General features: G+C 66.0%; 56 protein-coding genes, 1 tRNA gene and 1 pseudogene (2 of these 58 only partly in view). 22 read left to right on the plus strand and 36 right to left on the minus strand.

Going from position 1 to position 55,729, the window contains the following annotated elements:
• A protein-coding gene (locus tag AWC06_RS00295) for an alpha/beta fold hydrolase (protein WP_085193246.1) crosses the window boundary here: on the plus strand, window positions 1-543 show its 3' portion. Its footprint begins 222 nt before the window's first position; only the last 543 of its 765 coding nucleotides appear in the window; its start codon lies beyond the left edge, outside the window; the stop codon is at window positions 541-543.
• A 17-nt stretch (window positions 544-560) separates the two neighbouring features.
• A complete protein-coding gene (locus AWC06_RS00300) occupies window positions 561-1,301 on the plus strand; it encodes an enoyl-CoA hydratase/isomerase family protein (RefSeq protein ID WP_211281861.1) in 741 nt (246 codons plus the stop codon).
• Here the strand turns inward: AWC06_RS00300 and AWC06_RS00305 are convergent, their stop codons facing one another.
• Window positions 1,302-1,925 carry a TIGR03085 family metal-binding protein gene (locus AWC06_RS00305; protein WP_085193250.1) on the minus strand — a complete coding sequence of 208 codons (624 nt, stop codon included), beginning with the start codon at window positions 1,923-1,925 and terminating at the stop codon, window positions 1,302-1,304. It lies immediately after the preceding gene.
• Between the two features lie 229 nt (window positions 1,926-2,154).
• Between AWC06_RS00305 and AWC06_RS00310 the strand changes: the two genes are divergently transcribed.
• The gene (locus tag AWC06_RS00310) at window positions 2,155-2,649 is read left to right on the plus strand and encodes a TspO/MBR family protein (RefSeq protein ID WP_085193252.1); all 495 of its coding nucleotides are present in this window, start codon (window positions 2,155-2,157) and stop codon (window positions 2,647-2,649) included.
• On the opposite strand, the gene AWC06_RS00315 is transcribed toward AWC06_RS00310, so the two are convergent.
• Window positions 2,646-3,383 (minus strand): acyltransferase, encoded by a 738-nt coding sequence (locus AWC06_RS00315; protein WP_085193254.1) that lies wholly within the window; start codon window positions 3,381-3,383, stop codon window positions 2,646-2,648. The two genes, AWC06_RS00310 and AWC06_RS00315, sit on opposite strands and share 4 nt — an antisense overlap.
• A gap of 225 nt (window positions 3,384-3,608) precedes the next feature.
• Here AWC06_RS00315 and AWC06_RS00320 point away from each other — a divergent pair, with 225 nt between their 5' ends.
• A complete protein-coding gene (locus AWC06_RS00320) occupies window positions 3,609-4,877 on the plus strand; it encodes an outer membrane protein assembly factor BamB family protein (protein WP_139819829.1) in 1,269 nt (422 codons plus the stop codon).
• An 11-nt stretch (window positions 4,878-4,888) separates the two neighbouring features.
• Here AWC06_RS00320 and AWC06_RS00325 read toward each other — a convergent pair whose 3' ends face one another.
• The 8 genes from AWC06_RS00325 to ctaD form a co-directional block, all read right to left on the minus strand.
• The gene (locus AWC06_RS00325) at window positions 4,889-5,581 is read right to left on the minus strand and encodes an esterase (protein WP_085193258.1); all 693 of its coding nucleotides are present in this window, start codon (window positions 5,579-5,581) and stop codon (window positions 4,889-4,891) included.
• Between the two features lie 62 nt (window positions 5,582-5,643).
• Window positions 5,644-6,837: a THUMP-like domain-containing protein gene (locus AWC06_RS00330; RefSeq protein WP_227371024.1), complete on the minus strand. Its 1,194-nt coding sequence runs from the start codon at window positions 6,835-6,837 to the stop codon at window positions 5,644-5,646.
• Complete coding sequence (locus tag AWC06_RS00335) at window positions 6,795-7,763, minus strand: class I SAM-dependent methyltransferase (RefSeq protein ID WP_227371022.1); 969 nt, start codon at window positions 7,761-7,763, stop codon at window positions 6,795-6,797. The genes AWC06_RS00330 and AWC06_RS00335 overlap by 43 nt, the downstream gene beginning before the upstream one ends.
• On the minus strand, window positions 7,750-8,508 hold the full coding sequence (locus tag AWC06_RS00340; RefSeq protein ID WP_085193262.1) for an enoyl-CoA hydratase: 759 nt from the start codon (window positions 8,506-8,508) through the stop codon (window positions 7,750-7,752). Before AWC06_RS00340 ends, AWC06_RS00335 begins: the two co-directional genes overlap by 14 nt.
• Entirely contained in the window at window positions 8,496-9,266 is a 771-nt protein-coding gene (locus tag AWC06_RS00345) for an NUDIX hydrolase (RefSeq protein ID WP_139819836.1), read from the minus strand. Before AWC06_RS00345 ends, AWC06_RS00340 begins: the two co-directional genes overlap by 13 nt.
• A 50-nt stretch (window positions 9,267-9,316) precedes the next feature.
• A complete protein-coding gene (locus AWC06_RS00350; RefSeq protein WP_264479998.1) occupies window positions 9,317-10,189 on the minus strand; it encodes an ABC transporter ATP-binding protein in 873 nt (290 codons plus the stop codon).
• Between the two features lie 20 nt (window positions 10,190-10,209).
• On the minus strand, window positions 10,210-11,445 hold the full coding sequence (serB, locus tag AWC06_RS00355; RefSeq protein ID WP_085193267.1) for a phosphoserine phosphatase SerB: 1,236 nt from the start codon (window positions 11,443-11,445) through the stop codon (window positions 10,210-10,212).
• Window positions 11,446-11,470: 25 nt separating this feature from the next.
• Entirely contained in the window at window positions 11,471-13,219 is a 1,749-nt protein-coding gene (ctaD, locus tag AWC06_RS00360) for an aa3-type cytochrome oxidase subunit I (RefSeq protein WP_085193408.1), read from the minus strand.
• A gap of 144 nt (window positions 13,220-13,363) precedes the next feature.
• Here ctaD and AWC06_RS00365 point away from each other — a divergent pair, with 144 nt between their 5' ends.
• Both AWC06_RS00365 and AWC06_RS00370 read left to right on the plus strand, forming a co-directional pair.
• On the plus strand, window positions 13,364-14,446 hold the full coding sequence (locus AWC06_RS00365) for an iron-siderophore ABC transporter substrate-binding protein (RefSeq protein ID WP_085193269.1): 1,083 nt from the start codon (window positions 13,364-13,366) through the stop codon (window positions 14,444-14,446).
• Window positions 14,447-14,550: 104 nt separating this feature from the next.
• Window positions 14,551-15,591 (plus strand): NAD(P)-dependent alcohol dehydrogenase, encoded by a 1,041-nt coding sequence (locus AWC06_RS00370; RefSeq protein WP_085193271.1) that lies wholly within the window; start codon window positions 14,551-14,553, stop codon window positions 15,589-15,591.
• Here the strand turns inward: AWC06_RS00370 and AWC06_RS00375 are convergent.
• The 9 genes from AWC06_RS00375 to AWC06_RS00415 all read right to left on the minus strand — a co-directional run bounded on the left by AWC06_RS00375 (window position 15,588) and on the right by AWC06_RS00415 (window position 24,738).
• Complete coding sequence (locus AWC06_RS00375) at window positions 15,588-15,905, minus strand: DUF3349 domain-containing protein (protein ID WP_085193410.1); 318 nt, start codon at window positions 15,903-15,905, stop codon at window positions 15,588-15,590. The genes AWC06_RS00370 and AWC06_RS00375 overlap by 4 nt on opposite strands.
• A gap of 541 nt (window positions 15,906-16,446) precedes the next feature.
• Window positions 16,447-16,773 carry an Rv1352/Rv1906c domain-containing protein gene (locus AWC06_RS24035; RefSeq protein ID WP_483406797.1) on the minus strand — a complete coding sequence of 109 codons (327 nt, stop codon included), beginning with the start codon at window positions 16,771-16,773 and terminating at the stop codon, window positions 16,447-16,449.
• 535 nt (window positions 16,774-17,308) lie between these two features.
• Entirely contained in the window at window positions 17,309-18,271 is a 963-nt protein-coding gene (gene nrdF, locus AWC06_RS00380; RefSeq protein ID WP_085193412.1) for a class 1b ribonucleoside-diphosphate reductase subunit beta, read from the minus strand.
• A gap of 119 nt (window positions 18,272-18,390) precedes the next feature.
• Window positions 18,391-19,944, minus strand: coding sequence for a flavin-containing monooxygenase (locus AWC06_RS00385; RefSeq protein ID WP_085193273.1), 1,554 nt, complete (start codon window positions 19,942-19,944; stop codon window positions 18,391-18,393).
• 94 nt (window positions 19,945-20,038) lie between these two features.
• Entirely contained in the window at window positions 20,039-20,779 is a 741-nt protein-coding gene (locus AWC06_RS00390; RefSeq protein ID WP_085193414.1) for a TetR/AcrR family transcriptional regulator, read from the minus strand.
• A 136-nt stretch (window positions 20,780-20,915) separates the two neighbouring features.
• Complete coding sequence (gene nrdE / locus AWC06_RS00395; RefSeq protein WP_085193275.1) at window positions 20,916-23,087, minus strand: class 1b ribonucleoside-diphosphate reductase subunit alpha; 2,172 nt, start codon at window positions 23,085-23,087, stop codon at window positions 20,916-20,918.
• The gene (gene nrdI, locus AWC06_RS00400) at window positions 23,054-23,503 is read right to left on the minus strand and encodes a class Ib ribonucleoside-diphosphate reductase assembly flavoprotein NrdI (protein ID WP_085193277.1); all 450 of its coding nucleotides are present in this window, start codon (window positions 23,501-23,503) and stop codon (window positions 23,054-23,056) included. Before nrdI ends, nrdE begins: the two co-directional genes overlap by 34 nt.
• 9 nt (window positions 23,504-23,512) lie before the next feature.
• Window positions 23,513-23,752, minus strand: a complete 240-nt coding sequence (locus tag AWC06_RS00405; protein ID WP_085193278.1) for a redoxin NrdH — start codon at window positions 23,750-23,752, stop codon at window positions 23,513-23,515.
• Between the two features lie 440 nt (window positions 23,753-24,192).
• The gene (locus AWC06_RS00415) at window positions 24,193-24,738 is read right to left on the minus strand and encodes an NAD(P)H-dependent oxidoreductase (protein ID WP_085193282.1); all 546 of its coding nucleotides are present in this window, start codon (window positions 24,736-24,738) and stop codon (window positions 24,193-24,195) included.
• 93 nt (window positions 24,739-24,831) lie between these two features.
• Here AWC06_RS00415 and AWC06_RS00420 point away from each other — a divergent pair, with 93 nt between their 5' ends.
• Both AWC06_RS00420 and AWC06_RS00425 read left to right on the plus strand, forming a co-directional pair.
• Window positions 24,832-25,449, plus strand: coding sequence for a TetR/AcrR family transcriptional regulator (locus AWC06_RS00420; protein ID WP_085193283.1), 618 nt, complete (start codon window positions 24,832-24,834; stop codon window positions 25,447-25,449).
• Window positions 25,446-26,480, plus strand: coding sequence for a DNA polymerase IV (locus AWC06_RS00425; protein ID WP_085193285.1), 1,035 nt, complete (start codon window positions 25,446-25,448; stop codon window positions 26,478-26,480). Before AWC06_RS00420 ends, AWC06_RS00425 begins: the two co-directional genes overlap by 4 nt.
• A 15-nt stretch (window positions 26,481-26,495) precedes the next feature.
• Here AWC06_RS00425 and AWC06_RS00430 read toward each other — a convergent pair whose 3' ends face one another.
• The 4 genes from AWC06_RS00430 to AWC06_RS00445 form a co-directional block, all read right to left on the minus strand.
• A complete protein-coding gene (locus tag AWC06_RS00430; RefSeq protein ID WP_227371020.1) occupies window positions 26,496-28,337 on the minus strand; it encodes a M48 family metallopeptidase in 1,842 nt (613 codons plus the stop codon).
• A 56-nt stretch (window positions 28,338-28,393) separates the two neighbouring features.
• Window positions 28,394-28,996 (minus strand): LemA family protein, encoded by a 603-nt coding sequence (locus AWC06_RS00435; protein WP_085193288.1) that lies wholly within the window; start codon window positions 28,994-28,996, stop codon window positions 28,394-28,396.
• A gap of 178 nt (window positions 28,997-29,174) precedes the next feature.
• On the minus strand, window positions 29,175-30,044 hold the full coding sequence (locus AWC06_RS00440; protein WP_085193290.1) for an SDR family oxidoreductase: 870 nt from the start codon (window positions 30,042-30,044) through the stop codon (window positions 29,175-29,177).
• Window positions 30,045-30,054: 10 nt separating this feature from the next.
• Window positions 30,055-30,711: a TetR/AcrR family transcriptional regulator gene (locus tag AWC06_RS00445; protein WP_227371019.1), complete on the minus strand. Its 657-nt coding sequence runs from the start codon at window positions 30,709-30,711 to the stop codon at window positions 30,055-30,057.
• Window positions 30,712-30,816: 105 nt separating this feature from the next.
• On the opposite strand from AWC06_RS00445, the gene AWC06_RS00450 reads away from it, so the two are divergent.
• Window positions 30,817-32,295, plus strand: a complete 1,479-nt coding sequence (locus AWC06_RS00450) for a cytochrome P450 (protein ID WP_085193292.1) — start codon at window positions 30,817-30,819, stop codon at window positions 32,293-32,295.
• Window positions 32,296-32,315: 20 nt separating this feature from the next.
• Here the strand turns inward: AWC06_RS00450 and AWC06_RS00455 are convergent, their stop codons facing one another.
• Together AWC06_RS00455 and AWC06_RS00460 are read right to left on the minus strand one after the other, a co-directional pair.
• The gene (locus tag AWC06_RS00455) at window positions 32,316-32,795 is read right to left on the minus strand and encodes a 2-isopropylmalate synthase (RefSeq protein WP_085193294.1); all 480 of its coding nucleotides are present in this window, start codon (window positions 32,793-32,795) and stop codon (window positions 32,316-32,318) included.
• Between the two features lie 162 nt (window positions 32,796-32,957).
• The gene (locus AWC06_RS00460) at window positions 32,958-33,362 is read right to left on the minus strand and encodes a DUF302 domain-containing protein (RefSeq protein ID WP_085193296.1); all 405 of its coding nucleotides are present in this window, start codon (window positions 33,360-33,362) and stop codon (window positions 32,958-32,960) included.
• Window positions 33,363-33,480: 118 nt separating this feature from the next.
• Between AWC06_RS00460 and AWC06_RS00465 the strand changes: the two genes are divergently transcribed.
• The 5 genes from AWC06_RS00465 to AWC06_RS00485 are packed head-to-tail and all read left to right on the plus strand — an operon-like array spanning window position 33,481 to window position 36,268.
• Window positions 33,481-33,816: a hydrogenase maturation nickel metallochaperone HypA gene (locus AWC06_RS00465; protein ID WP_085193298.1), complete on the plus strand. Its 336-nt coding sequence runs from the start codon at window positions 33,481-33,483 to the stop codon at window positions 33,814-33,816.
• A 12-nt stretch (window positions 33,817-33,828) separates the two neighbouring features.
• Window positions 33,829-34,602 carry a hydrogenase nickel incorporation protein HypB gene (gene hypB / locus AWC06_RS00470; protein ID WP_085193300.1) on the plus strand — a complete coding sequence of 258 codons (774 nt, stop codon included), beginning with the start codon at window positions 33,829-33,831 and terminating at the stop codon, window positions 34,600-34,602.
• The gene (locus AWC06_RS00475) at window positions 34,602-35,075 is read left to right on the plus strand and encodes a hydrogenase maturation protease (RefSeq protein WP_085193302.1); all 474 of its coding nucleotides are present in this window, start codon (window positions 34,602-34,604) and stop codon (window positions 35,073-35,075) included. The genes hypB and AWC06_RS00475 overlap by 1 nt, the downstream gene beginning before the upstream one ends.
• 3 nt (window positions 35,076-35,078) lie before the next feature.
• Window positions 35,079-35,333, plus strand: a complete 255-nt coding sequence (locus tag AWC06_RS00480) for a HypC/HybG/HupF family hydrogenase formation chaperone (RefSeq protein WP_085193304.1) — start codon at window positions 35,079-35,081, stop codon at window positions 35,331-35,333.
• On the plus strand, window positions 35,330-36,268 hold the full coding sequence (locus tag AWC06_RS00485; protein WP_211281867.1) for an epimerase: 939 nt from the start codon (window positions 35,330-35,332) through the stop codon (window positions 36,266-36,268). The genes AWC06_RS00480 and AWC06_RS00485 overlap by 4 nt, the downstream gene beginning before the upstream one ends.
• A gap of 10 nt (window positions 36,269-36,278) precedes the next feature.
• On the opposite strand, the gene AWC06_RS00490 is transcribed toward AWC06_RS00485, so the two are convergent.
• Together AWC06_RS00490 and AWC06_RS00495 are read right to left on the minus strand one after the other, a co-directional pair.
• The gene (locus AWC06_RS00490) at window positions 36,279-37,697 is read right to left on the minus strand and encodes a FadR/GntR family transcriptional regulator (protein WP_139819837.1); all 1,419 of its coding nucleotides are present in this window, start codon (window positions 37,695-37,697) and stop codon (window positions 36,279-36,281) included.
• Window positions 37,694-38,893, minus strand: coding sequence for a thiolase family protein (locus tag AWC06_RS00495; protein ID WP_085193308.1), 1,200 nt, complete (start codon window positions 38,891-38,893; stop codon window positions 37,694-37,696). The genes AWC06_RS00490 and AWC06_RS00495 overlap by 4 nt, the downstream gene beginning before the upstream one ends.
• A 73-nt stretch (window positions 38,894-38,966) precedes the next feature.
• Between AWC06_RS00495 and AWC06_RS00500 the strand changes: the two genes are divergently transcribed.
• Window positions 38,967-39,362, plus strand: coding sequence for a Zn-ribbon domain-containing OB-fold protein (locus AWC06_RS00500; RefSeq protein ID WP_085193420.1), 396 nt, complete (start codon window positions 38,967-38,969; stop codon window positions 39,360-39,362).
• Here the strand turns inward: AWC06_RS00500 and AWC06_RS00505 are convergent.
• Both AWC06_RS00505 and AWC06_RS00510 read right to left on the minus strand, forming a co-directional pair.
• Window positions 39,355-41,520, minus strand: a complete 2,166-nt coding sequence (locus tag AWC06_RS00505) for an acyl-CoA dehydrogenase family protein (protein ID WP_085193310.1) — start codon at window positions 41,518-41,520, stop codon at window positions 39,355-39,357. The two genes, AWC06_RS00500 and AWC06_RS00505, sit on opposite strands and share 8 nt — an antisense overlap.
• A gap of 128 nt (window positions 41,521-41,648) precedes the next feature.
• Entirely contained in the window at window positions 41,649-42,416 is a 768-nt protein-coding gene (locus tag AWC06_RS00510; protein WP_085193311.1) for an SDR family NAD(P)-dependent oxidoreductase, read from the minus strand.
• 96 nt (window positions 42,417-42,512) lie between these two features.
• Here AWC06_RS00510 and AWC06_RS00515 point away from each other — a divergent pair, with 96 nt between their 5' ends.
• Both AWC06_RS00515 and AWC06_RS00520 read left to right on the plus strand, forming a co-directional pair.
• Window positions 42,513-44,048: an ATP-dependent DNA ligase gene (locus tag AWC06_RS00515; RefSeq protein ID WP_085193313.1), complete on the plus strand. Its 1,536-nt coding sequence runs from the start codon at window positions 42,513-42,515 to the stop codon at window positions 44,046-44,048.
• A 423-nt stretch (window positions 44,049-44,471) separates the two neighbouring features.
• Window positions 44,472-45,536: pseudogene (locus AWC06_RS00520) on the plus strand (phosphatase PAP2 family protein); the annotation flags it as partial.
• Here the strand turns inward: AWC06_RS00520 and AWC06_RS00525 are convergent.
• Window positions 45,516-46,454 (minus strand): D-2-hydroxyacid dehydrogenase family protein, encoded by a 939-nt coding sequence (locus tag AWC06_RS00525; RefSeq protein WP_139819830.1) that lies wholly within the window; start codon window positions 46,452-46,454, stop codon window positions 45,516-45,518. The pseudogene AWC06_RS00520 and the gene AWC06_RS00525 sit on opposite strands and share 21 nt — an antisense overlap.
• A 31-nt stretch (window positions 46,455-46,485) precedes the next feature.
• Window positions 46,486-46,953 carry a VOC family protein gene (locus AWC06_RS00530; RefSeq protein WP_085193314.1) on the minus strand — a complete coding sequence of 156 codons (468 nt, stop codon included), beginning with the start codon at window positions 46,951-46,953 and terminating at the stop codon, window positions 46,486-46,488.
• Window positions 46,954-47,031: 78 nt separating this feature from the next.
• Here AWC06_RS00530 and AWC06_RS00535 point away from each other — a divergent pair, with 78 nt between their 5' ends.
• Together AWC06_RS00535 and ppk2 are read left to right on the plus strand one after the other, a co-directional pair.
• A complete protein-coding gene (locus tag AWC06_RS00535) occupies window positions 47,032-47,865 on the plus strand; it encodes an oxidoreductase (protein WP_085193316.1) in 834 nt (277 codons plus the stop codon).
• 28 nt (window positions 47,866-47,893) lie between these two features.
• Window positions 47,894-48,772, plus strand: coding sequence for a polyphosphate kinase 2 (gene ppk2 / locus AWC06_RS00540; protein WP_085193318.1), 879 nt, complete (start codon window positions 47,894-47,896; stop codon window positions 48,770-48,772).
• Between the two features lies 1 nt (window position 48,773).
• On the opposite strand, the gene AWC06_RS00545 is transcribed toward ppk2, so the two are convergent.
• The 4 genes from AWC06_RS00545 to pgm form a co-directional block, all read right to left on the minus strand.
• Window positions 48,774-50,192, minus strand: a complete 1,419-nt coding sequence (locus tag AWC06_RS00545) for a CYTH and CHAD domain-containing protein (protein WP_085193320.1) — start codon at window positions 50,190-50,192, stop codon at window positions 48,774-48,776.
• A 55-nt stretch (window positions 50,193-50,247) separates the two neighbouring features.
• Window positions 50,248-50,320, minus strand: a tRNA-Ala gene (locus tag AWC06_RS00550).
• Between the two features lie 76 nt (window positions 50,321-50,396).
• On the minus strand, window positions 50,397-51,632 hold the full coding sequence (locus tag AWC06_RS00555) for an NAD(P)/FAD-dependent oxidoreductase (protein WP_085193322.1): 1,236 nt from the start codon (window positions 51,630-51,632) through the stop codon (window positions 50,397-50,399).
• On the minus strand, window positions 51,632-53,272 hold the full coding sequence (gene pgm / locus AWC06_RS00560) for a phosphoglucomutase (alpha-D-glucose-1,6-bisphosphate-dependent) (protein ID WP_085193324.1): 1,641 nt from the start codon (window positions 53,270-53,272) through the stop codon (window positions 51,632-51,634). Before pgm ends, AWC06_RS00555 begins: the two co-directional genes overlap by 1 nt.
• A 38-nt stretch (window positions 53,273-53,310) precedes the next feature.
• On the opposite strand from pgm, the gene crcB (AWC06_RS00565) reads away from it, so the two are divergent.
• From crcB (AWC06_RS00565) to AWC06_RS00575, 3 genes are read left to right on the plus strand one after another with little or no spacing between them, the layout of a single operon-like run.
• Window positions 53,311-53,706 carry a fluoride efflux transporter CrcB gene (gene crcB, locus AWC06_RS00565; RefSeq protein ID WP_085193326.1) on the plus strand — a complete coding sequence of 132 codons (396 nt, stop codon included), beginning with the start codon at window positions 53,311-53,313 and terminating at the stop codon, window positions 53,704-53,706.
• Window positions 53,706-54,065 (plus strand): fluoride efflux transporter CrcB, encoded by a 360-nt coding sequence (gene crcB / locus AWC06_RS00570; protein WP_085193328.1) that lies wholly within the window; start codon window positions 53,706-53,708, stop codon window positions 54,063-54,065. The genes crcB (AWC06_RS00565) and crcB (AWC06_RS00570) overlap by 1 nt, the downstream gene beginning before the upstream one ends.
• Window positions 54,062-55,141, plus strand: coding sequence for a DUF190 domain-containing protein (locus AWC06_RS00575; RefSeq protein ID WP_085193330.1), 1,080 nt, complete (start codon window positions 54,062-54,064; stop codon window positions 55,139-55,141). Before crcB (AWC06_RS00570) ends, AWC06_RS00575 begins: the two co-directional genes overlap by 4 nt.
• Here AWC06_RS00575 and AWC06_RS00580 read toward each other — a convergent pair.
• On the minus strand, window positions 55,135-55,729 hold the 3' portion of the coding sequence (locus tag AWC06_RS00580) for a GNAT family N-acetyltransferase (protein ID WP_085193332.1). 17 nt of this gene lie beyond the right edge of the window; 595 of the gene's 612 nt are visible here — the last part of the coding sequence; its start codon lies off the right edge, out of view; its stop codon occupies window positions 55,135-55,137. The two genes, AWC06_RS00575 and AWC06_RS00580, sit on opposite strands and share 7 nt — an antisense overlap.

Here is a 55,729-nt window from a genome sequence, read left to right on the forward strand (position 1 = left end):
GACATCAGCGTCGCGGACATGGCCGCAGTACTCGACGCCGCCGGCGCGGAGCGGGCGGTGCTGTGCGGCATGTCCTTGGGCGGCTACCTGTCACTGGCCTTTCACCTCGCCCACCCGCATCGGGTGGCCGCGCTGGTGCTCGTCGACACCGGGCCGGGCTACCGCAACGCCGAAGCCCGCCAGAAGTGGAACGACTGGGTGGAGCGAACCGCGCAGCGACTGGAGACCGGCGCACCCGCGCCGCATTCTTCGCCGGAGGTCGCGCGGGCCGTACACCGGCATCCCGAAGGACTGCCCCGCGCCGCCCGCGGCTCGATGGTCCAACACAATGCCCGGGTGATCGAATCACTCGACAGCATCGCGGTTCCCGCGCTCGTCGTCGTCGGCGCGCAGGACACCGACTTCCTGGCCGGTGCCGACTACATGCAGCGCCACATTCCCAATGCCCGCCAGCTTCTCATCAACGACGCCGGGCATGCCGCGAACATGGACCAACCCGACATTTTCAACACCGCCGTGCGTGAACTGCTGGAGCAACTTTGAACACCCAGGACGTAACCATGGACCTGGCCGATCACGTGGCAACCGTCGAGATCCACCGGCCGCCGAACAATTTCTTCGATACCGCGCTCATAACCGCCATCGCCGACGCCTACGCCCAACTCGACAACGACGCCGACTGCCGGGCGATCGTGCTCTGCGCCGAGGGAAAGCACTTCTGCGCCGGCGCCGACTTCTCCCGCTCCGCAGCGGGCGGGTCCTCGGTCGCTGAGCTCTACGTCCAGGCTCTGCGGTTATTCCGGTCGACCAAGCCGGTGGTCGCGGCAGTCAACGGCGCGGCGATCGGCGGCGGGCTCGGACTGGCATTGAGCGCGGACTTCCGGGTGGCGTCCGCATCGTCGAGATTCGCGGCTAACTTCAGCCAGCTCGGATTCCACCCCGGCTTTGGGATCACCGCCACGCTGCCACGAGTCGTCGGGCAGCAGAAGGCACTCGAATGGCTGCTCACCGGTGAGCGCTTCAACGGCGAAAAGGCCTACGCCGCAGGGCTTGTCGACGAGCTCGCTGCCGACGGCGATGTCCGCCCGGCCGCGTTGCGGTTTGCGGGGCGCATCGCGGCTTCGGCTCCATTGGCGGTGACGAGCATCCGCGCAACCATGCGCGCTGGACTTGCCGAGGCTGTCGAAGGGGCCACCGCCCACGAACTGCAAGAACAAACCCGTTTGCAGGCGACCGCCGATTTTCGCGAAGGCGTTGCCGCCGCGGCCCAGCGCCGTGCGCCGATGTTCACGGGTCGCTGATTACAGTGCGCGCCGCGCCGCCTTGACAGCCGCGAACGTCTCTGGGGCGCCGTCGAATTCGATCTGCACCGCGTCGCGGCCCGCGAGGAACAACACCAGCTCCTGTGGTTCGCCAGTCACCGTGACCTCCTCGCCGCGTCCGACGCGGGCGATTTGTCGGCCCGCGGGTGTCTGGAGCACGACCTGCACGGGTGCTTTCGCCAGCGCCATCCGGCTCACGAAACCCAGCGGCCGGGTCAACGCCGTGGCCGTCGACTCATCCAACTCCCGTGGCTGCCAACCGTCGACGGCGCGGCGCACATCCTCGTGATGGATGAACATCTCTCCGATGTTGGCCACCGGATCGAGCAGCTTGAACGGTGAATACAGCGGGGGTCCGGACGCCACCAGCTCGACGAGGTCGTCCCAGCTGTTCGACTGCGCGATCTGATCCTGAACCTTGGCGGTGTGGTCGGCGAGAAACGGAATCACGATGCCGACGGTGGCGTCGAGGCGGCGTTCCCTAACGACCAGGTGAGCGGCCAGATCCCGGGTAGTCCAGCCCGCGCAGAGTGTCGGTGCGTCCGGCCCGACCCTGCGCAGAGTTTCCACGAGAGCGGCACGCTCGCGTTGAGCAGCGTTCATGGACACACCTTAGGCCGGGCGAGTTAGATAGCGGGACGTGGATGGTTCCCCGTCGATTCGCTGGCCTGAGCGGTTCGATCCGCGACGGGCACGGCCCAGGGTCTCCGGCCCCCGGCCGTCGACCGTGCGCTGAGGGCGTCGACTGTGCACGCAGGGCGCAAAATTCCGGCGGATTCCGACCACAGCGCACAGTCGAGACCGCGCATGGCGGAATCTGAAGGGAGACAACGTGAATAAGCAAACCCTGGGCGCGACCAGTCTCGCCGTCGCCACGGCCGCCGCTGCCGGAAGCCTGGCCAACACAACCCGGACGCCGGCCTGGTATGCGCAACTGCGCAAACCGGGCTACGTGCCGCCGGCCAACGTGTTTCCGATCGCCTGGACCTCGCTGTACACCGACATCGCGATCACATCGGCGATGGCCATCGACCGGCTGCGCGACGCAGGACGCCACGCCGAGGCGCGCAACTACGTGATCGCGCTGGCCGCGAACCTGATTCTCAACGCCGGATGGAGTTGGCTGTTTTTCGGCTACCGCAGGCTCGGCGCGTCGGCGCTCGGAGCCGCAGTTCTGGCCGTCAGCAGCGCCGACCTGACCCGGCGGACCGCCGCGGCCGACTCGCGAGCTGCGGTCGCGCTGTCGCCATATCCGCTCTGGTGTGCCTTTGCCACCCTGATGTCGAGTCACATCTGGCGACTCAACCGACGGATCACCGGGCCTTAGCGCGAAGCCTTTTTGCGTTCGATGTCGGCCAGCGCCGCAGCCAGCTCGGCGCGTTGGGCGGCCGACGTCTCCCACGCCAGCTGCCGGTTCTTGACCACCTTGGCAGGCGCGCCGACCGCGATCGAGTAGTCCGGCACATTGCCCTTGACCACCGCGTGCGATCCCAGCACGCAGCCCCGGCCAATCGTGGTTCCCCGCAACACCGTCACCTTGGCCGCGATCCAGGTGTCCGGGCCGATGCGGACCGGGCTCTTGAGGATGCCCTGGTCCTTGATCGGCAATGTGATGTCGTCCATCCGATGGTCGAAGTCGCAGATGTAGCACCAGTCGGCCATCAGCACCGAATCGCCGATCTCGATGTCGAGGTAGGTGTTGACCACGTTGTCCCGGCCCAGCACCACCTTGTCGCCGAATCGCAGGGAGCCCTCGTGCGCGCGGATGGTGTTCTTGTCACCGATGTGCACCCAGCGGCCGATCTCCAACTGCGCCAGTTCCGGGGTGCAGTGAATCTCGACGCCCTTCCCCAGGAACACCATGCCGCGGGTAATGATGTGCGGGTTGGCCAACTTGAACTTCAGCAGCCGCCAATACCGAATCAGATACCACGGGGTGTATGCCCGGTTGGACAGCACCCATTTCAGCGAGGCCAGCGTGAGGAACTTGGCCTGGCGGGGGTCGCGCAGCATTGATCCGCGCCACCGGCGATGGAGCGGCGCCCCCCACATGGTCGTCATGGCCGGAAAGCCTAGCCCGACGACGATGCGGGACGCACGGCGTCCCGAGGTGGGGGCACCCCCAGCCGCGCAGCGGCGAGGGGGAAAGTCGGGCAATCAGGCAGGGTCGAGACGGCACCGGTTACCCTCGGCACCGTGCTCGCGCGCTTTCCCTTCCTGCCGACTGTGCGGGTTATGGACATAAAACGCGCGGTTTTTCGTCATAACCCACACGCTCGACGCGTCATGGGGGTCACGTCGACGCTCGTTCTCGCGGCCACCCTGGCCGGCTGCGGTAATACCGACGCGTGGGTCGACATCGTGCCGGCGCAGGGATGGCCCGCGCAGTATGGCGACGCGTCCAACAGCAGTTACACGCCCACGCCTGGCGCAACCACGCTGGCACTGCGCTGGACCCGGTCGGTGAAGGGCTCGCTGGCGGCGGCGGCGGCTCTGAGCTCGCGCAACTGGCTGGCGCTCAACGCGCAGACCCCCGGCGGCTGCTCGCTGATGGAATGGGAAAACGACGACCAGGGCCGGCAGCGCTGGTGCACCCGGCTGTTCCAGGGCGGCGGTTTGTCCGGCCCGTTGTTCGACGGTTTCGACAACCTGTACGTCGGTCAGCCCGGGGCGATTCTCTCGTTTCCGGTGACGCAGTGGATCCGGTGGCGCAGACCGGTGATCGGAATGCCTTCCACGCCAAGGATTCTCGCCGGCGGTCAATTGCTCGTTGTCACGCACCTGGGGCAGGTGCAGGTTTTCGACGCCCACCGGGGCACCGTGATGGGCAATTCCCTGGACCTGGTCGACGGCGTCGACCCGACCGATTTCACCCGCGGCTTATCCGATTGCGGACCGGCCCGGGCCGGCTGCCCTATCGCGGCGGCGCCCGCCTTCGCGGCGGCCAACGGGATGGTGGTGCTGGGCCTGTGGCAGCCGGGCGCGCCCGCGGCGGCGCTGGTCGGGCTGAAGTACCACCCCGGTCAAAACCCGCTGCTCACCCGGGAATGGACCAGCGATGCCGTCACCGCCGGGGTGCTGGCCAGCCCGGTGCTGTCGAGCGACGGTTCGACGGTCTACGTCAATGGCCGCGACCAACGACTGTGGGCGCTGCGCGCCGCCGACGGCAAGCCGAAGTGGTCGGTGGCGCTGAAGTTTCTGGCCCAGACGCCGCCGTCGGTGACGCCGGGCGGACTGATCGTGTCCGGTGGCGGCCCTGACACTCGTCTGGTCGCGTTCAAAGACGCCGGCGACCACGCCCAGCAGGTCTGGCGTCGCGACGATGTCAGCCCGTTGTCGTCGGCCAGCTTGGCCGGATCCGGTGTCGGCTACACGGTGGCCGGCGGCGAGCGCGGGATGTCGCTGCTTGTCTTCGACCCGGGCAGCGGGCGCACGCTCAACAGCTACGCGCTGCCGGAGGCTACCGGCTACCCCGTCGGCGTCTCGATCGGCCATGATCGCCGGGTGGTCGCCGCGACCAGTGACGGTCAGGTGTACAGCTTCGCCCCGGCGTAACGACGTAGTTCTTACACCGTCAGCGGCGGGATGGCGCTGCGCGGAACCCGGACTTGACTCGCCCCGGCGAAGGGCGGCAGTAACTCGCCCGGCGCGAAGTAGAAGATCAGGTCGTCGTCGGTGATGGCGAAGTTCTGGTAGTGCGAGGAATCCAGCCCGGAGCCGGGCAGGATCGCAGCGCCCAGCCCGCTTTGACGTCCCAGCTCGCGCTGCACGACCGGATAGATGGCGTCAAGCGGTTTGCTCTTGGGGTCGAAGAGCGTGTCGAAGGTGACGGTCTTCGGCGGTTCGAGGTCGTAGTTGAAGCTCTTGTAAGAGGTCGACGGGCGCGGACCACCGACGTCCTCGAAGACTTTGAGCACCACGCTGCGGGTGCCGCCCGGGGGATGCCCGGAATGGTACTGCTCGGAGGTCACTTCCATCTGGTACGGCTGATCACGCGATCCGGACGTCTCCGCGACGTTGACGAATCCGTCCCGGTTCTGGCTGATGTATTGGTCGAGCGCCTGCTGGTCGGGATAGTCGACGGGAAATGTCATGTCCAGCTTGTAGGTGGAGTTCGCGGCGTGAACGTGGCACATCTGGCTGCTGTCGACGCTGCCACCCATGCTGGCGCAATCCGAGTCGGCGGCCGCGAGCGGCATGCCGGACCAGCCCAGCAGGGCTCCGGCCGCGGTCAGCGCGGCCGCGATCAGGTTGCGCATTGTGACTTGTCCTCGCAGGCGGGGAAACGGCTGAAATGCCGTCCCGTCAGCCTACCCGGCCGCTAACGGGACGCGCGGCAAACGTACACGGTCGCAGCGGAGCCGATGCGGGTGATAACCGCGGACAGCGATTGGCCGCCGCGCAGCCGCAGCCGTCGCCGCAGCGCGTCGGGATCGGCTGCGATGCCCCCGACGCCGCGCACCAGGATCTCCAACGAACCGCAGTCGAGGCTTGCCAGCGCCTGACGCAGCCGGCGCTCGTCGAACGGAAGTTGCGCAAGAACCTCGAACCCGCGCACCGCCGCAGGCAGCCGATCGCCGGACAGGTATGCGATGTCGGGATCGAGCTGCCACAACCCGTGCCGCGCGGCGAAGTGGCGGACCAGGCCGGCCCGCACCACGGCGCCGTCGGGGTCGACGATCCATCGGCCGGCGGGCCGCACCGCGCAGTCGTTCGGCTCGGCGTCGGTGAGCTGTTCACCGCTGTCCAGAATGCTGGCCCGGCGGCGGACGCCGGGCTCAGCAAGCCCGGCCGTCCACAGGCATGCTTCGCGGACCGAGCCGCGCCACGAGGTCACCTCGATCTCACCGTCGAAGCCGAGGCGCCGCACGGCGTCGAAATCGATTCCGGGAGCGCACTTTACGACCAGATTGCGGCCACGGTAGACGTCCAGCAGCCGATCCAGGGCGGGCTGGTAATCGCGTGGGTTGAACCGCCGCCGCCCGCTGGTGCGCCGCCCGGGGTCGGCGATGACGGTCGCGTCACGGGTCACCGGGTGCAACGCGTCGGCGCGACACAGGTCGACGTCCGGGGTGTTGTGCCGCGCCATCGCCAGCCGGACGGGGTCGACATCACTGCCCAGCGCTCGCTCGGCACAACCGGCCAGCGCCGCGAGTTCCGCGCCGATCGAGCAGGTCACATCGTGAACAACGAGTCCGGTCAACCGGCGTGCCCGATGCAAGGCCACGGGTGCGGCGGTGGCCTGCTGCAGCGCCTCGTCGGTGAACAGCCAGTCGCCGGTGCCGGGCAGTTTGGTGGCCGCGCGCCGACGCAGCAGCACGGTTTCCACCAGCACCGGTGTGCGCTCGCCGAATCGTTCCCGCACCCTCGCGACGTCAGCCACCCGGTCCGTGAGCTCCAACGAGGCGACGGTGTCCAGCGCCGCGGCGCCCGCTTGCGATGTCAGGTAGGCGACGTCGTCGAGCCCGAACTTCAGGACGGCTTGACCCCGGTGACCATGACGTTGTAGAACCAGCCCTTCGGCACCACCCGCCGCCAGAGGTTTTCGTCGACCCAGCTCAGCGTCTTCCAGCTGGTGAACGCGAACTTGGCCCAGCCCCAGCCGAGCCGGCCCGGAGGGACCGCGTACTCGAAGGTGCGCAGCGGCCAACCCAGCATGGCGGCGGTGAATTCGACGGTCGCGGTCTCGACGTTGGCGGCGCCGGCGTCCGCGGCCATCCGTTCCAACTCGCCGGGAGCGAATGTGTGCAGGTCAACGACGGCTTCCAGCGCGGCGGCCCGCGAGGATTCGTCGAGCTCGGCCTGCGGGCGGCGCCAGGCGCCCAGACCGGGCAGTTTGGTGACGTTGGTGGTGATCCGCCAGGTCAGCGTCGACAGCGTCCGCGCGTAGCTGTCGCCCACGGTGGTCGGCTCGCCGGCGAACACGAACCGGCCGCCGGGTCGCAGCACTCGCAGCACCTCGCGCAGTGACTGCTCGACGTCGGGAATGTGGTGCAGCACCGCATGGCCGACAACGAGGTCGAACGTGTCATCGTCGTAGGGGATGCGCTCGGCATCGGCGACCCGACCGTCGATGTCCAACCCCAGCGACTGCCCGTTGCGGGTGGCGACCTTGACCATGCCGGGCGACAAATCGGTGACCGAACCGCGCCGCGCAACGCCGGACTGGATCAGGTTGAGCAGGAAAAACCCTGTGCCGCAGCCTAATTCGAGGGCGCGATCGTAGGGCAAGCGGTGGATCTCGTCGTCGGGGACCACACCGTCGAAGCAGTCCCGCGCGTAGTCGACGCAGCGCTGGTCATAGGAGATCGACCACTTCTCGTCGTAGTTCTCGGCCTCCCAGTCGTGGTAGAGCACCTGGGCGAGCTTGCTGTCGTGCCGGGCCGCTTCCACCTGTTCGGCGGTGGCGTGGGGTTGGGGCGCCGGGTCAACCTTGGTCACGAAGGGCCACTTTAGCCGCACTCGCGAACACCTCGGCATAGCGGCGGCGTTCGGCGGCAAGGCGCTCCGCGGGGGTCAGCTCGAAGACGTCGTCGATGCCGGCCTTGGCCGCGGCCAGCGCCTGCGTCGGCGCGCCGACGAAGCGGCCGGCCCACGCAACCGCCGCGTCGTAGACGTCGTCGGGGGCCACCATCTCGTCGATGAGCCCCACCTCCAGCGCCTCCTCGGCATCGAAGAAACGACCGCTGTACACCAGTTCCTTGGCCCTGCTCGTCCCGACTGTGCGGGTCAGCCGCGCCATCCCGCCGCCGTCGGGAATCAAACCGGCCAGGATCTCCGTCGCGCCGAACCTCGCGTTATCGCCGCTGATCCGCCAGTCGGCGGCCAGCGCGAGCGTCAACCCTGCTCCCAGCGCGTATCCGGTGATCGCGGCAACCGTTGGCTTGGGGATGGCCGCGACGGCGCGCACGGCGTCGCGCCGCACCTCCGCCGCGGTTTCGGCCTCCTGCCGGGTCAGTGTCCGAAGCTGGGGCACGTCATTGCCGGCGGAGAAGATCTCATGCCCGCCGAACAGGATCACCGCGGAGATGTCATCGCGCCGTCCCAGCTCGGCTGCGGCCTGCGCGAGCTCCCGATAGACCTGCCGAGTCATCGCGTTGGTGGGCGGCCGGGAGAGCACCAGCGTCGCCACACCGGGATGGTCTGCGCCGCAGTGGATGCTGACGAACTCGCTCAAAGCGGCCATCCCATCGTTCCGCCCGCTTTCCGTGCTTGGTGGTAACGGTCGGAGTCGAAAAACTCGAAAACCCAGTTGTCGCCGTTGATCTCCAGGTGCGGTTGCACGGGCACGATCTGACGCTCGACGGCCAGCACATCGGCGACGGTGTGGCCGGCCAACGAGTCCAGCTGGGTCCAGGTCGGCGGCAGCAGGAAGGTGCGGCCGGCCGCGAAGTCATCGATGGCGGCCTGCGGAGTGGTCCACCCGGCGCGATCGGATTCGGTGTTCTCCCCGTCGGCGCGCTGACCCCGCGGGAGCGCGCCGACGAAGAAGTAGGTGTCATAGCGGCGGGTGCGTTCGGCTTCCGGCGTCACCCAGTTCGCCCAGGGCCGCAGCAGATCCGCCCGCAGCACCAGGTTCTCCCGGCGCAGGAAGTCGGCGAACGACAGCGTCCGCTCGGCCAGCGCCAACCTGGATTCGCGGTACACCGAGGCGTCACCGACGATGCCGCCAGGGTCGTCGGCGGGCCCGGCGAACAGCACGCCGCATTCCTCGAAGGTTTCCCGGGCGGCCGCGCACACCAGCGCCTCGGCGAGGTCGGTGGCGATGCCGAAGCGCTGCGCCCACCACGACGGCGGCGGCCCGGCCCAGTCGATCGGCGCGTTGCGGTCGCGATCGTCGACGCCGCCGCCGGGAAACACCATCACACCGGCGGCGAATTCCATTGCGGAGTGCCGGCGCATCATGAAGACCGCGATGCCGTTGCCGCTTTCGCGGATCAGCATCACGGTCGCGGCGGGCCGCGGGGTCAACGGCGCACCCGAGTCTGGTGGTGTCAAGAAAGCCTCCGGTGGGCCGCGCGGGTGCGGGTACGCCGGGCGAAGTAACGCCCGTCGATCACGTCCACCGTGATCGCCTGGCCGAACGCCGCAGACAGATTCTCACTGGTCAGCACGTCAGACAACAAACCCGATGCGACGACGCGCCCTTCCGACAACAGCATGCAATGACTGAAGCCGATCGGGATCTCCTCGACGTGATGGGTGACCAGGACCAGCGCCGGGGCGTCCGGATCTGCGGCGAGGTCGGTCAGCCGCAGCAGCAGTTCCTCGCGGCCGCCCAGGTCCAGGCCGGCGGCCGGTTCGTCGAGCAGCAGCAGCTCGGGGTCGGTCATCAACGCCCGCGCGATCAGCACCCGCTTGCGCTCCCCCTCCGACAGGGTCTCGTAGGTGCGATCGGCAAGGTGTTCGGCGCCCAGGCTCTCCAGCATGTCGATCGCCCGGTGGTAGTCGACGTCCTCGTAGCGCTCCCGCCACCGGCCCAGCACCGCGTAGCCGGCCGACACAACCAGGTCGCGCACCAACTCGTTGCCGGGCACCCGTTGCGACAGGGCCGTCGAACTGAAACCCACCCGGGAGCGCAGCTCGGACATGTCCACTCGGCCCAGGCGTTCGCCCAGCACGTAGGCGACCCCGGAGGACGGGTGCTCGGCCGCTGCGGCGATGCGTAACAACGACGTCTTGCCGGCACCGTTGGACCCGATGATCACCCAGCGTTCGTCGAGCTCGACCGACCAACTCACCGGCCCGACCAGCAGGTGGCCATTGCGCTGCAGCGAAACATCTTTGAAGTCGATCAGCAGATCGGGGTCGGTGGCGTCGCTAGCCTGGGCGGGCACCCGACCATCGTGCCGTACCGCGGCGAGCAGACGGCTGTCGGGTCGCCCCGCTATTCGGGTGGGATCTCGACGCGCCGGACCATGCCGTCGACCGCGTCGGCGGCCTCGATCTCGCCACGCGTGACGCCGAGCAGAAACAGCACGGTGTCCAGGTATGGGTAGGTCAGCGACGCGTCGGCGACCTCTCGCAACGCCGGTTTGGCGTTGAACGCCACGCCCAGGCCCGCCGCGGTCAGCATGTCGATGTCGTTGGCCCCGTCACCGACCGCGACGGTCTGTTCCAGCGGCACCCCGGCCTGATGGGCGAAGTCCCGCAACGCCTTGGCTTTGCCCGCTCGGTCGATGATCGGGCCGACGAGCCGGCCGGTGATTGTGCCGTCGACGATCTCCAGCTCATTGGCGGCGACGAAGTCGAGCATCAACTCGTGCGCCAGCGGCTCGATGACCTGCCGGAAGCCCCCGGAGACCACGCCCACGTGATAGCCCAGCCGCCGCAAGGTGCGCAGCGTAGTGCGCGCGCCCGGGGTCAGCTCCAACTGCTCGCCGACCTCGCCGAGCACGCCGGCGGGCAGACCGGCGAGGGCGGCGACCCGCTGGCGCAGCGAGGCCGCGAAGTCCAGTTCGCCGCGCATCGCGGCGTCGGTGATGGCCGCGACCGCGTCCTGGGCTCCCGCGCGGGCAGCCAGCATCTCGATGACCTCGCCCTGGATCAGCGTGGAATCGACGTCGAACACGATCAGCCGTTTGGCGCGCCGCGACAGCGTGTAGTCCTCCATCGCCACGTCCACGCCCGCGTCGACTGCCACCCGCGTCAGCGCGGCCTGCAATTGGCCATCGATCCCCGGTGGCACCGAGACCCGCAGCTCCAGGCCGGTGACCGGATAGTCCGAGACACCGCGGATCAGGTCGATGTTGACCCCCAGCGCGGCCACTTCTCGAGCCACCGCGCCGAAGGCGTCGGCGGTGATCGGCCGGCCGAGCACCACGATGGTGTGCGTCGACGGTTCCCGGATGATCGGCAGGTCGTCGCTGCGTTCGATGCTGACGTCCAGCCCGACACCATGGATGGCTGCCTCGACGGCCTGGCGCAGGGCCTTACCTTGCGCCTCGTCCATGGCGGCGCGCACCAGCACACCCAAGGTCAGCCGACCCCGGATCACGACCTGCTCGACGTTGAGTAACTCCACCCGCTGACCCGAGAGCACCTCGAAGAGCGCCGACGTCACGCCCGGCTTATCGACACCGGTGACGGTGATCAACGCCGACACCTTGCGGGGCGTACTCACCCCAGATTGCCGCCGCGACAGGCCATTAGGTGCGAACGCTCACGTCGTCGACTCTGGTGACATCGCCGCCCTCGGGGCCGCCGTGAGCTCGGCCGACATGTGCCTCGGCGCGCAGTCGTTCCACCATGTGCGGGTAGTGCAATTCGAAGGCCGGCCGTTCGGAGCGGATGCGGGGCAGCTCGGTGAAATTGTGCCGCGGCGGTGGGCAACTGGTGGCCCACTCCAGTGAGTTGCCGTATCCCCACGGGTCGTCGACGGTGACCACTTCGCCGTAGCGCCAGCTCTTGAAGACGTTCCAGACGAACGGAATCATCGATGCGCCAAGGATGAACGCCCCGATTGTGGAGACGATGTTGTACATCTGGAATCCGTCGGTGGGCAGGTAGTCGGCGTAGCGGCGCGGCATGCCGGCGTCGCCCAGCCAGTGCTGGATCAAAAACGTGGTGTGAAAACCGATGAACGTCAACCAGAAATGCAGCTTGCCCAACCGCTCGTCGAGCAGCCGCCCGGTCATCTTCGGGAACCAGAAGTACACACCGGCGAAAGTGGAGAACACGATGGTCCCGAACAACACGTAGTGGAAGTGCGCGACCACGAAATAGGTGTCGGTGACGTGGAAGTCCAGCGGCGGGCTGGCCAGCAGCACGCCGGTCAGACCGCCAAGCAGGAAGGTGACCGCAAAGCCGATCGCGAACAGCATCGGCGTCTCAAATGTCAACTGCCCCTTCCACATTGTGCCGACCCAGTTGAAGAATTTGATCCCGGTCGGCACGGCGATCAGATAGGTCATGAACGAGAAGAAGGGCAGCAGCACCGCGCCGGTGGCGAACATGTGGTGCGCCCACACCGCGACGGACAGCACGGCGATCGACATCGTTGCGTACACGAGCGTGGTGTAGCCGAAGATCGGCTTGCGCGAGAATACGGGGAAGATCTCGGTGACGATGCCGAAGAAGGGCAGCGCCACGATGTACACCTCGGGGTGGCCGAAGAACCAGAACAGGTGCTGCCACAACAGGACTCCGCCGTTGGCCGCGTCGTAGATGTGGGCGCCCAGATGGCGGTCAGCGGCCAGCCCGAACAGTGCCGCGGTCAGAATCGGGAACGCCAGCAGCACCAGGATGGATGTCACCAGGATGTTCCAGGTGAAGATCGGCATCCGGAACATCGTCATGCCCGGGGCGCGCATGCAGACCACCGTGGTGATCATGTTGACCGCGCCCAGGATGGTGCCCAGACCGGCAACGATCAGCCCCATGATCCACAGGTCAGGGCCCGCGCCGGGTGAGTGGATGGCATCGGTCAGCGGGGTGTAGGCGGTCCACCCGAAGTCCGCGGCGCCGCCCGGCGTGATGAAACCGGCGATCGCAATCAACGAGCCGAACAAGAACAGCCAGAACGAGAAGGCATTCAGCCGCGGGAACGCCACGTCGGGCGCCCCGATCTGCAGCGGCAGCACCAGGTTGGCGAAGCCGAAGACGATCGGGGTGGCATAGAACAGCAGCATGATCGTGCCGTGCATGGTGAACAGCTGGTTGAACTGCTCATTCGATAAGAACTGCAGGCCCGGCGCGGCCAGCTCGGTGCGCATCAGCAGCGCCATCAGCCCGCCGATGAAGAAGAAGGCGAAGCACGCGACGCAGTACATGATGCCGATCATCTTGTGATCGGTGGTGGTGATCAGCCGGTAGACGAGGTTGCCCTTGGGGCCGGTCCGGGGTGGGTACGGACGACCGGCCTCGAGTTCTCCTAGCGGGGGCGCTTCGGCGGTCAAGAGCTCCTCCAAACGTCGGGCAATCTTCAGTGAATCCTAGCCTTCGACGGGGCCCGCCGAGGCACTGGTCCTACAAACTGTCGTATTGGCCTCGTGAGACCCCGCTGGCCGGATGTTACCGTCGGAGCCGTGCTGCTCAGGGGTATGCGAGCCAGGCTCGCCGCAGCCGCAGCCGCCTCCGCGATTTTTGCCACGATCTGCCCTGCTTGCACGTCCGGGGGCAGGCCGTCGCCGTCCGCTTCGGTGATCACCAGCACCACCCAAATCGCCGGCGCAGGAGTCCTGGGCAACCAACGCCGACCGGACGAGTCCTGCGCGCCACAACCGGATCAACCGGATCCCGGGCCGCCGACGCGCACCGCACACAACGCCGGGGGTGTGCACCCCGACGCGGTCCAAGTGCCCGCCGACCCGCAGCGCATCGTGGCGCTCTCCGGGGATGCGCTCGACGCCCTGTGCGCCCTGGGCCTGCAATCGCGCATTGTCGCGGCCGCGCTGCCGGACGGTTCCCCGAGTCAGCCGTCCTATCTGGGCACCGTCGTGCACCGGCTGCAAGGGGTCGGTCCCCGCAGCGCTCCCGATCTGGCGGGGATCGAAGCGGCCAAGCCGGACCTGATCCTCGGATCACAGGCGTTGACGCCGCAGTTGTATCCGGCGCTGACGAAGATCGCCCCGACCGTATTCACCGCGGCGCCCGGTCCGGACTGGGAGAACAACCTACGTGGGGTGGGCGCGGCTACCGGCCGCGCCGACGCGGCGGGCGCGCTGATCAACGACTTCGCCGCGCAGGCCCACGAAGCCGGGGCCGCCCACGACGCCGCGCACTACCAGGCGTCGATCGTGCAGTTCACCGAGCACACCATCCGGGTATACGGCGCGGACAACTTTCCGGCCAGCGTGCTGCGCATGGTCGGCGTCGACCGTCCCGCGTCGCAGCGTTTCACCGACAAGCCCTACATCGAGATGGGCGCCAGCGACACCGATCTCGCGGGCACACCCGATTTCTCCGCCGCCGACGGCGACCTGGTGTACGTGTCCTTCGCGTCGCCGGCCGCCAAGGATCATGCCCCCGCCGTGTTCGACAGCGCGTCGTGGCGCAAGCTGGCGGCCAACCGCGACAACCGGGTGTTCGTGGTCAACAACGAGGTGTGGCAGACCGGTGAGGGGCTGGTTGCGGCCCGGGGCGTCGTCGACGACCTGCACTGGGTCAACGCCCCGATCAATTGATGTGACGTTGCCCTCACGGCACAGAAATACATAGCCTATCTATGATATTCTCGGTTGCGTTCCCTAAAATCCGCGATTGAGCCAACCACTCAAGAGGTCTGCCAATGAGCACTGTTTCTGCGTATGCCGCCACGTCGCCGACCGAGCCGCTGACCAAGACCACAATCACCCGCCGCGACCCGGGCCCGCACGATGTGGCGATCGAGATCAAGTTCGCCGGCATCTGCCACTCGGACATCCACACCGTCAGGGCCGAGTGGGGCAAGCCCAACTATCCGGTCGTTCCCGGTCACGAAATCGCCGGTGTGGTAACAGCTGTGGGCTCCGAGGTCACCAAGCACAAGGTGGGTGACCGCGTCGGCGTGGGCTGTTTCGTGGACTCCTGCCGCGAGTGCAGTAGCTGTCTCGCCGGTTTGGAGCAGTACTGCAAGCGCGGCATGACGACGACCTATAACGGCGTCGGCAGGGATGGGCAGCCGACCTACGGCGGTTACAGCGGCGCGATCGTCGTCGACGAAAACTACGTTCTGCGCATTCCCGACGCGCTGCCGCTCGACGCTGCGGCGCCGCTGCTGTGCGCGGGTATCACGCTCTACTCCCCGCTGCGGCACTGGAATGCCGGGCCGGGCAAGCGAATTGCGGTGATCGGCCTGGGCGGACTCGGGCACATGGGCGTCAAGCTGGGTGTGGCGATGGGCGCCGAGGTGACCGTGTTGTCACAGTCGCTGAAGAAGATGGAGGACGGCTTGCGCCTAGGCGCCAGCCACTACTACGCGACCTCGGACCCGGCCACGTTCAAGAAGTTGCGCAACAGCTTCGACCTGATCCTCAACACGGTGTCTGCCAACCTGGATTTGGGTGAATACCTGAAGCTGCTCGACGTCGACGGCACACTGGTCGAGCTCGGCATCCCCGAGCATCCGATGCCGGTGCCGGCGTTCGCGTTGGCGCTGATGCGGCGCAGCCTGTCCGGCTCCAACATCGGCGGCATCGCCGAGACGCAGGCGATGCTGAACTTCTGCGCCGAGCACAACGTGACGCCCGAAATCGAAGTCATCGAGCCGGATTACGTCAACGAGGCCTATGAGCGGGTGCTGGCCAGTGACGTGCGCTATCGCTTCGTGATCGACACGGCCACGCTTTAAGGCTCGTCGGAGTCCTCGCCCTCGCTGCCGTCGACTCCCATCAGCGGCCAGCCGGCGGCGGCCAGCGTGCTCGCCACGCGCCTGACGTTTTCCGGGCCGGCGTCGTAATGGGTCATGTCCGAGATGAACTCGGCGATCTCGTCGTCGTCGATCTCGCCATTGGTGACTGAGGGTGATCCGGCCGCGATCATGTTGTGCACGACTTCGCGAACCTGATCCTCGGTCAGCGGAGTGCTGCGCAGCAGCGCCAACAGCGGCACCCGGTCCGGGCCGGGAACGCCGTCGGGGTAGCCGGCCTGCAGCCAGCGCAGCACCGAGGTCAGAAACGAAGTGGCGGCCACACGTTCAGTGTGGTGCGAGTGGGTCTAAGGGCGCCACTGTGAGGGCGCAAGATTCACAGAATTCATGCGCCGTTCACAGGCGCTAGAAGTCCCAGTCCTCGTCTTCGGTACGGCTTCGCCAGCCCATGCAGAGTCGGACTGCCCACCGTGTTATTACCGAGCTTCATCCGGTGACTTCGTTCCGGACCCGAAAAGGGACCGGCGGACAGGCCGCCCACCGCGATCTGCCGAGATGGCGACTATTCGTAATAGCGAACACCCACACTCTGTTGGCACGTGCCACGGCCACGGCGGTGTCGCACAAGTGTTGGTGCCGTAGATATGGACGACGCTGAGCCCGCGAAGCCCGCAGACGACGATGCCACCGCCACGGCGGCCGCTTCGATTGAGGATGAGACCTCGACCAAGTAGGTGACTGCTAGGTTCGCGCTATCAGACGCCGCGCTTGTTGGTCATCGACTTGACCGCCGCCAGGCTGCCGCGCCGCTGGCCCGCCGCTGCGCGCGCTCCCTTATCAGGCGGGCGTCCAGGGCTGGCAGCCAAAGGTCTCGAAGACAACTACCGTTACCGGAACCTTCGCATATTGTGGCCCCTGAGCGTAATTTCCGTCGGCGATGTCATTGCCCCCGACTGTCCGGCGCGTAATCCAAGTGCACATGAATCTCGGATTCACAGGCCCCTGAGTGTGGTAGATGCCTGGCGCAATTTCGGTACCCACGCGAAAGACCCCATTTCCGGGGATTTCGCCGCTCGGGTAGGCCGTGGCCGGTGACGCAAGCACGATCGCTGCCGCGGGGGCCGCGACCCCGACCAATATGCGAGACGCAATCGCTGCGCGCATCCTGTTCCTCTCCTCAATAATCTTTCGTTAACCTCCCCAAACGATGCGTGAGCTTACGCCTGGAGGCTGTTCATCGAGTACCCGATTTTTGCGATCCGACTTACCTGACGCCGCGCTGGCTCGGATAGACAGCGATTAGCCCGCGTCCTCTCCGAGCAGGCGAGCGCGCCGATACGATGCACATGCGCTGAAATCAAGGCCCGCCGTTTTTCTTCGTCATCGTCCGTACCAACGCCAAGTTGTCGCGACGGCCGTGCGCTGAGGCCGAGTGCAGCCTGTCCAGCAACGTGGCCAATATTTTGGCTGCTGGGCGTGCTGAAGTGGGTTACCGCATTAAGGTTTCTCGATCACTGGGTTTCGACCGCGTTTCGACCCCCGGGCTTCTGGGGCTTCGGCCGTCACCCAAAGCAGTCCTCCTGAAGAATTTTGTGGGCAATTCGTGGGCATAGGGTGGGGGCGAGGCAGTGATCCGGACGAACAATGGGTTTGTTGATCGCGGCGCGCCTGACCGGTTTATGCTTCTGACCTGCATATTTTAGAAGTCCCAGTCCTCGTCTTCGGTGACGACGGCCTTGCCGATCACGTACGACGAACCCGATCCGGAGAAGAAGTCGTGGTTCTCGTCGGCATTGGGTGACAGCGCCGACACGATCGCCGGGTTGACGTCGGTCTCGTCGCGCGGGAACAACGCCTCATACCCCAGGTTCATCAGCGCCTTGTTTGCGTTGTAGCGCAAGAACTTTTTGACGTCTTCGGTCAGCCCGACCTCGTCGTAGAGGTCTTGGGTGTACTCCACCTCGTTGTCGTATAGCTCGAAGAGCAGCTCGTACGTGTAGTCCTTGAGCTCGGCTTGCTTAGCGGCGTCCTCCAGGGCCAGCCCACGCTGGAACTTGTAACCGATGTAGTAGCCGTGCACGGCCTCGTCGCGGATGATCAGCCGGATCATGTCGGCGGTGTTCGTCAGCTTGGCCCTGCTGGACCAGTACATCGGCAGGTAAAACCCGGAGTAGAACAGGAAGCTTTCCAGCAGTGTCGAGGCCACTTTGCGCTTGAGTGGCTCATCGCCGCGGTAGTACTCCATGACGATCTCGGCCTTGCGCTGCAGGTTGGGGTTTTCCTCCGACCAGCGGAAGGCGTCGTCGATTTCAGCGGTCGAGCAGAGCGTGGAGAAGATCGAGCTGTAACTCTTGGCGTGCACCGACTCCATGAAGGCGATGTTGGTGTAGACGGCCTCCTCGTGCGGCGTCAGCGCGTCGGGAATTAGGCTCACCGCGCCGACCGTGCCCTGAATGGTGTCCAGCAGCGTCAGACCGGTGAACACCCGCATCGTCAGTTGCTTCTCGCCGGCGGTCAGCGTGCCCCAGGACGGGATGTCGTTGGACACCGGCACCTTCTCGGGGAGCCAGAAGTTTCCCGTCAGTCGCTCCCAGACCTCGGCGTCCTTCTCGTCTTGTAGACGGTTCCAGTTGATCGCGGAAACGCGGTCGATCAGCTTCATTTTTTCGCTCACCAGAACCCCACTTCACCAGGACGGATAGTCGACTGCTCAGACTTCAAACACTACCCCTGGGGGCCGACAAGCCGGGGTAACACAACACCTAGTGTCGCGTGTGTCTCCTAGTTCGCGACGGCCGCGGCCGGACGGTCGGCGGGGGAACCGGTGCCCACCCCGAAGAAGCGGTACTCGGCCGGTTTGAGCGAGCGGGTGGCCCGCCAGTACTGCCAGGTCATACCGCTCCACAGGGTCCGGTTGACGCCGTGCTCATCCAGGTACCAGCTGCTGCAGCCGCCGGTGTTCCACACCGAGCCGGCCAGCTTTTGCTGTAGCTCCTCGTTGAACCGGTCCTGCGCGGAACGGGTGGGTGCCAGCGCTTGCGCGTCCAGGCGGTCGCAGGCCGCGATCGCCTCGGAGACGTAGTGGATCTGCGACTCGATCATGAACACCACCGAGGTGTGGCCCAGACCGGTGTTCGGACCCAGCAGGAAGAACAGGTTGGGCACGTCGGCGACGGCGATCCCGCGGTGTGCGACGACACCCTCGCGGTTCCAACGGTCCACCAAGTCCTCCCCGTGGGGGCCCTTGACGTCGACGTAGGTGTAGGAGTCGGTGACGTGGAAGCCGGTCGCGTACACGATGACATCGACCGGGTGCTCGACGCCGTCGTCGGTGACGATGCCCTCGGCGCTGATGCGTTTGATCCGTTCGGTGATCAGCGTCGTCTTCGGGTTGGCCACCGCCCTGTAATAGTTGTTGCCGGAGTACAGGATTCGTTTGCAGCCTGCGCGGTAGCGCGGAGTGAGCTTGCGGCGCAATTCCTTGTCGCGGACATTGCGCCGGATGTTCCACTTGCCGATCGCCTCGATGGCTCTCAGCAATCCGGGCTGCTGAGTCATCGCGAATCCGACCGTCTCGAGCCCCCAGTAGATGCCGGCACGTACCGCCAGGCGCAGGCCGGGCACGGTCGCGAATGCTTGGCGCAACGCCGTCGGAAGCGGAGCGAACGGCACTGGCACCACCCACGGCGGGGTGCGCTGGTACATGTGCAACTGGGCGACGTCGTTGACGATCGCCGGCACGATCTGAATCGCGCTGGCCCCGGTGCCGATCACCGCGACCCGCTTGCCCGTCAGGTCGACGCTGTGATCCCACTGGGCCGAATGGAAAGCGGCACCGGCGAATTCGTCGATGCCCTCAATGTCCGGCAGGCGCGGGATGTGCAGTGCCCCGGCGCCCGAGATCACGAACTGCGCCACATACTCCTGCCCGGACTCGGTGAACACATGCCAGTGGTGCTCGCTGTCATCCCAGTGCGCGCGGTCCACCAGCGAACCGAATCGGATGTAGCGGCGCAGCCCGTACTTGTCGGTGACGCCCTTGAGGTAGTCCAGGATCTCCGGTTGCGGGGAGAACAGTTTGCTCCAGGTGGCCTTCGGTTCGAACGAGAACGAGTACAGGTGCGACGGCACGTCGCAGGCGCACCCGGGGTAGCTGTTGTCCCGCCAGGTGCCGCCGATCTCGTCGGCCTTCTCCAGGATGAGGAAGTCCACACCTTGGCGCTGCAGTGCGATGGCCATCCCGAGCCCGGAGAACCCGGTCCCGATGATGATCGCGCGGGTGTGCACGGGCGGAGCCTGTGCGGAGGGCTCGGTGGTCGGCTCGGCGACGGTCATCTCGGATCTTCCTGCTCGGGGGCTCAAGTACCCAGTACCCAGGGTATCGGATGAGTGTCACCGACGGCTGCGACGATGTCAACGCCGCCGACGTTCAGCTCGCGGCGGAGCTGCGCGGCACCGCGTTGTGGATCGGCTGGTCGGGGTCCATGTTGATGCCGAGCAGCTCGGCGGTGCCGCCGATGACACCCATCATGATCGTGGTCAGGTGCTCGACGAACTTGTCGCGGTCCATCCGCCGCGGGCTATCGGGGTCGGACCCCAGCCACCAGTCGGTGGCCGATGCCGCCGACCCGAACGCGGCGAAGGCGGCCAATTCGATCGCGGCGGGGTCCAGTTCCATCTCGCGCAGCTCGTTGTTGAACATTTCCGCCATCGCCAGCGTGATCTCCCGGCCTTCGTTCAGCGTCCGCATCGTCGACTCGGACTGCTCCGGGAAACGGCCCTGGATGAAGAACCGCAGCACGTTGGGATGCTCGTCGACCAGGTTGACGTACTCTTCCACGCTGCGCCGGATGATTTCGCGAGCCGAGTTGGTGGCGAAGTCCACCGACGAGAAGACCGCTGCCCAGAGCATGTCCCGCAGCCGCTCCCCGATCGCCTGGAACAGGTCGGACTTGTCATGGAAATGCCGGTAGATCTTGGGTTTGGCGGTGCCGGCCTCTTCGGCGATCTCGCGGACGCTGAGCTCGGGTCCCAACCGGTCGATGGCGCGAAAGGCCGCTTCGACGATCTCCCGGCGTACCTTCTTGCGGTGTTCGCGCCAGCGCTCGCTGCGCGCGTCGGCCTTTGCCCCAGGCTTCGGGCTGGGGTGGGGTCGAGGAATTCTCACCACGTCAAGCACCTTACCCCGTTGCCATCGCTGACCTGGGAAGACCGGGCAGAGGCCCGTTCCATCGAGTGTGGGCTTAATGCACGGTCAAACCGCGATCCGCGTACATTAAGCACACATTCGGCGGAGCTAGAAGCCCTTACAGCATGCAGGAAACGCAGCCTTCAACCTCGGTTCCCTCTAGCGCCATCTGACGCAGCCGGATGTAGTACAGCGTCTTGATTCCCTTGCGCCAGGCGTAGATCTGGGCCTTGTTGACGTCGCGGGTGGTCGCGGTGTCCTTGAAGAACAGCGTCAGCGACAGGCCCTGGTCCACATGCTGGGTGGCCGCCGCGTAGGTGTCGATGATCTTCTCGTAGCCGATCTCGTAGGCGTCCTGGTAGTACTCCAGGTTGTCGTTGGTCATGTACGGCGCCGGGTAGTAGACCCGACCGATCTTGCCTTCCTTGCGGATCTCGATCTTCGACACGATCGGGTGGATCGAGCTCGTCGAGTGGTTGATGTAGGAGATCGATCCCGTCGGCGGCACCGCCTGCAGGTTCTGGTTGTAAATCCCATGGGCCTGCACCGATTCCTTCAACCGCCGCCAGTCGTCCTGGGTGGGGATGCGGATATCGGCGTCGGCGAAAAGCTGCCGAACCTTGTCGGTCTTGGGCTCCCACACCTGGTCGATGTACTTGTCGAAGAACTCCCCGGTCGCATACTTCGAACGCTCGAAACCCTTGAAATGCGTGCCGCGTTCGATCGCGATCTTGTTCGACGCCCGCAGCGCGTGGTAGAGCACCGTGTAGAAGTAGATGTTGGTGAAGTCGATGCCCTCTTCGGAGCCGTAGAAAATCCGTTCGCGCGCAAGGTATCCGTGCAGGTTCATCTGCCCGAGCCCGATCGCATGCGAGTCGTTGTTGCCCTGCTCGATCGAGGGCACGGACCAGATGTGCGTCTGGTCGCTCACCGCGGTCAGCGCCCGGATCGCGACCTCGATGGTCTGGGCGAAGTCAGGCGAGTCCATCGTCTTGGCGATGTTCAGCGAACCGAGGTTGCACGAAATGTCCTTGCCCACTTTCGCATACGACAAGTCGTCGTTGAACAACGACGGTGTGGACACCTGCAGGATCTCCGAGCAGAGGTTGGAGTGGGTGATCTTGCCCTCGATCGGGTTGGCCCGGTTCACCGTGTCCTCGAACATGATGTAGGGGTAACCCGATTCGAACTGCAGCTCGGCCAGCGTCTGGAAGAACTCGCGTGCCTTGATCTTGGTCTTGCGGATGCGGGAGTCGTCGAGCATCTCGTAGTACTTCTCGGTGACCGAGATGTCGGCGAACGGCACACCGTAGATGCGTTCGACGTCGTATGGCGAGAACAGGTACATGTCCTCGTTCTTCTTGGCCAACTCGAAGGTGATGTCCGGGATCACCACGCCCAGGCTGAGCGTCTTGATCCGGATCTTCTCGTCGGCGTTCTCCCGTTTGGTGTCCAGGAATCGGTAGATGTCGGGGTGGTGGGCGTGCAGGTAGACCGCGCCGGCACCCTGACGCGCGCCGAGCTGGTTGGCGTAGGAGAACGAGTCCTCCAGCAGCTTCATGATCGGGATGACGCCGGAGCTCTGGTTCTCGATGTTCTTGATCGGCGCACCGTGCTCGCGAATGTTGCTCAGCAACAACGCAACTCCCCCACCGCGCTTGGACAGCTGCAGCGCGGAGTTGATCGAGCGCCCGATCGACTCCATGTTGTCTTCGATCCGAAGCAGGAAGCAGCTCACGGGCTCGCCGCGTTGCTTTTTCCCCGAGTTGAGGAACGTCGGGGTGGCCGGCTGGAACCGCCCGTCGATGATCTCGTCGACCAGCTTTTCGGCCAACGCGGTGTCCCCGGCGGCCAGAGTCAACGCCACCATGACGACGCGATCCTCGAAACGCTCGAGATAGCGCTTGCCGTCGAAGGTCTTCAGCGTGTAGGAGGTGTAGTACTTGAACGCGCCCAGGAATGTCGGGAACCGGAACTTCTTGGCGTACGCGCGGTCGAGCAGCGTCTTGACGAAGTTTCGTGAGTACTGGTCGAGAACCTCACGCTCGTAGTAGTTCTCGCGGATCAGGTAGTCGAGTTTCTCGTCCTGGTTGTGAAAGAAGACCGTGTTCTGGTTGACGTGTTGCAGGAAGTACTGGTGCGCGGCTTCGCGGTCCTTGTCGAACTGAATCTTGCCGTCTGCGTCGTACAGATTCAGCATCGCGTTGAGGGCGTGATAGTCCGTCTCGCCCGGCAACGCACCGTGGCCCGTGGCTGTTACACGCTCTGCAGTTGCGGCGGTTGGTGGCACGTGTCGTCCTTCCAAAAGTCAGCCAGGCCCGCGCGGACGGTTTGCACGTCCTCGGCGGTTCCCATCAATTCGAATCGGTATAGGTACGGAACGCCGCACTTGCGCGAGATCACCTCGCCCGCGTAACAGAACTCGGCACCGAAGTTGTTGTTGCCAGCGGCTATCACGCCACGCAGCAAGGCTCGATTGCGTCTGTTGTTCAAAAACTTGATGACCTGCTTAGGAACATAGGCCCCGTCGTTGATATCAGGCGTCTTGTGCCCACCGCCGTAGGTCGGCAGCACCAGGACATAGGGCTGGTCCACCTCGATCGCGCCGTGCAGCGGTATCCGCGTGGCCGGAATGCCCAGCTTCTGCACGAAGCGGTGGGTGTTCTCCGACACGCTGGAGAAATACACCAGGCTGCACGACGGCACGGCAATCTCCTAGGCGGTCAGCGCGGCGCTGGCGAGCGCCTTGATCCGGTCCGGCCGGAAGCCCGACCAGTGGTCGTTACCGGCCACCACAACAGGGGCCTGCAGGTATCCGAGTGCCATCACGTAGTCGCGCGCCTCGCTGTCCAGGGAGATGTCCACCTTCTCGTAGGGGATGCCCTCTTTGTCCAGCGCCTTGTAGGTCGCGTTGCACTGCACACATGCCGGCTTGGTGTACACGGTGATGCTCATCGGCGGTACCACTCCTCTGTGGGTCCTCTGTGGAAAATGACGAACTTGACACGAACTGGCAACTACTCGGGTACTGCATCTGCACTGCTGGTTCAGCAGACCGCCGCGCCCCGAAATTCCCGTCTTACCGATCCGCGGCGGCTGGCTGTCGATGCCGGGTGGCGCGGTCCGGCTGACCTGGTGAACCCGGGGTCTGTCGGTGTGGTGAAACACTACACCTAGTGGCTGACAATAAGAAGGGATACAACATCTTCTGAACAACATTCATGAAATTCCCTGGTCGTAAGCGCTCGCAAGCGCCCCTTATCGGCGTGTCGTAGATCACAATTTGGCCTCGTCAGCCGCGTTCCGATCATGCCGCAGGTTTTACCACTAGCCACCGACAACTACGCCGCGAAATCCACCCGCGCGCGCGTCACAGCAAACCTCGGCGTGAGGCCTCAGCTGACCTCCGCGGCCAGCTTGCCCACCGCGTCGCGCACGTTTGCGGCGAGCTCGGCGTGCTCACGCGGGTGCTTGCCGTCGAGCGTCCGGAACGGCACCGAGAGCTTGATCGCCTCGACGACCCGCGGGCCGGCGATCGCGAACGACTTGCGCGTCTCATCGTGCGCCCAGACGCCGCCGTAGCGGCCAAGCGATCCGCCGATGACGGCCAACGGCTTGTCTTTCAGTGCGCCGCGGCCGAATGGCCGGGAAAGCCAGTCGATCGCGTTCTTGATCACGGCGGGGATGCTGCCGTTATATTCCGGCGTGACCACCAATGCGGCATCGGCCTCAGCGGCCGCACGTCGCAGCGCGGCGACCGACGCCGGCAGGTCGTGCTCATTGTCGATGTCCTCGTTGTAGAACGGCAGCTCGGCCAGCCCGTCGAAGATCGTCACGGTGACGCCGTCCGGGGCAACCTCGGCCGCCAACTCGGCGATCTGGCGGTTGACCGACGCCGCACGCAAGCTGCCTACCAAAGCCAAGATCGTGATCTTCGGCATCCTTGGCAATTCCCTTCGATAGTTGGTATACATCCTTCCACCGACCAAACCGGACCGTGGTCCGGTTTATTCCGGCGGCGTTAGAGTGCAGTGATGAGCGTCGTCAACCGGCCGGGTGAGCTGCCCATTTCCGTCGCCTTGGAGGCACCTTCCGGCCCGCAAGAGCGTGGCGATGCAGCCCGCAATCGCGCGCTCCTGCTGGACGCGGCGCGTCGGCTGATCGCCGAGCGTGGAGCCGACGCCGTCACCATGGACGACATCGCCGCCGCGGCCGGCGTCGGTAAGGGCACGGTGTTCCGCCGGTTCGGCAGCCGGGCCGGGCTGATGATGGTGCTGCTCGACGAGGACGAGCGGGCCAGCCAGCAGGCGTTTCTGTTCGGTCCGCCGCCGCTGGGCCCGGATGCGCCGCCGCTGGATCGGCTGGTGGCGTACGGCCGGGAGCGCATCTGCTTCGTCCATGCCCACCACGAATTGCTCTCGGCGGCCAGCCGCGAGGCCCGCTACAGTGCGCCCGCCGCGGTGCAACGGACGCATGTGCGGGTGCTGCTGGAGGCGGCCGGCGCCAGCGGGAACCTCGACATCCAGGCCGATGCCCTGCTCGCCCTGCTCGACGCCGACTACGTCGAGCATCAACTCATCCACGGGGGCCATACCCTGGAGACGTTGGGCGATGCGTGGGAAAGCTTGGCGCGCAAGCTTTGTGGTCGATGACTACGCACTGGATTCTGCACGTCGACCTCGACCAGTTCCTGGCTTCGGTCGAACTGCGCCGACACCCTGAACTTGCCGGGTTGCCTGTCATCGTAGGCGGCAGCGGCGATCCGACCGAGCCGCGCAAGGTCGTCACTTGCGCCTCCTACGAAGCGCGCCAGTTCGGGGTGCATGCGGGTATGCCGCTGCGCACTGCCGCCCGCCATTGCCCCGAAGCCACCTTCCTGCCGTCGGATCCGGCCGCCTATGACGCCGCCTCCGAGCAGGTGATGGGACTGCTGCGCGATCTTGGCCATCCGGTCGAGGTGTGGGGTTGGGACGAGGCGTTCGTCGGCGCCGAAGTCGATGACCCCACAGAGCTCGCCGAGCAGATCCGCACGGTCGTCTCCACCGAAACCGGGCTGTCCTGCTCGGTGGGCATCAGCGACAACAAGCAGCGCGCCAAGGTCGCCACCGGATTCGCCAAACCCGCCGGCGTCTATACGCTCACCGACGCCAACTGGATGAGCGTGATGGGTGACCGCCCGGTCGACGCGCTGTGGGGGGTTGGCCCTAAGACAGCGAAAAAGCTTGCCACTCTTGGCATCAACACGGTCTGGCAGCTCGCACACACCGACGCCGAGCTGCTCACATCGACATTCGGCCCGCGCACCGGGCTGTGGCTGCTGCTGCTGGCCAACGGCGGCGGCGACGACGTGGTCAGTGCCGAGCCCTGGGTGCCGCGGTCGCGCAGCCACGTCGTCACCTTTCCGCGTGATCTGACCGACCGAGACGAAATGGACGCGGCGGTAACAGAATTAGCGCGACGAGCATTGAGCGAGGTGGTCGCTGAGTCGCGGATCGTCACCCGGGTAGCCGTCACCGTACGCACCGCGACGTTTTTCACCCGCACCAAGATTCGCAAGCTGGACGAGCCCACGACCGACGCCGACGTCGTCGTCGCGACAGCGCTGCGCGTGTTGGACCTGTTCGAGCTGGACCGCCCGATCCGGCTACTCGGGGTACGGCTGGAACTGCAAATGCCTGACTGAGGTGGCAACGGCGTCTTAGACGACGGGTGGAACCGGGCAGTGCAGCACCCCGCACACGGTTCGGAGCAGCTCGGACTCCTCCTCAGTGACGACCCTGTCTGCCATTACGGTCGTCACGACGGCGGCGACGAGGGTGGCCTTGTCGTTGCCTTCGAGTCCGTCGATCACCGGCCACACTTGTTCGAGCGCGAATACGCCCTGTTGGACTGGCCGGAACGGAATCCGTGTCTGGGGAAATGCGACGGCGATCCCCGCCTGGAATGCCGCAGCCGCGCTCCGCGGGTCCCTGTTAGCGGCTTGTGCCAGCACAGCGATGAGGCAGCAGATGGCGCTTTGGGCGCTGGCCAGGCTCTGACGCCTGCTCTTCCACGGCGACCCTGACGTCAAAGCCTCATTCAAGCTGACGAAAACGAGTGTGCCAAGACAGTATTCAAAGATGTCGATCTGACCGTCGGCGTTGATCAGTTCGCCGAGAACAGAGGTCATCAGTCGCGTCTCAGCCTCGGCGCGACCGCGCAGAGCAGGGAAGGCGATGGATGCAACGGGCAAACGCAACCTCGGGTCGAGCTGCGCCACCTCCGCGGCAGATCGCCACGATTCATCGGCCACCTGCTTGCCGTGATACCGGGCGACGATCCGGTACTGAGCCTGCCTGACATTCTGATTGCGGTCGAAGACCAAGCCATAGATCAACGGAACCGCAGTGGCGGAATTGTGCGCAAGGTCGGCAAGGTTCTGCGGTATCGCTTTGCGGACGCGTACGCCCGCCTCGTAGGAAGCGGCGGTCGGATTGCCAACGGCCGCTGCGTATTCGGCAGGGCTGAGGCGGCGTGGCGGAGCTTGCTGCACTGCGGCGTCCGCAAAGCCCATCCTGGCGTCCTCCTCCAAACCGTCCGGCTGTCGAGAGGACCACCGCCTACGCAGCTCCTCGAGGTTCGTGGGAGTGAAGCCAGGCTCGAGCACCTGGATGCGCTTTATGAGCGGCGGGTGAGTTGCATACAGCGCAGAGGATCTCAGGCCCTCGCCGAAGAGCATATGGCTGACGTTTTCGGTTTTGGGGGTCTCCAGCCGAGACCCGGCCTCGAGCCCGCCGATCTTCTTCAGCGCGCCCGTCAGCCCGCTCGTCTCCCGCGTGTATTGGACCGCTGATGCATCGGCGAGATACTCCCGATCACGGGAGACGGCTGCTTTGATCAGCCGCCCGAAGAAGACTCCGATCCAGCCTGCCGCCAGAACGACCAACCCCAGCGCCCACAACGGGAGGCTGATGCGGGCGTCGCGGCTGCGCCCACCCAGATACCACATCATCCGGCCGATGACCGCCAGCGCTGTGATTCCGGCCAACACGCCGATGAGCCTGAGGCTCAACCGCATATCGCCGTTGACGATGTGGCTGAACTCGTGCGCGATGACTCCCTGCAGTTCGTCACGGTTGAGCCGGTCGAGCGAGCCCTGGGTAACGCACACCGCCGCGTCCGCCGGCGTGTATCCCGCGGCGAACGCGTTGATTCCCGCTTCCTGCGGAAGGTAATACAGCACGGGCACCGGCGTGCTCGAAGCGATTGCGATTTCTTCGACGACGTTGCGATACCGATGAAGCTTTGGGTCCGTTGGCATATCCGGTACGCGTATCGCACCGAGGCTCTCGGCAACCTTGACCCCGCCACCCTCGCGCAACATCATCGTCCTGACAACGGACACCCCGGCAATCATCATCAGGACCGCGCCACTCACGACCACCGATAGCACGATCAACTGCTGCGGCGTCGCCCCTCCCTGGGACACGGTGGGCATGATGACCGCGAAATTCACGATCGCGGTAATCCCGAGCACCGCCAAGATAAAAAGGAACACCATCCTTCTCGACGCTGCGCGTACCTTCCGCTGGCGTTCGAAGAAGTCCATGGCCTAGTTCAGAACTGAACGCGCGGGACTTCGCGCACCTCCGGGCCGGCTGCCTCCAGCGGTGCTGCCGCGGTGAAGCCGAACATGCCCGCGAAAAGCGCAGCCGGGAACACTTCGCGCCTATTGTTGTAGTTCATGATCGCGTCGTTGTAGGCCTGGCGGGCGAAAGCGACTTTGTTCTCCGTCGAGGTCAGGGTCTCCGAGAGTTGCATCATGTTCTGGTTGGCCTTGAGGTCTGGGTATGCCTCGCTCAGCGCAAACAGCTTGCTGAGAGCTCCCGTCAGCGCCCCTTCCGAGGCTGCCAGCTGACTCATGGCCTGCGGGTCCCCAGGGTTGGAGGTGGCTGCCGTGCGTGCGGTGATTGCGGAGTTGCGTGCCTGGATGACCGCTTCGAGCGTGCCGCGCTCGTGGGCCATGTAGGCCTTGGCGGTTTCGACGAGGTTGGGTATCAGGTCGTGACGCCGAGTCAGCTGAACATCGATCTGCGCGAAAGCATTCTTGTAGCCGTTGCGCAGACGGACGAGACCGTTGTAGACGCTCCACGCGGTGAACGCGACGACGAACACGAGGATGGCCAGGATCACGACGATGACGACAAGGGAGATGACCATACTGTTCACCTATTCGATGTTTGCTCTTGAATACGGGGCCTCATCGTCGCACGTTGTCCGAAGCGGAGTGGTGAATATTGACATCTGGTTCGCGCGGCGAAACTGCGCTCAGGGCGCCCATCCTGCACCCACGGCGACCAGCGGCGCGAAATCCCGCCGGCACCGCAGTTTCGACGGGCTACGCAGCCGAGGATGGCCGCAGCGCCCGGGTGAAGAGCACGTTGACCTGTCGCATCGCCACGCTGTAGGGCAACCACGCCACCCGCTTGAACGCGTATAGCGCCCGAATGTCCGCCGAGGTGTAGATCAGGAAGCGGTTCTTGGCCACGCCGGCCAGGATCTTCTCGGCCGCCTTCTCCGGCGTGACGGCATGACCGCTGAAGCGGCTGATCCACCGTTGCACCTTCGGGTCGTCGCGGTCGACGCCGGCGATCTCAACGGTGTTGACCAGTGGGGTGTTCACCGCGCCCGGCACGACCACCGACACTCCGATGTGGTGCCGGGCGAGATCGAAGCGAAGCACTTCCGACACTCCGCGCAGCCCGTATTTGCTGGCGCTGTAGGCGGCATGCCAGGGCAGCGCGACCAACCCGGCCGCCGAGGACACGTTGACCAGATGACCGCCCTGCCCGGCCGCCACCATCGGCGGAACGAAGGTCTCGATGACATGGATCGGACCCATCAGGTTGATCGCGACCATCTTGCTCCACTGCTCATGACTGAGCTGGTCGACGGTCCCCCACGCCGACACCCCGGCGATGTTCATGACGACGTCCATGCTCGGGTGATTGGCGTGGATGTCGGCGGCGAACGAGGCGACGTCGTCATAGTCCGCGATATCGAGCACCCGGTGCTCGGGGACGTTGGCGCCCAGCGCGCGGGCGTCGGCCACCGTTTGTGCCAGACCGTCGGTGTTGCGGTCGGTCAGGTACAGCTCGGCGCCGTGGGCGGCCAACCGTAAGGCAGTCGCCCGGCCGATACCGCTGGCCGCACCGGTGAGAAAGCACCTTTTACCCGCGAAATGCCCGTGAACCTTCGCCTGCGCCACGGGCGTGACCCTACCGGCTGCCGCCCTGGGCTCCCCACAGCGATGCAAGCCACAACTGCTCGAGTACCCGCAGGCCACGCTGCACGTCACGACCGGCCCCCAGGAAAGTGACGTCGCCCGACAGCATCATCACCGTGGTCGCGCCGAGCATGCGGACCAGCGCGGGAACGTCATCGCTGATCGGATGCGCTGTGCCGGCGGCGATTTCGTCGTTCACCACCCCGACGATCTGATCGATTACGGTGTCGATCTGACCGTCGAGTATCTCGCGGATCTTTGCGTCGGTGTTCCGGGCCTCGTTGCACGCGGCCATGATCGGGTCGTTGTGCGCGAAGACCTCCGCGGCGCTACCGACCATCCGCTTGGCGAATGCCGCCGGCGATTCGTCCGGGCCGCGGGGCGCGAAGTAGTGCGTGAGTTCTTCGAGTTCGTGGGTGGCCTCGGCGAGGATCTGCGCCAGCACCGCGTACTTCGAGTCGAAGTAGAAGTAGAACCCCGATCGGGCCACACCTGCGCGGTCGCTGATGGTGCTGACCGACAGCTCGGCGAACGGCTTCTCCTCCAACAGCTCACGCACCGCCTGCAGGATCGCCTGGCGCTGCCTGTCACCCCTCCGAAGGGGCGGTCCCTGATCGGCCGCTCCACGAGTCTCGGACTGGGTGCTCACCCTTCGACGATGCACCACGCCAGCAGAAAAGCAAACTTGACAGCCGTCAAGTCTGACCTGAGGATGGGGGCAGTGACGGCTGCCACAACCGGGTAAGGAGCGTCGATGGCGACCATCAGCACCCCGCATTATCTGCTGGACCAGGCCAAGCGCCGGTTCACCCCGTCGATCAACAACTTCCCGGGCATGGGTGCCGTCGAGCGCAGGCTGCTACGCACGGAGTTCAAGAAGCGAACACTCGCTGAGCCGCCCCCGGGCAGTGGGCTCCAGCCGGTCGTCGGCGACCGTGGGCTGCCCATCCTCGGCCACATCATCGAAATGCTGCGCGGCGGGCCGGACTATCTGATGTTCCTCTACCACACGAAAGGCCCGGTCGTCTTCGGGGACTCCCCGGTCCTCCCGGGCGTCGCAGCGCTGGGACCCGATGCCGCGCAAGTGATTTACTCCAACCGCAACAAGGACTATTCACAGCAGGGCTGGGTTCCGGTGATCGGGCCGTTCTTCCATCGCGGACTCATGCTGCTGGATTTCGAGGAGCACTTGTTCCACCGGCGGATCATGCAGGAAGCGTTCATCCGCTCCCGGCTGGTCAGCTACGTCGAGCAGATGGACCAGGTTGTGTCCCAAGTGGTGGCCAACGACTGGGTGGTCAACGATGCGCGCTTCCTTCTCTATCCGGCGATGAAGGAACTCACCCTCGACATCGCCTCGATGGTGTTCATGGGCCACGAGCCGGGTACCGACCGTGAACTGGTGACGAAGGTGAACAAGGCGTTCACCATCACCACCCGCGCCGGCAACGCGATCATCCGCACCAGCGTTCCCCCGTTCACCTGGTGGCGCGGTCTCAAGGCACGAGAACTGCTGGAGAACTACTTCCGCGAGCGAGTCAAGGAACAACGCGGAAAGGACGGCACCGACCTGCTGTCGGTGTTGTGCCAGACCGAAGACGAAGATGGCAACAAGTTCTCCGACGAGGACATCGTCAACCACATGATTTTCCTGATGATGGCGGCCCACGACACCTCGACGTCGACGGCGACGACGATGGCCTACCACCTGGCCGGCCACCCGGAGTGGCAGGAGCGCTGCCGCGACGAGTCCGATCGGCTCGGTGACGGACCGCTGGACATCGAGGCGTTGGAGAAGCTCGAATCGCTCGACCTGGTGATGAACGAGTCGATCCGGATCGTGACGCCGGTGCAGTGGGCCATGCGCCGGACCGTGCGCGACACCGACCTGCTGGGCTACTACCTGCCGAAGGGCACGAACGTCATCGCGTATCCGGGCATGAACCATCGGCTTCCCGAGTTGTGGACCGACCCGCTGAAGTTCGATCCCGACCGGTTCACCGAACCACGCAACGAGCACAAGCGGCACCGATACGCGTTCACGCCGTTCGGCGGCGGCGCCCACAAGTGCATCGGGATGACCTTCGGCCAGCTGGAGATCAAGACCATCCTGCACCGGCTGCTGCGCCGCTACCGGCTGGAGCTCCCACGGCCCGGCTACCAGGCAAAGTGGGATTACGGCGGCATGCCGATCCCGATTGACGGCATGCCGATCATGCTGCGCCCGCTGTAGTTCCGAAGACGACCTGCTCGTCAGGCATACAGCCGGTTCGCACAGGCGACGACCGCGCGCAGGGCCGACTGTGTCGGGTCCTTCGCCCAGCCCATCGCCCACTCGGCCCGGCAGCCGTCCGTTCCGCGGATGAAGGTCGCCGTGGTGTCGTCAGAGCGCAGCTGGTGAAACCGCAGGGTCTCTACGGCGATGCCGTGGTCGTAGAGGATCGCTGTGAGCGCGGCAACCGGGCCCGTGGCGGTGGCGGTCGCGGTCTCGATGCGATCGCCAAGGCCCAGGGTCGCTCGGAATGTCCGGGGCTGCGGTCCCAGCCGGCTGGCCCGACGCTCGCCGTCGGCGCATTCCCACTGGCCCAGGCGCACCGGGCCGGATGTGGGGGCATAGGTGGCTGTGAATGTGCTCCACGACATGGTGCTGGCGTCCTCCCGGAGTGCTCGGGGTAACGGAATGCCATCGAAGCGGTCGGCGCCGCTGGGAAAGCTGAGCTCGAGGGTGGTCATGTGCCGGTCTTCTCTGGTCTGAAGGATTGACCGACGGGTAGTAGCTTCCGACCCACAGCGGGGGGTCGGTCTGGATCAGGCCCCGCTGCGGGTGCTGGCTACTACGAGAAGATGACGCACGATCGCCGAGGTTAGACGCCGGCGTCGGCTCTGTGCAAGTTGTTAAGTCGCGGCCGCCACGTCCTGAAGAGCTTCCTGAAGCAGTCCGGTCACCGCCTCGGCGATCTGGTCCAATCCGGGCTCCTTGGTCACGTCGACCATCAGCCGCGGGTCCATCGCGTCGACGATGACGGTGTCGGGCGCGTCCGGGTCTTGGCGCACCACGACGTTGCATGGCAGCAGCACGCCGATCTGCCGGTCGATGTTGACCGCTTGATGGGCGAACTGCGGGTTGCACGCGCCGAGGATCAGGTAGTCCTCCATGTCCTCGCCGAGCTTGGCCTTCAACGTAGCCTTCATGTCGATCTCGGTCAGCACACCAAAGCCCTTCTCCGCAAGGGCTTTCCGAGTCCGTTCGACCGCATCCTCGAATGATGTGTGCAGGGTCGTCGATAAGGCGATGGCCATGGTCGCCTCCTCTCTTCTCCCCCATTGTGCGCCGAGATTCAGCCGCGACGGGCGTCGAGGTGTACAACGGTGCCTATGGGCTTGCCCTGCCGTCAGTACGCCGCGGCGGTGACCCGCCGTGCATGAACTGTCGCTGTGCCAAGCGATCGCCAGCCTGGTCAAACCGTATGCCGACGGCCGGCACGTCGACATCGTCCGCGTCAAGATCGGTGCGCTACGCCAGGTGGTTCCCGAGTCGCTGACGTTCTGCTGGACACTCGTTCGCGACTACGAGGACATGCCCGATGCCGAGCTGGAACTCGAGTTCGTCAGCGCCGAGGTGCACTGCCGTTCGTGCGGCCGGCGTTCGACGATCACCTCGCAGTGGTCGTTGATGTGCCCGCAGTGTGACAGCGCCGACGTCGAGGTGCTGCGCGGTGACGAGTTTCTGGTGACCTCACTGGACGTTTCATGAAAGGTGCTCGCGATGGGTAGGTTTCATCGGCACGACGACGGCACGGTGCACGCCCACGATCATGACGACGCCGGCCACACGCACGACCATGGCGATCACAGCGGCTATGAAACCGGCTCAGAGCGCATCGACGTGCTGGAGGCCATCTTCGCCGAAAATGATGTCCGCGCCGATTACAACCGAGAAGCGTTCGAGCGCAACGGTGTTCGCGCGCTGAACCTGATGAGCTCGCCCGGCTCCGGCAAGACCACGGTCCTGGGCGCCACCCTCGACGAGCTGGCCGGCGAGTTCGCCGTCGGGATCATCGAAGGCGATATCGCCACCGATCTGGACGCGACCAAGCTCGGTGGCCGGGGCGCCCAGATATCGCTGCTCAACACCGGCAACGGGTTCGGCGGCGAGTGCCATCTGGACGCGCCCATGGTCAACCGCGCACTGCAGGGGCTGGACCTGGCGGAGCTGGACCTCGTCATCATCGAAAATGTCGGAAACCTGGTATGCCCCGCGGAGTTCGATGTCGGCGAGCACGCCAAGGCCATGGTGTACTCGGTCACCGAAGGCGACGACAAGCCACTGAAGTACCCGGTGATGTTCCGCGCGGTGGACGTGGTGCTGCTCAACAAGATCGACCTCGTGCCATATCTGGATGTCGACGTCGACTCCTACCTCGCCCGCGTCCGCGAGGTCAATCCGGCCGCCACGGTCCTGCCGGTCAGTGCCCGCACGGGCGAGGGCATGGGCGACTGGTTCGATTGGCTGCGACGGTTCATGGCAAGCCCGCGCTGATGTCCCCCCAGATCTTGATCGCCGGCATCGGCAACATCTTCCTCGGCGATGACGGCTTCGGTCCCGAGGTGCTGCGTCACGTGCATGCAAAGCTCAGCGAGTCGGACGGGCTGCGCGCAACCGATTACGGGATCGGCGGCATGCACCTGGCTTACGACCTGCTCGACGACTGGGACGCCCTGGTGCTCGTCGACGCCATCCCGAACCGGGGCTCACCCGGGACGGTCCACGTCTTCGAAGCCGACCACGAACCGCAGGACTCTCCTGCGGCGTTGGACGCGCACGGCATGGACCCGGCAACAGTGTTCGCGAGCCTTCGAGCCCTCGGCGGGGCGCCGCCGCGGACTATCGTGGTGGGGTGTGAGGTCGCCGACGTCGGCGAGGGAATGGGCCTGAGCGAGGCTGTCCGGGCAGCGGTCCCCGAGGCGGTGGCGGCGGTCGAATCGGCGGTGGCGATGCTACGGGAGGTTTGACAGATGTGTCTGGGGATCCCGGGGCAGGTCATCCACATGCTCGACGGGTACAACGGTCAGCTCGCCCTGGTCGACGTCGTCGGTGAGCAGCGCAGGGTCAACGTCGGCATGCTGCCGGAGGAGACATTCGCTCCGGGCGACTGGGTGATCATCCACATGGGTTTCGTGGTGGAAAAGACCGACAAGGCCGGCGCCGACGCGGCGATGGCCGGTCTGGAGCTGATGGGCCGGGGCCCTAGCGCGACCGACAACCAGTGAACAGGCCTGCCAACGGGCTGAAGGTGGTCATCGCGGGCGGCAGCGGCTCGCTGGGCCGGCGGATCGTGGCTGATCTTGGTGCTCGCGGCCACGACGTCGCGATCTTGACCCGACGAGTTGACCCGACTTTGCCGGTGCGCCAGCTGCGTTGGGATGGCCGCAGCGTCGGTGACTGGGCCGCGGAGCTGGAGGGAACCAACACCGCGCTGATCAACCTAGCCGGAAAACTCGTTGATTGCCGCCCCACGCGACGCAACATCACTGCGCTCACCGAGAGCAGGGTGCTCCCGACGCGCGCACTCGTCGCCGCCAGTCGAGAATTGAAAACGCCACTTGCACATTGGGTCCAGGCCAGCACCACGGCGATCTGGTCGGACGCCGGCGAAATCCACTGTGACGAATCAACACCGCTACCGACGGGATTGCCGCAGATGACCGGTGTGGCCCGGCGCTGGGAGGAGGCATTCGAGGGCGCTAACACCAACCACGGCGTCATCCTGCGCACCTCGATAGTCCTCGACCCAGACTCACCCGCTCTCGCCCGGTTGGTCTCGCTGACCAAGTGGGGGCTGGGCGGACGGATCGGCAACGGGCAGCAGTGGTTCTCCTGGATCCACCTCTCCGACTGGCTTGCCGTTGTCCGCGCGTGCCTGGACCTGACTCCGGGCGTGTCCATTCCGTCCGGTGTGGTAGTTGCCGCCAGCGACCACCCCGTGCGCAACCGTGACCTGATGGGCATCCTGCGTCGACAATTGCACCGCCCGTCGGCGCCGCCCACGCCTGCGGCCTTACTCAAGCTCGGTGCCGTGGTGCTGCGCAGCGACCCTGCTCTGGGGCTAACCGGCCGACATGCCACATCAAAAGTGCTGCAAGACAGCGGCTTTGAATTCCGCTTTCCCACTCTTGACGATGCGCTCGCCGACTTGTTGGGCTGAACTTCGCTGGCTAGAGCCACCACGACGCGGCTGCGTCCAGGTGACGACGGGCGCGGTGGCGCGCCAGGCTGTCGTCGCCGTCGGTGATCGCCTCGATGACTCTCAAGTGAGCACGTTGGACGTCGACGAGGTCGTTGCGGCTCGGAGCCTGCTGTTCGGTAGTGGCCCACTGCCGGCGGAACAGCTCGACGAGAATCCGTAAAAACAAGTCCAGCACGGCATTACCGGCCAGCTGGGCCAGCCCGGTGTGGAACAAGAACTCCTCCATGCCGCCCTTGCGCACATCGTCGCCGGCGTCCTGGATCACGAGCCGATGCCGGTCGAGGAAGGCCCGCACGTCCGGCGCGTCGCGTCGTTTGACAACCTTTGCGACGTTGTCGATCTCGATGGCATCGCGAACCAGCCGCAAGTCTTCGCGGCACGGTTTGCGGTATTGAAGGTATAGCGCGATCGTATCAATGCTTGCTTGCGCGTGCGGTTTTGCCACCACCAGCCCCCCGCCCGGCCCCGGACGCATCCGCGCGATCCCGTGGTATTCCAACAGCCGCACCGCCTCTCGCAGCACCGAGCGGCTGACCCGGTAGCGTTCCAACAGCGCGACCTCGGTCCCGAAAACCGAACCGACCTGCCAGCCGCCGACGGCGATGTCGTCGCGGATGTTGGCCGCGACCACCTCTGCGCGCTTGCCCTCATGTCCCTCGCGACGCGTGCGCACCCGGCCCACCTGGTGGCGCCGCAACCAGGCGATCACCGATTCCGCGTGGCGCTCGCTCAGCGTCTTGGCGCGCGCCGCGTCGCCGGCGGTGACCGCGGTGACGATCTCAGTGTGCTCGCGGTGTGTCCGGTCGAGCGCCGCGACGGCAGCACCGGGAGACTCGGCCCGCGACTCGTCTGCATACCTTTCGGTCAGCCGCATCAGGATGTCGATAAAGAGCTGCAGGACAGGGTTTTTCGACTGCGCCGCGAGCGCTGGGTGAAACTCGTCGCGCGGCGCCAACCGGGCAGGTGTTCGGTGTTCCTCGGCGTTCAGCACCGCCCGTAGGCGCTCGATGCCTGCCTCGTCGATTCGTTCCGCGGCAAGTGAGGCCGCCAGGGGTTCGAAAAGCAAGCGGGCGTCGAGCAGATCGCCGATTGTGGTGCCCAGATAGTCCAAGTAGATGATGATCGCGTGGGTGGCCGGGGCGGCGTCCGGCTCGGTGACGAGCAGGCCGCCGTTTGGTCCGCGGCGCATGCGCGCGACCCGGTGATGCTCGACCAGGCGAACGGCTTCCCGCAGCACCGACCGGCTGGCCCGGTAGCGCTCTTGCAGCGCCTGCTCGGAGCCAAGCGATTGGCCGACCGGCCAGCCGCGGCGAATGATGTCGCCCTCGATGCGACGCGCGATCTGTGCAGCCCGCTTGTCCAGTCGATGCTCGGGTTCGACACTCAACACGTCAGCAACATGCATCCGGCGATCGGACCGCCGCCCACCGCGGCCACCGCGACCTCTGGGCGCGGGCCCACTTGCCGCGCCCCTGCCTCACCTCGTAGCTGCAGGCAGGCCTCGTGCAGCAGCCAGTAGCCGTGCATGCGCCCCGCCGAGAGTTGGCCGCCATAGGTGTTCAGCGGCAGCATGCCGTCGCGGGCGATCCGCTCGGCGCCCTCGATGAATGGACCGGCCTCGCCGTCACCGCATATCCGCAGCGCTTCCAGCCACGCCAAGGTGAGAAAGGTGAACCCGTCGTAGAGCTCGGCGAGATCCAGGTCGGCCGGCTTCAGTTCTGTCCGCGACCACATCTGCGCCGCGGCGTCGGCCGACGCCATCTTCGGATAATCCGCGCGGTGAAACCAGCCGCCGGCGCCGTCCGCACCGCCGATCGCCTCCACCGCCACCGGCCGGTGCGGGCAGTCGCGGGCATAGTCGGCCGCCGACACCACCACCGCGATCGACCCGTCCACCGGGACGTCACAATCCAACAGACCGAACGGCGTGGACACCGGCCGCGCAGCCAGGTAGTCGGCCATGGTCATCGGATCGCGGTACACCGCAAGGGGATTCAACGCCGCGTTGCGCCTGCTGTTGATCGCCAGCCAGCCCAGCTGCTCCTTGGTGGTGCCATACATGTCCATGTGCCGGCGGCAGTTGAGCGCCAGCCAGTTGGCCGCGGAATACGCATGGGCGGCAACCAGATCCGCGACGTCGTCCATCGGCCCGATTGCGGGTCGCTCACCGTCGGTGGGCGACTCGACGATTCGCGCGAGCGCCGGCCGCGGTGTGTTCGCCGCAGCAGACGGCGACGTCGGGACCGTGCCACCGATCATCTGCACCGTTCGATACACCAGCACATGGCGTGCCCGTTTCTCGGCCACCGCACGACAGGCCGACATCACCGGGGTGAGTAGGCCACCGCTGTCGAACCCGAAGCCGAAATCCGCGTCGCTGATCTGTAATGCGGCGGCGACTTCGGCCGCCGGGGTATCCCCCAGGGTGCCGACGCCGTCGATGTCAGCAGGCTTCAGCCCGGCGTCGGCGATGGCGGCGCGCACCGCCTCCAGGGTGAGCTCTATACCGGGAATGCCAGTGCGGCGACCGATCCGCGAGATACCGATGCCGGACAGGATCGCGTCCTTTTCGAAGTAGTCCATCAGCCCCGTCCCGCACCGCGAAAGATCGTGAATAGAGTGTACTGTATTGCGGGTGACGGAGCTGCCGGCCCGGATGCTGCCTCAGCGCGGCGGTCACGACCGGGCGTTCTGGACAGGCGGTAAAAACGGCCAACTGCTCATCGAGCGCTGCGACGAGTGTGGGCGCTGGGTACATCCGCCGACCGGTAGCTGTCGGGAATGCGGTGGCACGCTGGTTGCCCGTCCGGTGTCCGGACGCGGCATGGTGTTCACCTATACGGTGAACTTGCATGCCTACAACCCGTCGGTGCCAACGCCGTATGTGATTGCCATCGTCGAGCTGGCCGAACAGCAGGATCTGCGGCTCGCGACCAATATCATTGACTGCGAACCCGATTCAGTCGCATGCGGGATGCCCGTCGAAGTCCGATTCGAACAGCACGGCACCGGTGCCGACGCCGTCTACGTCCCGGTGTTCGCGCCTACTTGATCAGCGGGTCACGGGGCATACCGAGAATCCGCTCGGCGATCTGGTTGCGGGTGACCTCGGAGGTGCCGCCGGCGATGGCCATGCCGCGCGCGCCCATCACCATCCGGCTGATCAACCCGGCCGGCCCGCGGGCCAGCGCGATCTCCGATCCCAGCAGCGCCGCGGCGATCGCGCCGCCTTCGATCATGTGCTCGGCCAGCGTGAGTTTGGTGATGTTGCCTTCCGGACCGGGTCCCGCTCCCTCGATACTGCGCGCCGCCCGACGCAGGTTCAGCATCCGCAGTGCGTGTTCGTCGGCCAGGAACTTCCCGACGCGAATTGCGGCGCCCGCCAACCGATCTGCGCGCTGCTGGGTCAGCTGCACCAACTGCGCGGCGACGCCGGCGTAATACGACCCGCCGCCCCCGATGCTGACCCGCTCGTTGCCCAGGGTCGCGCGGGCGACGGTCCATCCGGTGTTGGGTTCGCCGACCACGTCCTCGTCGGGAACGAACACGTCGTTGAAGAACACTTCGTTGAAGTCGGAGCCGCCGGTGATCTGGCGCAACGGCCGCACCTCGACACCGGGCGCTTTCATGTCGACGATCACCGTGGTGATGCCTGCGTGCTTGGGCGCGTCGGGATCGGTTCGCACGGTGGCCAGTCCGCGGCGGCAATAGTGAGCGCCGCTGGTCCACACCTTCTGCCCGTTGATCTTCCATCCGCCCTCGACCCGGGTGGCCCGGGTCTTGATGCCCGCAGCATCCGATCCGGCGTCCGGCTCGGAGAACAGCTGACACCAGACCTCTTCTTGACGCAGCGCCTTCTCGACGAATCTTTCGATCTGCGAAGGGGTTCCGTGCTGGATCAAGGTCAGGATGACCCACCCGGTGATCTGATAGTCCGGGCGTTTGATGCCCGCCGCGCCGAACTCCTCCTCGATCACCAGTTGCTCCACCGCGTCGGCGGCGCGTCCCCATGGCTTGGGCCAGTGCGGCATCACGTAGCCGGTGGCGATCAGCTTGTCGCGCTGCGCCTCCTTGTCCAGCGCGGCGATCTCGGCGGCATCGGCGCGAATCTGGTTGCGCAGTTCTTCGGCTTCGGGGGGCAGGTCGAGGCTGTTGGCCCTGGTGACACCGGCTGCCGTGCGATCGAAGACGTCTTGCGCGGGTGCGTCGCCGCCGAACAGCGCTTGCACGGTGAGCGCGCGGCGCAGGTGCAGGTGCGCGTCGTGCTCCCAGGTGAAGCCGATTCCGCCGTGCACTTGAATGTTCAGCTCGGCATTGCGCGCATAGGCCGGGAACGCCAGCGCGGCCGCGGTCGCCGCGGCCAGGCGGAACTGCTCCTCATCCTCGCCGGCGGCGCGAGAGGCATCCCACACCGCGGCCGTCGCCGACTCGGCGCCGACGAGCATGTTGGCGCAGTGATGCTTGACCGCCTGGAAAGTGGCGATGGTGCGGCCGAATTGCTGGCGCACCTTGGCATAGTCGACCGCGGCGTCGATGCAATCCGACGCCCCGCCGACCGCCTCGGCCGCAACCAACGTGCGGGCGCGGGCCAGCGCCGATTCGGCCGCCGCGGGCAGGATGTCGTCGGCCGTGAGGCTGACGTTCTGCAGAGTGACCCGCCCCGAGCGCCGGGCCGGGTCCAGGTTGGCCGGCACGTCCACCGAGACGCCGTCGCGATCGCGTTCCAGCAGCAATACGTCGTTGCCCGCGGCGATCAGCAGCAGATCGGCCAGCCCGGCGCCGAACACGATGCCGGCATCGCCGTTGGCGACTCCGTCGTTGACACTGACCTCGCCGCCAAGGCCGATACCCGCGGCGACGCTGCCGTCGATCAGCCCCGGCAGCAGACGAGTCTTCTGGTCCGCGGTGCCCTCGGCGGCGATCACCGCCGACGCGATGACGGTCGGCACGAACGGCCCCGGTGCGACCGCCCGGCCGAGCTCCTCGATCACCACCACAAGCTCGGGCAGCCCGTATCCCGAGCCGCCGTGCTCCTCGTCGATGTGCAGGCCCAGCCAGCCGAGTTCGACGAGGTCGTGCCAGAACGGCGGGCGGGCCTCGTCGGCCGCATCCAGCAGCGATCTGGCTGCCCAGCGGGCCTTCTGCGAGGTCAAAAATGCGCGGGCCACCTCGGCGAGTTCGCGATGGTCGTCGGTGAGTGCGATACCCATTCGAGGGCCCTCCTCGTCATTGCAGGAGCTGTGCAAAGAGTGTACTGAATGCCGGATTAGTCGCGAGACAGAAGGGACGGCTGCGATCGGGCCGAGATCACGACCGTCACGTCTGCTTCGCGGCTAGGTCACTTCGGCGCGAAGCGCTGCCCGGCGTCCAAGCGCAGGCACTGGCCGTTCAGCATCGGGTTGTCGATGATGGCCGCGACCAACTTGGCGTACTCCTCGGGGCGGCCGAGACGACGCGGGAAGGCCGCGTCCTTGGTCAGCGCAGTGGCGTATTCGTCCGGGATGCCCTTCGTGAGTCCCGTCGCGAACAGGCTCGGTGCGATGGCCAGCACCCGGATGCCCAGCGATCCCAGGTCGCGCGCCATGGTCAGGCACATCCCGGCGATGCCCGCCTTGGCCGCCGTATAGGCGACCTGCCCGATCTGACCCTCGAACGCCGCGATCGACGCGGTGTTGACGATGACGCCACGCTCCTCGTCTTCCGGCTCGTTCTTGCTCATGTGGCTTGCCGCCAGCCGGCTGATGTTGAACGTGGCGATGAGGTTGAGATCGATCACCGACTGGAAGGATTCCAGGTCGTGCGGACCGGACTTCGACATCGTCCGCTTGGCAATGCCACCGCCGGCCGTCGTCACCGTGACGTGCAATCCGCCGAGACTGTCGACGGCGGCCTGCAGCGCCTCTTCGGTGCCGGTGAAGTCGGTGACGTCCACCGGGTAGAACGAACCGCCCCCACCTTTTAGGCCGGCGGCGACGTCCTTGCCGTCGGAGCCCTCGCGATCGAGGATCGCGACGCTCGCCCCGCGCTCGGCCAGCAGTTCGGCGCTGGCGCGGCCCATGCCCGAAGCGCCGCCGATGACGGCCACCTTCTTGCCATTGATCTCCATTCAAACCTCCTTGTTTGACCGGATCCTTGACCCGTTGCCACAGCACGCTATCGCGGCGACCCACGGAGTTGTCGGTCAGGCATGTCAAGCTGAGCTGTGCTGCTGATCGACGTGGCGACAACCTCGGCCGAAGTGGGCGGCTCCGCTTCCCGTCGGGCCAAGATCGCCAGGATCGCCGACCTACTCGGCCGCGCCAAGGCCGACCCCGCACTGGTCGCGATCGTCGTGGCATGGCTTTCCGGCGAGCTGCGGCAACGCCAGATCGGCGTGGGGTGGGCGACGTTGCGGTCGGTGCCGCCCGCGGCGGCGCAGCCGAGCCTGACGGTCATCGAAGTCGACGCCACTTTCTCGGCAATCGGTGCGGTGACCGGCAAGGGATCACAGGCGCGCCGCGCCGAACTTGTCGCCGGATTGTTCGCGTCGGCCACCGAGACCGAACAGATGTTTCTGCGCCGGCTGCTGACCGGCGAGCTGCGCCAGGGCGCGCTGGCCGGGATCATGGCCGACGCTGTCGCCGCCGCCGCACAGATCCCCGCCACGGCCGTACGGCGGGCGGCCATGCTGGGGGGCGATCTGCCCGCGGTCGCCGCAGCGGGCCTGACCGGGGGCACGGCGACGCTTGACGCCTTCACGCTAAGGGTGGGCCGACCGGTCGGCCCGATGTTGGCGCAAACCGCCACCGGTGTAACCGAGGCGCTCGAAAAGCTCGGCGGCACAGCCGTTTTCGAGGCAAAATTGGACGGCGCGCGGGTGCAGGTGCACCGGGCGGGTGACCAGGTCACCGTCTACACCCGAAGCCTCGACGACGTCACCTCCCGCCTGCCCGAGGTGGTGGAAGCGACGCTGGCACTGCCGGTGAGCGAGCTGATCGCCGACGGGGAGGCGATCGCGCTGCGGCCGGACAACCGGCCGCAGCCATTCCAGGTCACCGGGTCGCGGTTCGGCCGATCGGTCGATGTCGCGGCCGCCCGGGCGGCACAGCCGCTGTCGGTGTTCTTTTTCGACATCTTGCACTGCGATGGCGTTGACCTGCTCGATGCGCCGACCACCGAACGCGTGGCGGTCCTCGACGAGATCGCCCCGACCCGGCATCGGGTCGACCGGCTGGTGACCTCTGATGCCTCCGCCGCCGATCGTTTCCTGGCGGCCACGCTGGCCGCCGGGCATGAAGGCGTGATGGCCAAGTCGCTGACGGCGCCCTACGAGGCCGGACGCCGCGGCGCGGGCTGGCTCAAGGTGAAACCGGTGCACACGCTGGACTTGGTCGTGCTGGCGGTCGAGTGGGGGTCGGGACGGCGCCGTGGGAAGCTCTCCAACATCCATCTGGGCGCCCGCGACCCGGCCACCGGTGGCTACGTGATGCTCGGCAAGACATTCAAGGGCATGACCGACGCCATGCTGGAGTGGCAGACCGCACGGTTTCTGGAACTGGCCACCGGCCCCACCGACGGCTATGTGGTGCCGCTGCGACCAGAGCAGGTGGTTGAGGTGGGGTTCGACGGTGTTCAGACGTCTTCGCGCTATCCCGGCGGTCTGGCCCTGCGTTTCGCCCGGGTGCTGCGCTACCGCGACGACAAGGGCCCGGCCGAGGCCGACACCATCGACACCGTTCGCGCCCTACAGCGGGACTGATCCGCCCCGCGTGTAGACACGACACGCCGGCGCACACCGATGTATTCCGAATCGCAACCATATTGCGCTGCAAGGTAATTCGTGCTGTCGATAGGCCTCCCACTAAGAGAGCGGGTAATGGTCTGCGCCAATCGAATTCACAGCGGGGGCATAGCTTCATGCGAGAAGGTGATAACGGCTGTTGCAGTTCGACGAAATACTCCTCGCGAGGCGCTCTGAAGTAGTTCGGCAACAGCATGTTTGACAAATCGGCCAGCTTAGCCGCAAATGTTTACCACAATGCTTTATGGAGAATAACCGGACAAGGAGAAGGTTGGGCTGGTGTCAGTAACAACCGATCGAAAGGTCCGGGTGTTCAAACGCGAACCGCAGAAGGCTGCCACCAGGCTGTTCCGCCGCGCGGGCCGACCCCCCGCCGCGCCGCTGGAACAAGCCGATTCCGTCTCATCCGCTGAGTCTGTTACCCGCGATCGTCGGCTGACGTTGACGCGACGAGTGGCGGTCACGGTTTGGGCTGCTGTCGTGGTGTACCGGACCGTGACGGCGGGCCTCGCATTCAACCGCGAGCTGCTGTTGCTCTACATCGTCACCGGGCTCATCGCCGCGAGCATCGGTCGTCGCCGCAAAGTGTTCACGGTGGTGCGTGACTGGCTGCCGTTCGCGCTTGTGCTGCTGCTGTACGACCTCAGCCGCGGGGCCGCGGCGTTTCTCGGCGCGCCGACACTGTGGCACTTCCAGCCGGATGCGGACCGGTTGTTGTTCTTCGGGGTGATGCCGACGGTGTGGTTGCAGGAGCGCATCAAGATGGCGCAGCCGCCGTGGTGGGAAGTGATCATCAGCAGCATTTACATGTCGTTTTTCATCCTGCCCTACGTGGTGGCCGGAATTCTGTGGCTGCGCAACCGAAGCGACTGGGCAGCGTTTGTCCGGCGCTTCGTGGCGTTGTCGTTCGGCGCGCTGATCATCTACATCGTCCTGCCGGCAGCACCGCCGTGGGCGGCCGCGCGCTGCACCGCCGCCGACGTCGCCGGCGGACCGTCCGATCCCCCGTGCATGTTCAAAGGCCCCGCCGGTGTCCCCGACGGCGGATTGCTGGGCGCCATGCACATCAGCCAGCCCGGCGCCCACCACTTCGTGGAGCGGATCTCCACTCGGGGCTGGGGAACGTTGCATCTGCAGTCGGCCGGAGCGCTGGTCAACTCCGGGCAGGCCAGCGTGAACCTGGTCGCGGCAATCCCGTCGCTGCATGCCGCGTTGACCGCGATGATCTCGGTGTTCCTCTGGCGCCGGGTCAGGCCGAGGTGGCGTCCGCTGCTGGTGGCTTACCCGGTGGCGATGGCGTTCGTGCTGGTGTACTCCGCGGAGCACTTCGTCATCGACATCCTGCTCGGTTGGGCGCTCGCCGGGATCGTGATGCTGGTGCTCGGTCGTGCTGAGGCTTGGTGGCCGCGGCGGCGCGCGGCCAAGTCATCCGTCGTCGACCTGGCCCAGCCAGCGGGCGATCTTGGCGGCGGCCTCCCCGTAGAAGGTGCGATAGACCCGGTCGGCGACATAGCCGATGTGCGGGGTGGCGACCACGTTGTCCAGGGTGCGTAGCGGATGCCCGTCCGGCAGCGGCTCGGTGTCGAAGACGTCGAGGCCCGCCCCCGCGATGCGGTGTGACCGCAAGGCATCGATGAGAGCGGTCTCGTCGACGATGGGGCCGCGTGATGTGTTGACTAGCAAGGCCGTCGGCTTCATCAGGCCCAGTTCGGCGGCGCCGACCAGACCACGCGTGCGCTCGCTCAGCACCAGATGGATGGTCAGCACATCCGCTCGGCTGAACAATTCGTCCTTGGACACATAGGTCGCCCCGGCCTGCTGGGCGGTCTCGCGGGTCAGGTTCGTGCTCCAGGCGATGACGTCCATGCCGAACGCCGTCGCGACGCGTGCCACGCGGGTGCCGATCCGGCCCAGGCCCAGTACGCCCAGCACCGCCCCGCCGAGCTGGCGACCGACCGACGTCTGCCAGGCACCGCCGCGCACGGACTGGCATTCGTCGATGATCCGGCGGGCGGCGGCCAGGATCAGCGCCCAGGTCAGTTCGACTGTCGACTCCAGATAGCCTCCGGTGGTGCTGACGTAGATGCCGCGCTCCTTGGCGGCCGCGACGTCGATCGAAGCGTTGAACGGGCCGGTGGACGCGATCATCTTCAGCCGCGGCAACCGCTCGATGACACTGCGCGGCAACGGTGTTCGCTCACGCATCACGCACACCACGTCGAATGGCATCAACCTTTCGATGACGGCGTCTGGATCGGCGAGGTGATCCTGGAAGACGGTGATGTCCGCGCGCGCCGTCACCTCTGACCAGTCGGCCATGCTCAGCGCGACGTTCTGGTAATCGTCGAGAATTGCGACCCGCATCGTGCCAATGTGCCACAGCGGCAAGATCGCCTCAGGCCGGCGCGCTCCAGTGGGTTCCCGAGGCGCTGCCCTCGGCGGGTTCGTTGCGGCCGAATATGAATGGGGCGAAGACGATTTCACGGCCGTCGGGATCGCGATAGGTGACGGCTCCCGTCGCCTCCCAATACGGGTGGGACTGCACCGGTTCCAGCCCCGCCGCCCGCAGGCGCGCCGTCGCCTGCTGCTGTGCCGCCGCGTCGGGGAAGTACAGACACAACTGCTCGTGACTGTCGACGGCAACTGGTTCGGCGGCCTCGACGATTTCGAAGGTCAGCGACGATCCCGGTAATCCGAATATCGCGCCGTTGCTGCCGTAGCTGCCCGCGAACGTGGCGCAAAGCGGCAGCCCGACCAGATCGCGGTAGAACTCGACGGATTGCTCGAACCGAGCGGAGCGGCGGGCGAAACGGATTGCCCCGATCGACGCCAATTCGTCGGGCCAGTGCGTAGTTGGATTCACCCCGTCGACGCTAGAACCTCAACGGCTGTTCAGGTCAAGCGGTTGACGTCACGCCTTGATCCGAAGTACACATTGCCGATGTCCACCTGGCTCATCACCGGCTGCTCGACCGGTCTGGGCCGTGCCCTCGCCGAAGCCGTGATCGGCGCCGGACACAACGCGGTGGTCACTGCGCGCGACGTGACGAAGGTCGCCGACCTGGCCGACGCCGCGCCCGAGCGGGTGCTCGCCGCGGCCCTCGACGTCACCAGGCCCGAGCAGATCCGCGACGCTGTGCAGCAGGCGGAAGACCGCTTCGGCGGCGGCCCGGACGTACTGGTCAACAACGCCGGTTACGGATACCGTGCCGCCGTCGAAGAAGGCGACGACGACGACGTCCGCACCCTGTTCGAGACGCACTTCTTCGGCACGGTCGCCATGATCAAGGCCGTCCTGCCGGGTATGCGGGCACGCCGCAGCGGCGCCATCGTGAACATCTCTTCGATCGGTGTCCAGCTGACCCCAGTGGGCTCCGGCTACTACTCCGCGGCCAAGGCCGCCATCGAAGGCATCAGCGGCGCCCTGCGCGGCGAGCTCGCACCGCTCGGCATCTCGGTGACCGTGGTTGAGCCCGGGGCATTCCGCACCGACTTCGCCGGCCGCTCGCTCGCCCAGTCGTCCAGTGTCATCGACGACTATGCCGCCACCGCCGGGCAACGCCGCAAGGAGAACGACACCATGCACGGCAACCAGCCCGGCGACCCCGCCAAGGCCGGCGCCGCGATCATCGCGGCCGTCGAATCAACCGAGCCCCCGGCATTCCTGCTCCTTGGCCCGGACGCCCTGGCCGCCTATCGCTACGTCGCCGACGCGCGTGCAAAGGAGATCGCAAACTGGGAACAGCTCAGCGCCAGCACTAATTTCGACACCTGACGGGCACTTCGCTGTAGCCTCGCAACCCATGGCAGAGATAGATCTGGAAACCCTTTCGACTCCCGGACATGGGTACACCGTCAACTACGACGATGCCGACGATCCGATCCTGTGCGATCAGGACGGCAACCACATCCAGACCTGGCGCGAGGGCTATCCGTACGACGAGCGCATGCCGCGCGACGAATATGAGCGCGAGAAGCGGCGGCTGCAAATTGAGCTACTGAAGTTGCAGAGGGACAGCAAGCGCACCAATGCCCGGTACGTGGTTCTGTTCGAGGGCCGTGACGCTGCTGGCAAGGGCGGCACGATTCAGCGTTTCATGGAGCACCTCAATCCGCGCAGTGCCCGCGCCGTCGCGCTTGACAAGCCCACCGAGAGCGAACAAACGCAGTGGTATTTCCAGCGCTACATATCCAACCTGCCGGCCGGTGGTGAGATCGTGTTGTTCGACCGGTCGTGGTACAACCGCGCGGTCGTTGAGAAGGTGCTGGGGTTCTGCACGCTCGAGCAGCACGCCGAATTCCTCGAGCAGGCACCGCTTGTCGAACGGATGCTGGTCGCTGATGGGATCTGCCTGACCAAGCTGTGGTTCTCGGTGTCACCCGCCGAGCAACGCACTCGGTTCGCCATGCGCCTGGTCGATCCCGTTCGGCAGTGGAAGTTTTCGCCGGTAGACATGGAGTCGCTGGACAAATGGGACGACTACACAGCGGCCAAGGAGGAGATGTTCAACGCGACGGACACCGACTTCGCTCCGTGGATCGTCGTCAAAAGCAACGACAAGAAGCGAGCCCGCATCAACGCGATGCGCTACGTCCTTGCCAACTCAGACTACGAAGACAAGGACGAAGAGGTTGTGGGACAACCGGATCCGTTGATCGTGGGCCGCGCGCTGGCCGAATGAGTTACAACAGTTTTCGAGCCTGCTGGCGGCACTCTTCGGCGATTTGTTTTTCGCGCGAGAACAACAGCCCGTAGCTGAAGCCATTTTCGCCGACCGTTGTACCGGCCTCCACTGCCATTTGCTGAAGTGTGGCTGATGCCACCACGGTGTCCTGGTGGTCGCCCAGCACGGATTGAATCCGCTTGTAGTGCTTGATCGTTTGTTTCGTCTTCTTCGTATTACCGGCAGGCTTGGACAGCTCGGCGGCGTATCGCGCACGCTTGGCCGCCTTGCGTGCCCGGTGCAACATCGCGTCCTCACCATCCGTCAGTGCGGCGGTGAGCCGCCGATCGGCTTTACGGCTGGCACGCCGAGTTTTGCGGATCAGCTCGGCAGTCGTGGTATCGGGATCGACCGGCGGGTCGGTGCGCCATTCGCGTAGCACCGCCATGATGGCCAGATACCGCGGCGAGTCCATGGCTTCACGCAGGCGCTCGCGCGCCGGCAGTTCAATGCTTTGCAGATCGTTGCGAATACGGGACCGCACGGGTCCCAAGATGAGCTCCTCCGGAAACCCGTCGAGCGCCTCGTTGAATCTGCGGCGCTGAACCTGGCAGTCGCGCACGTCGCCGAGCAGGCCCGCAAACCATCGCAGCTCGTCATCGAGCTCGCCAACGACCGATCGGTCCAGCAGCTTCCCGAAAACCCGCAGCGTGCTGCGCAGACGCCTGATGGCGACCCGAGTGTCGTGAATGGGGTCGTGGCCACGACGCAACCCCAAATCACCCGCCATGATCGCATCGATCTGCGTTCCGAGATATCTGACCAGGGCATGCGCCGCGGGGGACGCCGGCTCGGTACTCGGGGTGGGCGATACCACGTGGGAAAGCTTCGACGGATACCGAGACGGCCGTGCTCCGGCATACCGGAGACGATCGGTCAGCCGCTTTGGCACCGATGGCGTGTGCGGCCCGAGTTCAACCTCGATCTCACGCCAAGCCAACAAGCGCTCATCTGCCCAAGCGTGTACGGAGTCGTCAGCGACCTCGGCGCAGAGCTCGTTGGCTACCGGATCGCGGATCCGGTAGCGGTTCCGCATCGTGTGAATGGTCGCAACACTGGTCAGGGGCTTCCCCAAACTGATGCCGGTCAGCAGCTTCGTCATGGCAGCGGGCGGAACATCCGTTGGCGGCCAGCGCAATTCGGTAGGACCCGCAGTCCAGGACGTCGTGAGCTGCCAGCCCGGATCGTCGTAGCCGTCCCGACGACGCACTTGAATGCCATGAGCTTGCAGATCGCGCTCGGGCGTGTCGTAGTAGACAGTGCGCAGGTCAACGGTGTCATGGTCGAGTTGGCCATGCGCGATGATGTCGCCAAGGTCGGGCAACGCGAACCGCTCGTCGACGTCCCACTTGACTTCGCGGTCGAGAACGTTCTTCATGCTGAAAGGGGTTTCCGCAGGGCCAGACGGTCAAACTGTTTGCTGACCTGAGACGTGGAGCTAAGGGGACTCGAACCCCTGACCCCCACACTGCCAGTGTGGTGCGCTACCAGCTGCGCCATAGCCCCGCAAAGTTGTGCCCATCGAAGCTACACCACGGTCTGCTGGCCTTCAAAGCCGCAGCTCAGCATGGGTCTGGAACGCTTAGCGCGTGGGGTCGAACTCCCGTAACGCTTCGGGTTGCTTGCCGGTGGTGATTTGCTCGGCCAACAGCCGACCGGTGGCCGGGCCCTGCTTCATTCCCCACATGCCGTGCCCGCCGGCCACGTAGACGCCGTTTGCCGATACCTGTCCCACCAGCGGACGACCGTCGGGGCTCAATGGGCGTGGGCCAACCCATATCTCGTCGCGCTCCGCCCACTGCACCCCGTCGAGATACGGGCGCGCCGAATCGCAAATGGCGTCAACCACCCTGGCGGATGCCGGAGCATCCGGACGACGGAACTCCATCATGCTGGTGACCCGCAGCTTGCCCTTCAGTGGCGTACACGCCACCCGGGCGTCGGGCAGATAGATCGGGCCGAAAACCGGTCGCTGCACCCGCACCGTGAACGAGTAGCCGCGCCCGGCCTGCACCGGCACCCGAACCCAGCGCCTTACCAGTCGCGGCAACCAAGCGCCGGTTGCGATCACCGCCACGTCGGCGGTCAGCGCCGGACCCTCGGCCGGTTGCACGGTGACGCCATTCCCGCTGGACCGCACGTCAACGACGTCCTCTGTGTGCAGCTCTGCACCCCGTTCGACGACCGAGCGGCCCAGCGCCTGCACGAACCGCCCTGGGTCGACGAACCGCTGACCATCGATGCGGATGCCGGCGGTGACCGCGCTCGACGCCAGCGGCACCTGCTCCCGCAACCCCGCGCCGCTTAGCTCGGTGGTGGAGATGGGCTGTCCGGCATCGGCCAGACGCTGCAATTCCTCGAGCAGGTGCTCGGCCTGCTGCGAATTGTGGAATAGCGCGGTGATAGGCGCCTCGGTGATCGGCGCATCCACGCCGTTGGAGACCAGCGCCTCGTACGCCTGGAAGCACTCCTGGTTGAGCGCGACGCCGGCGCGCGCCGCTTGTATCCACGACGACCGCCGGCAGTTCGCCGCGAACCGTATCAAGAAGCGCCACAGGGCCGGATCGGCGATCAGTGGAATACGCACGGGCCCATTGCGATTCGGCAATGACCGCAGAGCGTATCGCAGCATGCGGGGGTCGTTGAGCGGCATGGACAGCGCCGGCGCGATCCATCCGGCGTTGCCCCAGGAGGCGCCTGCCGCCACCCCGATGCGGTCGATGACCGTGACCGAGACGTCGCGCTCCTGCAGGAACCATGCTGTCGATAACCCGACGACGCCGGCGCCAACCACGATCGCCGATTGCGGCCCGACCATCACGAACCTCCGATAACCTTGTTGACCACGTCCCGCGCGGTCTCCTGGACCTGTGCCAAATGCTCTGGGCCGCGGAAGGATTCAGCGTAGATCTTGTAGACGTCCTCGGTGCCCGACGGCCGCGCGGCGAACCACGCATTTTCCGTGGTCACCTTCAGCCCGCCCAGCGCGGCGCCGTTGCCGGGTGCGCTGGTCAGCTTGGCGGTGATCGGCTCACCGGCCAGCTCGGTAGCGGTGACTTGATCGGCGGACAGTTTCGCCAGCCGGGCCTTCTGCTCACGGTCGGCGGGCGCGTCGACCCGGGCATAGCTTGGCGCACCGTACGTTTCGGCCAGCTCCTCATACCGCTGCGACGGCGTCGCCTCGGTGACCGCCAGGATCTCCGCGGCCAGCAGCGCCAGGATGATGCCATCTTTGTCGGTGGTCCACACCGATCCGTCGCGGCGCAGAAACGACGCTCCGGCCGACTCTTCACCGCCGAAACCGATTGTGCCGCTGGCCAGGCCGTCGACGAACCATTTGAATCCGACCGGAACCTCGATTAGCCGGCGCCCGATGCCGTCGACCACGCGGTCGATGATCGACGAGCTGACCACGGTCTTGCCGACGGCGACACCAGCCGGCCAGGACGGCCGGTGGGTGTAGAGGTAGTCGATGGCGACCGCCAGGTAATGGTTGGGGTTCAGCAGCCCCGCGTCGGGAGTCACGATGCCGTGCCGGTCGGCGTCCGCGTCGTTGCCGGTGGCGATCTGGTAGCCGTCGCGGTTGGCGATCAGCCCTGCCATCGCATCCGGTGAGCTGCAATCCATCCGGATCTTGCCGTCGGTGTCCAGCGTCATGAACCGCCACGTCGCGTCCACCAGCGGATTGACCACGGTCAGATCCAGGTCGTGCCGTTCGGCGACGGCACCCCAATAGTCGACGCTGGCCCCGCCGAGCGGGTCGGCGCCGATCCGCACCCCGGCGCCGCGGATGGCGTCGATATCGATTACCGCCGGCAGGTCGTCGACATAGTTGACGAGGTAGTCATATGGATGCGCGGCACGCAGCGCGCGAGCCAGACCCACCCGCTTCACCGCCGACAGCCCCTCGCACAGAATCTCGTTGGCGCGCTTGGCAATTGCGCTGGTGATGTCGCTGTCCGCCGGGCCGCCGTTGGGCGGGTTGTACTTGAAGCCGCCATCGCGCGGCGGGTTGTGCGACGGTGTCACCACGATGCCGTCGGCGAGGTCTTCGCTGCGGCCGTGGTTGTGGGTGAGAATGGCGTGGCTGATCGCCGGTGTCGGCGTATATCGGCCCGCGGCGTCGACGATCACCGTCACGTCGTTGGCGGCGAGCACCTCCAGCGCCGATACCCACGCCGGCTCGGAGAGGCCGTGCGTGTCGCGTCCGATGAACAGCGGCCCGGTGATACCCGCGGCGGCGCGATGCTCCACGATGGCCTGCGTGATGGCCAGGATGTGTGCCTCGTTGAAGGCCCCGTCCAGTGCGGAACCTCGGTGGCCTGACGTGCCGAACGCCACCTGTTGAGCGACGTCATCGGGGTCCGGTTCGCATGTGTAGTACGCGGTCACCAGCTGCGGTAGGTCGACGAGGTCCTCGGGCTGCGCCGGCTGACCGGCACGTGGGTTGGCGGCCATGACGTCAATTCTGCCGATGCCGCGCATAGGCTGCTTGAATGCCAGGTCGTGACTACCGTGAGTTGGCGGCTGTCTTCATCGGCGGCGCGCTGGGTGCTATCGCCCGTGTGGGCCTGAACAGCCTGGCGGACCCCGACCCGACGCGTTGGCCCTGGCCGACGTTCACGGCCAATATCGTCGGCGCCGTCCTGGTGGGCTACTTCACCACCCGGCTGCTGGAGCGATTGCCGTTGTCGAGCTATCGCCGGCCGCTGCTCGGGACCGGGCTGTGCGGCGGGCTGACCACCTTCTCCACCATGCAGGTGGAAACGCTGGACATGCTCGAACACCACCGGTACGGCCTGGCCGTCAGCTATACCGCCGCCAGCATCGCGGTGGGACTGCTCGCGGTGTATCTGGCGACGGCCGCGGTGCGCCGGGTGCCGGTGCGCTGATGCTCCTCTGGGTCGGAGTGCTGGTCGCCGGCGGCATCGGGTCGGTGCTGCGGTTCCTGGTCGACGGCGCGGTGGCCCGCCGGGTAGTGCGGTCGTTTCCGTTCGGAACGCTGACGGTGAACATCAGCGGTGCGATGCTGCTCGGACTGGTCGGCGGTCTGGCATTGAGCCGTCATGCCGCGCTGCTGGCCGACACCGCGTTCATCGGCTCCTACACCACGTTTTCCACCTGGATGCTGGAAACGCAGCGCCTCGGCGAAGAAAGGCAGGTGTGGACCGCGGTCGCCAACCTTGTGGTCAGCATCGTGCTCGGCATGGGCGCGGCCCTGCTCGGCCAATGGATCGCGGGCCGACTATGAACCAACCGTGCCTGAAGCTGACCACCTACTTTGGCGAGCGCCAACGCGCCGATCACACTGGGCGGCAAGGCTTTCTGGCCGATGCGATGCTGAACCTGTTCGGCGCCCGCGAAGTCGCGACCAGCGTGATGCTACGCGGCATCGCCAGTTTCGGGCCGCGGCACGTGTTGCGCACCGACGAATCGCTGAGCCTGTCCGAGGACCCGCCGGTGGCGATCGCCGCGGTCGACGTGGAGTCCAAGATCAGCGCAATGGTCGACGACGTCGTCGCGATGACCGGTCACGGGCTGGTGACTCTGGAGCGGGCACGGCTGGGAGGCGACGCCATTGGTGACGCCGACGCTCGTGACGCCGTCAAGCTCACCGTCTATGTGGGACGTCAGGAGCGCATCGCCGGGCTCCCAGCATTTCGGGCGGTGTGCGATCTGCTGCATCGGCACGGGTTCGCCGGTGCGGCAGTGTTTCTGGGTGTCGACGGCACCGCGCACGGCGAGCGCTACCGCGCCCGGTTTTTCGGCCGCAACGTCAATGTTCCGCTCATGATCATCTCGATCGGCGCGGCAGCGCAGGTTTCGGCTGCGATCTCCGAGCTCAACGCCGTCATGTCCAACCCATTGCTGACCGTCGAGCGGGTGCGGCTGTGCAAACGGGACGGAGAGTTGTTCGAGCGGCCGCACCGGCTGCCGACGACCGATGCGCAGGGACGTGCGGTATGGCAGAAACTGATGGTGCACACCAGCGAGGCCACCAGGCACGGTGGCTTACCGATCCACCGGGCGCTCGTCCGCGAACTGCTGGACTCCGGGATGGCGCGCGGGGCGACCGTGCTGCGCGGCATCTGGGGGTTTCACGGCGATCATAAACCGCACGGAGACAGGCTGTTTCAGCTGGCCCGACGCGTGCCGGTTGTCACGATCATCATCGACAGGCCCGAGTGGATCGCACGCAGTTTCGACATTGTCCACGAGTTGACCGCCGACCACGGCGTGGTCACCAGTGAGATGGTCCCGGCCGTCGTGTCGATCGGCGGCCCGGCCGCGGGCGGCGACACCCGATTAGCGCAATATGACTACTGATCCGTTGGAAGGACCAGCGCATATAGCGCCATCCGGCGGTTCGACATGTCGTGCTCGCCAAGAAACACGCAGCCGGCGCGCTCACAGAACTTGCGCCCCATCTGGTTGCGGTGGTCGGGGTCGAACATGATCCGCCGACACCGCGGTTCGGACCGGATCAGGCTCATCACGAGATTCGGCAGCAAGGATTGCACGATTCCCTTTTTCAGGGCCCTTTCGTCCGGCACCGCGGCGTGCACACCGATGTCGTATGGGTCGGCGTCGTAGCGAGTGGCGATGGAATCTTTCGCCGCCCAATAGATTTCGAAGTACGCTCCGTCTTTTCCGTCGAGGCTGGCGACGAATGGGCGCGAATAGTTGCCGTCGAGTTGGGCACGCAGGTGGCGATGCCAGCGCGCGGTCGGCCAAGCCGATTCCCAAGTGTCGGCGAGCAGCGGCTGATTCATCCAGTCGGCGATCATTTCCGCGTCCGCGTCGGGGTCGGCGAGGCGCATTGCGTATGGCTCGGGCAGCTCGAGCACACTCGGCGGCGGGGGGAGGTTGCGGACCGCGTCGGGTAAACCTTCGGTCAGCTCCCGCGGGAGGATC

Origin of the sequence: Mycobacterium fragae (genome assembly GCF_002102185.1) — a bacterium.
Classification (GTDB): domain Bacteria; phylum Actinomycetota; class Actinomycetes; order Mycobacteriales; family Mycobacteriaceae; genus Mycobacterium; species Mycobacterium fragae.

What these genes read in the sequence shown, in the direction of transcription:
- AWC06_RS00300 (WP_211281861.1), top strand. Translation starts at nt 561, where the DNA reads ATGGACCTGGCCGATCACGTGGCAACCGTCGAGATCCACCGGCCGCCG.
- AWC06_RS00305 (WP_085193250.1), bottom strand. Translation starts at nt 1,925, where the DNA reads ATGAACGCTGCTCAACGCGAGCGTGCCGCTCTCGTGGAAACTCTGCGC.
- AWC06_RS00315 (WP_085193254.1), bottom strand. Translation starts at nt 3,383, where the DNA reads ATGACGACCATGTGGGGGGCGCCGCTCCATCGCCGGTGGCGCGGATCA.
- AWC06_RS00320 (WP_139819829.1), top strand. Translation starts at nt 3,609, where the DNA reads ATGGGGGTCACGTCGACGCTCGTTCTCGCGGCCACCCTGGCCGGCTGC.
- AWC06_RS00325 (WP_085193258.1), bottom strand. Translation starts at nt 5,581, where the DNA reads ATGCGCAACCTGATCGCGGCCGCGCTGACCGCGGCCGGAGCCCTGCTG.
- AWC06_RS00340 (WP_085193262.1), bottom strand. Translation starts at nt 8,508, where the DNA reads ATGGCCGCTTTGAGCGAGTTCGTCAGCATCCACTGCGGCGCAGACCAT.
- AWC06_RS00345 (WP_139819836.1), bottom strand. Translation starts at nt 9,266, where the DNA reads ATGCTGATCCGCGAAAGCGGCAACGGCATCGCGGTCTTCATGATGCGC.
- AWC06_RS00365 (WP_085193269.1), top strand. Translation starts at nt 13,364, where the DNA reads ATGCGAGCCAGGCTCGCCGCAGCCGCAGCCGCCTCCGCGATTTTTGCC.
- AWC06_RS00370 (WP_085193271.1), top strand. Translation starts at nt 14,551, where the DNA reads ATGAGCACTGTTTCTGCGTATGCCGCCACGTCGCCGACCGAGCCGCTG.
- AWC06_RS24035 (WP_483406797.1), bottom strand. Translation starts at nt 16,773, where the DNA reads ATGCGCGCAGCGATTGCGTCTCGCATATTGGTCGGGGTCGCGGCCCCC.
- nrdF (WP_085193412.1), bottom strand. Translation starts at nt 18,271, where the DNA reads ATGAAGCTGATCGACCGCGTTTCCGCGATCAACTGGAACCGTCTACAA.
- AWC06_RS00385 (WP_085193273.1), bottom strand. Translation starts at nt 19,944, where the DNA reads ATGACCGTCGCCGAGCCGACCACCGAGCCCTCCGCACAGGCTCCGCCC.
- AWC06_RS00405 (WP_085193278.1), bottom strand. Translation starts at nt 23,752, where the DNA reads ATGAGCATCACCGTGTACACCAAGCCGGCATGTGTGCAGTGCAACGCG.
- AWC06_RS00415 (WP_085193282.1), bottom strand. Translation starts at nt 24,738, where the DNA reads ATGCCGAAGATCACGATCTTGGCTTTGGTAGGCAGCTTGCGTGCGGCG.
- AWC06_RS00420 (WP_085193283.1), top strand. Translation starts at nt 24,832, where the DNA reads ATGAGCGTCGTCAACCGGCCGGGTGAGCTGCCCATTTCCGTCGCCTTG.
- AWC06_RS00425 (WP_085193285.1), top strand. Translation starts at nt 25,446, where the DNA reads ATGACTACGCACTGGATTCTGCACGTCGACCTCGACCAGTTCCTGGCT.
- AWC06_RS00430 (WP_227371020.1), bottom strand. Translation starts at nt 28,337, where the DNA reads ATGGTGTTCCTTTTTATCTTGGCGGTGCTCGGGATTACCGCGATCGTG.
- AWC06_RS00435 (WP_085193288.1), bottom strand. Translation starts at nt 28,996, where the DNA reads ATGGTCATCTCCCTTGTCGTCATCGTCGTGATCCTGGCCATCCTCGTG.
- AWC06_RS00450 (WP_085193292.1), top strand. Translation starts at nt 30,817, where the DNA reads ATGGCGACCATCAGCACCCCGCATTATCTGCTGGACCAGGCCAAGCGC.
- AWC06_RS00455 (WP_085193294.1), bottom strand. Translation starts at nt 32,795, where the DNA reads ATGACCACCCTCGAGCTCAGCTTTCCCAGCGGCGCCGACCGCTTCGAT.
- AWC06_RS00460 (WP_085193296.1), bottom strand. Translation starts at nt 33,362, where the DNA reads ATGGCCATCGCCTTATCGACGACCCTGCACACATCATTCGAGGATGCG.
- hypB (WP_085193300.1), top strand. Translation starts at nt 33,829, where the DNA reads ATGGGTAGGTTTCATCGGCACGACGACGGCACGGTGCACGCCCACGAT.
- AWC06_RS00475 (WP_085193302.1), top strand. Translation starts at nt 34,602, where the DNA reads ATGTCCCCCCAGATCTTGATCGCCGGCATCGGCAACATCTTCCTCGGC.
- AWC06_RS00480 (WP_085193304.1), top strand. Translation starts at nt 35,079, where the DNA reads ATGTGTCTGGGGATCCCGGGGCAGGTCATCCACATGCTCGACGGGTAC.
- AWC06_RS00495 (WP_085193308.1), bottom strand. Translation starts at nt 38,893, where the DNA reads ATGGACTACTTCGAAAAGGACGCGATCCTGTCCGGCATCGGTATCTCG.
- AWC06_RS00500 (WP_085193420.1), top strand. Translation starts at nt 38,967, where the DNA reads ATGCTGCCTCAGCGCGGCGGTCACGACCGGGCGTTCTGGACAGGCGGT.
- AWC06_RS00505 (WP_085193310.1), bottom strand. Translation starts at nt 41,520, where the DNA reads ATGGGTATCGCACTCACCGACGACCATCGCGAACTCGCCGAGGTGGCC.
- AWC06_RS00510 (WP_085193311.1), bottom strand. Translation starts at nt 42,416, where the DNA reads ATGGAGATCAATGGCAAGAAGGTGGCCGTCATCGGCGGCGCTTCGGGC.
- AWC06_RS00525 (WP_139819830.1), bottom strand. Translation starts at nt 46,454, where the DNA reads ATGCGGGTCGCAATTCTCGACGATTACCAGAACGTCGCGCTGAGCATG.
- AWC06_RS00535 (WP_085193316.1), top strand. Translation starts at nt 47,032, where the DNA reads ATGTCCACCTGGCTCATCACCGGCTGCTCGACCGGTCTGGGCCGTGCC.
- ppk2 (WP_085193318.1), top strand. Translation starts at nt 47,894, where the DNA reads ATGGCAGAGATAGATCTGGAAACCCTTTCGACTCCCGGACATGGGTAC.
- AWC06_RS00545 (WP_085193320.1), bottom strand. Translation starts at nt 50,192, where the DNA reads ATGAAGAACGTTCTCGACCGCGAAGTCAAGTGGGACGTCGACGAGCGG.
- AWC06_RS00555 (WP_085193322.1), bottom strand. Translation starts at nt 51,632, where the DNA reads ATGGTCGGGCCGCAATCGGCGATCGTGGTTGGCGCCGGCGTCGTCGGG.
- pgm (WP_085193324.1), bottom strand. Translation starts at nt 53,272, where the DNA reads ATGGCCGCCAACCCACGTGCCGGTCAGCCGGCGCAGCCCGAGGACCTC.
- crcB (WP_085193326.1), top strand. Translation starts at nt 53,311, where the DNA reads ATGCCAGGTCGTGACTACCGTGAGTTGGCGGCTGTCTTCATCGGCGGC.
- crcB (WP_085193328.1), top strand. Translation starts at nt 53,706, where the DNA reads ATGCTCCTCTGGGTCGGAGTGCTGGTCGCCGGCGGCATCGGGTCGGTG.
- AWC06_RS00575 (WP_085193330.1), top strand. Translation starts at nt 54,062, where the DNA reads ATGAACCAACCGTGCCTGAAGCTGACCACCTACTTTGGCGAGCGCCAA.